The 56,030-nt window shown below is 64.8% G+C and carries 52 protein-coding genes and 1 tRNA gene (1 of these 53 running past the window's edge); 29 read left to right on the plus strand and 24 right to left on the minus strand.

Features of this window, described 5'->3' with window-relative positions:
- Nucleotides 1-190: 190 nt before the first annotated feature.
- Nucleotides 191-745 (minus strand): invasion associated locus B family protein, encoded by a 555-nt coding sequence (locus ACTRWG_RS09685; RefSeq protein WP_027236778.1) that lies wholly within the window; start codon nt 743-745, stop codon nt 191-193.
- Nucleotides 746-915: 170 nt separating this feature from the next.
- Here ACTRWG_RS09685 and ACTRWG_RS09690 point away from each other — a divergent pair, with 170 nt between their 5' ends.
- Nucleotides 916-2,526, plus strand: coding sequence for a SulP family inorganic anion transporter (locus tag ACTRWG_RS09690; protein ID WP_462829257.1), 1,611 nt, complete (start codon nt 916-918; stop codon nt 2,524-2,526).
- Nucleotides 2,527-2,619: 93 nt separating this feature from the next.
- Here ACTRWG_RS09690 and ACTRWG_RS09695 read toward each other — a convergent pair whose 3' ends face one another.
- Complete coding sequence (locus ACTRWG_RS09695) at nt 2,620-3,261, minus strand: CatB-related O-acetyltransferase (RefSeq protein WP_027236780.1); 642 nt, start codon at nt 3,259-3,261, stop codon at nt 2,620-2,622.
- Between the two features lie 8 nt (nt 3,262-3,269).
- On the minus strand, nt 3,270-3,875 hold the full coding sequence (locus ACTRWG_RS09700) for a flavin reductase family protein (protein WP_027236781.1): 606 nt from the start codon (nt 3,873-3,875) through the stop codon (nt 3,270-3,272).
- Nucleotides 3,876-3,974: 99 nt separating this feature from the next.
- On the opposite strand from ACTRWG_RS09700, the gene ACTRWG_RS09705 reads away from it, so the two are divergent.
- The 5 genes from ACTRWG_RS09705 (at nt 3,975) to ACTRWG_RS09725 (ending at nt 6,784) form a co-directional block, all read left to right on the plus strand.
- Nucleotides 3,975-4,463 (plus strand): GNAT family N-acetyltransferase, encoded by a 489-nt coding sequence (locus ACTRWG_RS09705; protein WP_027236782.1) that lies wholly within the window; start codon nt 3,975-3,977, stop codon nt 4,461-4,463.
- A 48-nt stretch (nt 4,464-4,511) separates the two neighbouring features.
- Nucleotides 4,512-5,285: an EcsC family protein gene (locus tag ACTRWG_RS09710; RefSeq protein ID WP_027236783.1), complete on the plus strand. Its 774-nt coding sequence runs from the start codon at nt 4,512-4,514 to the stop codon at nt 5,283-5,285.
- Nucleotides 5,286-5,352: 67 nt separating this feature from the next.
- Nucleotides 5,353-5,877: a DUF1178 family protein gene (locus ACTRWG_RS09715; protein WP_027236784.1), complete on the plus strand. Its 525-nt coding sequence runs from the start codon at nt 5,353-5,355 to the stop codon at nt 5,875-5,877.
- A 13-nt stretch (nt 5,878-5,890) separates the two neighbouring features.
- Entirely contained in the window at nt 5,891-6,532 is a 642-nt protein-coding gene (locus ACTRWG_RS09720; protein ID WP_027236785.1) for an SDR family oxidoreductase, read from the plus strand.
- Nucleotides 6,533-6,652: 120 nt separating this feature from the next.
- Complete coding sequence (locus ACTRWG_RS09725; RefSeq protein WP_281172284.1) at nt 6,653-6,784, plus strand: hypothetical protein; 132 nt, start codon at nt 6,653-6,655, stop codon at nt 6,782-6,784.
- A 39-nt stretch (nt 6,785-6,823) separates the two neighbouring features.
- Here ACTRWG_RS09725 and ACTRWG_RS09730 read toward each other — a convergent pair whose 3' ends face one another.
- Nucleotides 6,824-8,596 carry a trypsin-like peptidase domain-containing protein gene (locus tag ACTRWG_RS09730; RefSeq protein WP_027236786.1) on the minus strand — a complete coding sequence of 591 codons (1,773 nt, stop codon included), beginning with the start codon at nt 8,594-8,596 and terminating at the stop codon, nt 6,824-6,826.
- Nucleotides 8,597-8,902: 306 nt separating this feature from the next.
- Between ACTRWG_RS09730 and ACTRWG_RS09735 the strand changes: the two genes are divergently transcribed.
- The 9 genes from ACTRWG_RS09735 (at nt 8,903) to glmM (ending at nt 20,706) form a co-directional block, all read left to right on the plus strand.
- A complete protein-coding gene (locus ACTRWG_RS09735; RefSeq protein WP_462829258.1) occupies nt 8,903-9,844 on the plus strand; it encodes a glycine--tRNA ligase subunit alpha in 942 nt (313 codons plus the stop codon).
- An 18-nt stretch (nt 9,845-9,862) separates the two neighbouring features.
- Complete coding sequence (locus ACTRWG_RS09740) at nt 9,863-10,384, plus strand: DUF6446 family protein (protein WP_027236788.1); 522 nt, start codon at nt 9,863-9,865, stop codon at nt 10,382-10,384.
- Nucleotides 10,385-10,395: 11 nt separating this feature from the next.
- On the plus strand, nt 10,396-11,607 hold the full coding sequence (gltS, locus tag ACTRWG_RS09745) for a sodium/glutamate symporter (protein ID WP_260027999.1): 1,212 nt from the start codon (nt 10,396-10,398) through the stop codon (nt 11,605-11,607).
- A 10-nt stretch (nt 11,608-11,617) separates the two neighbouring features.
- Complete coding sequence (gene glyS, locus ACTRWG_RS09750) at nt 11,618-13,711, plus strand: glycine--tRNA ligase subunit beta (RefSeq protein WP_462829259.1); 2,094 nt, start codon at nt 11,618-11,620, stop codon at nt 13,709-13,711.
- A 179-nt stretch (nt 13,712-13,890) separates the two neighbouring features.
- Nucleotides 13,891-16,467: a putative PEP-binding protein gene (locus tag ACTRWG_RS09755; protein ID WP_027236791.1), complete on the plus strand. Its 2,577-nt coding sequence runs from the start codon at nt 13,891-13,893 to the stop codon at nt 16,465-16,467.
- Between the two features lie 170 nt (nt 16,468-16,637).
- A complete protein-coding gene (locus tag ACTRWG_RS09760; RefSeq protein WP_027236792.1) occupies nt 16,638-17,291 on the plus strand; it encodes a cell wall hydrolase in 654 nt (217 codons plus the stop codon).
- Between the two features lie 129 nt (nt 17,292-17,420).
- Nucleotides 17,421-18,341: a dihydroneopterin aldolase gene (locus ACTRWG_RS09765; protein ID WP_027236793.1), complete on the plus strand. Its 921-nt coding sequence runs from the start codon at nt 17,421-17,423 to the stop codon at nt 18,339-18,341.
- Nucleotides 18,338-19,333, plus strand: coding sequence for a dihydropteroate synthase (gene folP / locus ACTRWG_RS09770; RefSeq protein ID WP_462829260.1), 996 nt, complete (start codon nt 18,338-18,340; stop codon nt 19,331-19,333). The genes ACTRWG_RS09765 and folP overlap by 4 nt, the downstream gene beginning before the upstream one ends.
- A gap of 26 nt (nt 19,334-19,359) precedes the next feature.
- Entirely contained in the window at nt 19,360-20,706 is a 1,347-nt protein-coding gene (glmM, locus tag ACTRWG_RS09775; RefSeq protein WP_462829261.1) for a phosphoglucosamine mutase, read from the plus strand.
- A 15-nt stretch (nt 20,707-20,721) separates the two neighbouring features.
- Here the strand turns inward: glmM and ACTRWG_RS09780 are convergent, their stop codons facing one another.
- The 4 genes from ACTRWG_RS09780 to ilvC all read right to left on the minus strand — a co-directional run bounded on the left by ACTRWG_RS09780 (nt 20,722) and on the right by ilvC (nt 24,186).
- The gene (locus tag ACTRWG_RS09780; protein ID WP_027236796.1) at nt 20,722-21,633 is read right to left on the minus strand and encodes a DMT family transporter; all 912 of its coding nucleotides are present in this window, start codon (nt 21,631-21,633) and stop codon (nt 20,722-20,724) included.
- Nucleotides 21,630-22,073: a hypothetical protein gene (locus ACTRWG_RS09785; protein WP_027236797.1), complete on the minus strand. Its 444-nt coding sequence runs from the start codon at nt 22,071-22,073 to the stop codon at nt 21,630-21,632. The genes ACTRWG_RS09780 and ACTRWG_RS09785 overlap by 4 nt, the downstream gene beginning before the upstream one ends.
- Nucleotides 22,074-22,165: 92 nt before the next feature.
- The gene (locus ACTRWG_RS09790; protein WP_027236798.1) at nt 22,166-23,074 is read right to left on the minus strand and encodes a DMT family transporter; all 909 of its coding nucleotides are present in this window, start codon (nt 23,072-23,074) and stop codon (nt 22,166-22,168) included.
- 89 nt (nt 23,075-23,163) lie between these two features.
- Nucleotides 23,164-24,186, minus strand: coding sequence for a ketol-acid reductoisomerase (ilvC, locus tag ACTRWG_RS09795; RefSeq protein ID WP_027236799.1), 1,023 nt, complete (start codon nt 24,184-24,186; stop codon nt 23,164-23,166).
- A 132-nt stretch (nt 24,187-24,318) separates the two neighbouring features.
- Between ilvC and ACTRWG_RS09800 the strand changes: the two genes are divergently transcribed.
- The 3 genes from ACTRWG_RS09800 (at nt 24,319) to ACTRWG_RS09810 (ending at nt 26,552) form a co-directional block, all read left to right on the plus strand.
- Nucleotides 24,319-24,774: an Lrp/AsnC family transcriptional regulator gene (locus ACTRWG_RS09800; RefSeq protein WP_027236800.1), complete on the plus strand. Its 456-nt coding sequence runs from the start codon at nt 24,319-24,321 to the stop codon at nt 24,772-24,774.
- On the plus strand, nt 24,771-25,229 hold the full coding sequence (locus tag ACTRWG_RS09805; protein ID WP_027236801.1) for an Lrp/AsnC family transcriptional regulator: 459 nt from the start codon (nt 24,771-24,773) through the stop codon (nt 25,227-25,229). The genes ACTRWG_RS09800 and ACTRWG_RS09805 overlap by 4 nt, the downstream gene beginning before the upstream one ends.
- Nucleotides 25,230-25,427: 198 nt before the next feature.
- Nucleotides 25,428-26,552, plus strand: a complete 1,125-nt coding sequence (locus tag ACTRWG_RS09810) for an aminotransferase class V-fold PLP-dependent enzyme (protein WP_027236802.1) — start codon at nt 25,428-25,430, stop codon at nt 26,550-26,552.
- Here ACTRWG_RS09810 and ACTRWG_RS09815 read toward each other — a convergent pair.
- The 4 genes from ACTRWG_RS09815 to ACTRWG_RS09830 form a co-directional block, all read right to left on the minus strand.
- The gene (locus tag ACTRWG_RS09815; RefSeq protein ID WP_245597384.1) at nt 26,549-27,199 is read right to left on the minus strand and encodes a M50 family metallopeptidase; all 651 of its coding nucleotides are present in this window, start codon (nt 27,197-27,199) and stop codon (nt 26,549-26,551) included. The genes ACTRWG_RS09810 and ACTRWG_RS09815 overlap by 4 nt on opposite strands.
- A 55-nt stretch (nt 27,200-27,254) precedes the next feature.
- Entirely contained in the window at nt 27,255-28,451 is a 1,197-nt protein-coding gene (locus ACTRWG_RS09820) for a UbiH/UbiF family hydroxylase (protein WP_027236804.1), read from the minus strand.
- Between the two features lie 79 nt (nt 28,452-28,530).
- Complete coding sequence (locus tag ACTRWG_RS09825) at nt 28,531-28,779, minus strand: hypothetical protein (RefSeq protein WP_027236805.1); 249 nt, start codon at nt 28,777-28,779, stop codon at nt 28,531-28,533.
- A gap of 163 nt (nt 28,780-28,942) precedes the next feature.
- Nucleotides 28,943-29,587: a pyrimidine 5'-nucleotidase gene (locus ACTRWG_RS09830; RefSeq protein ID WP_027236806.1), complete on the minus strand. Its 645-nt coding sequence runs from the start codon at nt 29,585-29,587 to the stop codon at nt 28,943-28,945.
- A gap of 142 nt (nt 29,588-29,729) precedes the next feature.
- Between ACTRWG_RS09830 and ACTRWG_RS09835 the strand changes: the two genes are divergently transcribed.
- Entirely contained in the window at nt 29,730-30,374 is a 645-nt protein-coding gene (locus ACTRWG_RS09835) for a GntR family transcriptional regulator (RefSeq protein ID WP_027236807.1), read from the plus strand.
- Here the strand turns inward: ACTRWG_RS09835 and ACTRWG_RS09840 are convergent.
- Together ACTRWG_RS09840 and carA are read right to left on the minus strand one after the other, a co-directional pair.
- Nucleotides 30,334-32,271, minus strand: coding sequence for a glycosyltransferase (locus ACTRWG_RS09840; protein WP_462829262.1), 1,938 nt, complete (start codon nt 32,269-32,271; stop codon nt 30,334-30,336). The two genes, ACTRWG_RS09835 and ACTRWG_RS09840, sit on opposite strands and share 41 nt — an antisense overlap.
- A gap of 110 nt (nt 32,272-32,381) precedes the next feature.
- Entirely contained in the window at nt 32,382-33,542 is a 1,161-nt protein-coding gene (gene carA / locus ACTRWG_RS09845; protein ID WP_462829263.1) for a glutamine-hydrolyzing carbamoyl-phosphate synthase small subunit, read from the minus strand.
- Between the two features lie 182 nt (nt 33,543-33,724).
- Here carA and ACTRWG_RS09850 point away from each other — a divergent pair, with 182 nt between their 5' ends.
- The gene (locus tag ACTRWG_RS09850; protein WP_027236810.1) at nt 33,725-34,198 is read left to right on the plus strand and encodes a GatB/YqeY domain-containing protein; all 474 of its coding nucleotides are present in this window, start codon (nt 33,725-33,727) and stop codon (nt 34,196-34,198) included.
- 108 nt (nt 34,199-34,306) lie between these two features.
- Here the strand turns inward: ACTRWG_RS09850 and ACTRWG_RS09855 are convergent, their stop codons facing one another.
- Nucleotides 34,307-34,789: a DUF2244 domain-containing protein gene (locus ACTRWG_RS09855; protein ID WP_259967048.1), complete on the minus strand. Its 483-nt coding sequence runs from the start codon at nt 34,787-34,789 to the stop codon at nt 34,307-34,309.
- Between the two features lie 149 nt (nt 34,790-34,938).
- Nucleotides 34,939-36,612: a cytochrome c oxidase subunit I gene (gene ctaD / locus ACTRWG_RS09860; protein ID WP_027236812.1), complete on the minus strand. Its 1,674-nt coding sequence runs from the start codon at nt 36,610-36,612 to the stop codon at nt 34,939-34,941.
- A gap of 233 nt (nt 36,613-36,845) precedes the next feature.
- Here ctaD and ACTRWG_RS09865 point away from each other — a divergent pair, with 233 nt between their 5' ends.
- Together ACTRWG_RS09865 and ACTRWG_RS09870 are read left to right on the plus strand one after the other, a co-directional pair.
- Entirely contained in the window at nt 36,846-37,271 is a 426-nt protein-coding gene (locus ACTRWG_RS09865) for an HIT family protein (RefSeq protein WP_027236813.1), read from the plus strand.
- 371 nt (nt 37,272-37,642) lie between these two features.
- Nucleotides 37,643-39,328, plus strand: coding sequence for an alpha/beta hydrolase (locus tag ACTRWG_RS09870; protein ID WP_027236814.1), 1,686 nt, complete (start codon nt 37,643-37,645; stop codon nt 39,326-39,328).
- Here ACTRWG_RS09870 and lipB read toward each other — a convergent pair.
- Entirely contained in the window at nt 39,325-39,975 is a 651-nt protein-coding gene (gene lipB, locus ACTRWG_RS09875) for a lipoyl(octanoyl) transferase LipB (protein WP_027236815.1), read from the minus strand. The two genes, ACTRWG_RS09870 and lipB, sit on opposite strands and share 4 nt — an antisense overlap.
- Before the next feature lie 129 nt (nt 39,976-40,104).
- On the opposite strand from lipB, the gene ACTRWG_RS09880 reads away from it, so the two are divergent.
- The 7 genes from ACTRWG_RS09880 to ACTRWG_RS09910 all read left to right on the plus strand — a co-directional run bounded on the left by ACTRWG_RS09880 (nt 40,105) and on the right by ACTRWG_RS09910 (nt 49,620).
- Nucleotides 40,105-41,718, plus strand: a complete 1,614-nt coding sequence (locus tag ACTRWG_RS09880; RefSeq protein ID WP_027236816.1) for a peptidoglycan-binding domain-containing protein — start codon at nt 40,105-40,107, stop codon at nt 41,716-41,718.
- A 309-nt stretch (nt 41,719-42,027) separates the two neighbouring features.
- Nucleotides 42,028-42,114: transfer RNA gene (locus ACTRWG_RS09885), tRNA-Leu, on the plus strand.
- Nucleotides 42,115-42,316: 202 nt separating this feature from the next.
- The gene (locus ACTRWG_RS09890) at nt 42,317-44,593 is read left to right on the plus strand and encodes a glycosyltransferase family 2 protein (RefSeq protein WP_462829264.1); all 2,277 of its coding nucleotides are present in this window, start codon (nt 42,317-42,319) and stop codon (nt 44,591-44,593) included.
- Between the two features lie 111 nt (nt 44,594-44,704).
- Nucleotides 44,705-46,273 carry a class I SAM-dependent methyltransferase gene (locus tag ACTRWG_RS09895; RefSeq protein ID WP_027236818.1) on the plus strand — a complete coding sequence of 523 codons (1,569 nt, stop codon included), beginning with the start codon at nt 44,705-44,707 and terminating at the stop codon, nt 46,271-46,273.
- Between the two features lie 141 nt (nt 46,274-46,414).
- Nucleotides 46,415-47,788 (plus strand): hypothetical protein, encoded by a 1,374-nt coding sequence (locus tag ACTRWG_RS09900; RefSeq protein ID WP_027236819.1) that lies wholly within the window; start codon nt 46,415-46,417, stop codon nt 47,786-47,788.
- A 68-nt stretch (nt 47,789-47,856) separates the two neighbouring features.
- The gene (locus tag ACTRWG_RS09905) at nt 47,857-48,759 is read left to right on the plus strand and encodes a hypothetical protein (protein WP_027236820.1); all 903 of its coding nucleotides are present in this window, start codon (nt 47,857-47,859) and stop codon (nt 48,757-48,759) included.
- A gap of 168 nt (nt 48,760-48,927) precedes the next feature.
- Entirely contained in the window at nt 48,928-49,620 is a 693-nt protein-coding gene (locus tag ACTRWG_RS09910; RefSeq protein WP_027236821.1) for a GntR family transcriptional regulator, read from the plus strand.
- A 126-nt stretch (nt 49,621-49,746) separates the two neighbouring features.
- On the opposite strand, the gene ACTRWG_RS09915 is transcribed toward ACTRWG_RS09910, so the two are convergent.
- The 7 genes in view from ACTRWG_RS09915 to ACTRWG_RS09945 are tightly spaced (at most 48 nt apart) and all read right to left on the minus strand, a layout consistent with a single transcriptional unit that may run on beyond the window.
- A complete protein-coding gene (locus ACTRWG_RS09915) occupies nt 49,747-50,679 on the minus strand; it encodes an AEC family transporter (protein ID WP_027236822.1) in 933 nt (310 codons plus the stop codon).
- Nucleotides 50,680-50,727: 48 nt separating this feature from the next.
- Nucleotides 50,728-51,525, minus strand: a complete 798-nt coding sequence (locus ACTRWG_RS09920; RefSeq protein ID WP_027236823.1) for an MBL fold metallo-hydrolase — start codon at nt 51,523-51,525, stop codon at nt 50,728-50,730.
- On the minus strand, nt 51,525-52,346 hold the full coding sequence (locus ACTRWG_RS09925) for a TatD family hydrolase (RefSeq protein ID WP_027236824.1): 822 nt from the start codon (nt 52,344-52,346) through the stop codon (nt 51,525-51,527). The genes ACTRWG_RS09920 and ACTRWG_RS09925 overlap by 1 nt, the downstream gene beginning before the upstream one ends.
- A 41-nt stretch (nt 52,347-52,387) precedes the next feature.
- Nucleotides 52,388-53,506, minus strand: a complete 1,119-nt coding sequence (locus ACTRWG_RS09930; RefSeq protein ID WP_462829265.1) for a DNA polymerase III subunit delta' — start codon at nt 53,504-53,506, stop codon at nt 52,388-52,390.
- Complete coding sequence (gene tmk / locus ACTRWG_RS09935) at nt 53,503-54,150, minus strand: dTMP kinase (protein ID WP_259957032.1); 648 nt, start codon at nt 54,148-54,150, stop codon at nt 53,503-53,505. Before tmk ends, ACTRWG_RS09930 begins: the two co-directional genes overlap by 4 nt.
- Nucleotides 54,147-55,334: a D-alanyl-D-alanine carboxypeptidase family protein gene (locus ACTRWG_RS09940; RefSeq protein ID WP_036797437.1), complete on the minus strand. Its 1,188-nt coding sequence runs from the start codon at nt 55,332-55,334 to the stop codon at nt 54,147-54,149. The genes tmk and ACTRWG_RS09940 overlap by 4 nt, the downstream gene beginning before the upstream one ends.
- Nucleotides 55,335-55,344: 10 nt before the next feature.
- A protein-coding gene (locus ACTRWG_RS09945) for an SPOR domain-containing protein (protein ID WP_259970597.1) crosses the window boundary here: on the minus strand, nt 55,345-56,030 show its 3' portion. Its footprint extends 226 nt past the window's final position; the window shows 686 of its 912 coding nt (coding positions 227-912); the start codon falls outside the window, past its right edge; its stop codon occupies nt 55,345-55,347.

The raw sequence follows: 56,030 nt of genomic DNA on the forward strand, positions 1-56,030 counted from the left end.
CAAAACCTGCCAATATATAGCGCTTAGCAGGTTGGGCTGCACCAAATCTGCTTCAGAGCCATTTTTGGATGCCGATCACCCCTCAACGGGGCCAAAATTGCATGCTGGTTCACAGCCAGCAGGCCACCCGCCACGAGGCTGGCGAGTGCCGGGTTGTTGAACCGGCTGCAATGCCGCCCATCTCCGGGGGCTATTTCACAAGGCTGCGGGCTATGGCGGCGGCCCGGAAGTTGGCAAAGGCTGCGTCAAACCCATCGAGCGGCCAGGTGAGGTCCTGCGACTGCCCGTGCCGGTCGCGGAAGGTGAAGCGGAACGCGCCACCGTCTAGCATCCGCGCAATCAGCTCATCTGCGCCTGCGCCGGTGAAGCTGCAGCTCAGGCCGGTGAGGCAGCCGGGGTGCAGGCTGCGCCAGGTGACCTCTCCCTCCTGTTCGATACGGAAGCCCGCGGGGCTGAACAGGGTTCCGGGCTCGATCCCGAATTCCACTTTCCAGCCGTCCGCATCAGGGGTGAGGAACAGGAACTGGCCGGCGAACCTGGGGCGTGGTGAGAACACATCCACCCAGCGTATGTAACAGCGCTGCATAAGCGTGCCGGTTTCCTCGCGCTCGTCGCAGACGGAGGTCCAGATGCCGAAGCTCTCATAGTGTTTGACCCGCCAGTCGCTGGCGGTGTCGTTTCCGGTCCGGTCCTGCGCAAAGGCGGGTGCGGCGGCGAAGGCAAGGCAGGCAAGCAGGATCCGCATCTCCATTCCCCCAAGGAACTTACTGCGGTTGAACCTGTGTATGGGGGGCCATTGGCGCAATTCACGTTCGCGCGATGCATGACCCCTTGGCGCCGCACCCTTGCCCCATTGGCGTATTTCCGCTAGGGGCGGGCAGCGAACACTCCTCCTCCCGAGCACAGGTACACCCAATGAGACGCGCAGCGATGGCTTTGCTGGCCAAGCAGATATCCCCGCCCAACCTTTCCATTATGCAGGACGAGGGCTTTACCGTGGCCCGCGTGCGCACCGAATTGCTGTCCGGCCTTACCGTGGCGCTGGCGCTGGTGCCGGAGGCGGTGGCCTTTGCATTCGTCGCGGGCGTGCATCCGCTGGTCGGGCTGTATGCGGCCTTTATGGTGGGGCTGATCACCGCGGTGTTCGGCGGCCGGCCCGGGATGATCTCTGGTGCGACCGGTGCGCTGGCGGTGGTGATGGTGGCGCTGGTGGCGGATCATGGGGTGGAATACCTGTTTGCCACTGTGGTGCTGATGGGGATCCTGCAGATCATCGCGGGTGTCATGCATTGGGGTAAGTTCATCCGCCTGGTGCCGCATCCGGTGATGCTGGGGTTCGTGAACGGCCTCGCCATCGTGATCTTCCTGGCGCAGCTGACCCAGTTCAAGGATCCGGCCTCCGGCGGGGCGGAGTGGCTGCAGGGCGGTTCGATGCTCTTGATGCTGGGGCTGGTGGCGCTGACCATGGTGATCATCTGGGGCATGCCCAAGATCACCAACATCATCCCGGCGCCGCTGGCGGGGATCGGCATCGTGGCGGTGCTGGTGATCGCCATGGGGCTGGATGTGCCGCGGGTGGGTGACATGGCCTCGATCGAGGGCGGGCTGCCGGCCTTCCACATCCCGATGGTGCCGCTGAACTGGGAAACCTTTGAGATCATCCTGCCCTATGCCGTGATCCTGGCGGCCATCGGCCTGATCGAGAGCCTTTTGACCCTGAACCTGGTGGGCGAGATCACCGGCAAGCGCGGCGGTGCCAGCCAGGAGTGCATTGCGCAAGGTGCCTCGAACGTGGTGACCGGCTTCTTTGGCGGCATGGGCGGCTGTGCGATGATCGGCCAGTCGATGATCAACGTGAAATCGGGCGGGCGGACGCGGATTGCGGGCATTGCCGCGGCGCTGTTCCTGCTGGCCTTCATCGTCGTGGCCTCGCCGCTGATCGAGCAGATCCCGCTGGCCGCTCTTGTGGGGGTGATGTTCATGGTGGTGATCGGCACCTTCGCCTGGAACAGCCTCAAGATCATGACAAAGGTGCCGCCGATGGATGCCTTTGTGATCGTGCTGGTGACCGTGGTGACGGTGATGACCGACCTGGCGATTGCGGTGGTTGTGGGCGTGATCGTTTCGGCGCTGGCCTATGCCTGGAACAACGCGCGCCGCATTCACGCCTATACCCGCGAGTCGGCGACCGACAAGGGCGCCAAGGTTTATGAGATCGAGGGGCCGCTGTTCTTTGGCTCCACCGACGGGTTCATTGAGCTGTTTGACGTGGCGGGCGACCCGGACCGTGTGATTGTCGACTTTGCCCGCAGCCGGGTGGTGGACCAGTCGGCGTTGCAGGCGATCGAGGCGATTGCCGGCAAGTATGAGGCCGAGGGCAAGAAACTGGTGCTGCGCCACCTGAGCCGCGATTGCCATCAGCTGCTGACAAAGGCGGGCCACCTGATGGTCGACAGCGATGACGACCCGGAGTACGAGATCGCGGTGGATTACTCGGTCAAGACCGGGATCCTGGGCGGTCACTGACGCCGGACAGATTGAAAGAGAAACCCGCGGTTCCGGTGAGCCGCGGGTTTTCGTTTGGATAGGGGGCTTCTGGCTCGCCAAACCAGCAGGGGCTTAGTCGGGGGCGAGGGTTTCCAGCATGTCGAGGTCGCCCGACAAGAGCGCGGGTTCGGCGCGGGTGATCAGCTCAGCCGGCCAGTCCCACCATTTGAGCGCGAGCAGCCGGGCAATCTGCGGCTTGGAGAAGCGGAAGCTTTGCACCGTGCCGGGGTTGCCGGTGACGATGGCGTAGGACGGCACCGTGCCGCGCACCACCGCACCTGCGCCGATGATGGCGCCATCGCCGATGCGGGCGCCCGGCAGGACCAGAGCGCCGTAGCCGATCCAGACGTCGTTGCCCACGACAGTGTCGCGGGTGTCGGGCTGGAAACCGGCCATCTGGCCGGGGTCGAACACCGGGAACGGGTAGCAGCTGAGGCCTTCCTGGGCATGGTTGGCCGAGGCGGTGATGAAGCGCGCACCGTGGGCGATCTGGCAGAAGCGGCCGATCACCAGACGCTCGCGGGCGCCGGGGAACAGGTAAGGCGCCAGATGCTGCGCCCAGTTCTCCGGCGGATCGAAATCGGAGGCATAGCTGTAAACGCCGGCCTGGATGTTGGGGTGGTCCAGCACCCGGCTCAGCATCACGGTGCCTGCATGCGGCGTGCCGTCCGGCAGGATGATCGGATTGCGTTTGCGGGGATCAGGCAGCGGCATTGCGGGCCTCAATCGTCGGGACGGGTGAGCGGGAACAGGTCGCGCACCACCGAATAGTCGCGGTAGCCGAGGCGGGCCAGCGGCTGGAAGGTGGTGACGTCGAAGGCGCCGTCCTTGAGGTGCTCGTCGCGCATGTGCACGCCGGTCACCTCGCCGAACACCACCTTGTTGGCCTCGCCCGGCAGGGTCACGATTTTGGTGAGCCGGCACTCCAGCGCCGCGGGGGCTTCGGCGACGCGGGCGCAGGCGATGGTTTCGCACTCCACGGCGGTCAGGCCCGCATGGGCGAACTCGTCCTCGTCCTTGTGCAGCGCGCCGGAGCTGGCGTTCATCGCGTCGCGCAGCGCATAGGAGACCACGTTGACGCAAAAGACGCCGGTGGCCTCAATATTGGCGACGCTGTCCTTGGTGCCGTCCTGGTCCGGCTTGGCGCTGGTGGAGGCAAACATCACCTGCGGCGGCGTATAGGCGACTGCGTTGAAGAAGGAATACGGCGCCAGGTTATTCACCCCGTCGGCGGAGCGGGAGGAGATCCAGCCGATGGGGCGCGGCGTGACAATGGCGTTGAACGGGTTGTGGGGCAGGCCGTGGCCGTCCTCGGGGCGGTAGAACATTCTGGCTTCCTGTTCTGTGGCTTAGGTGTTTGCCCAAGCCTTACGCCCGTGTTAGGCCAAATGCCAGCCTGCAGGGGATATTGGCGGAGGCAGGGCAGCGTGATCGAATTGCAAGCGGAACAGGCGGACGACCGGTGGGAGGTCGAGGCGCTTTACGATCTGTGCTTTGCGCCGGGCCGTGAGGCGCTGTCCTCATACCGGCTGCGCAACGGGGTGCCGCCGGTGGCGGGCCTGAGCCAGGTGGCGCGCGACAGCGACGGGATCCTGGCTGCTGCAATCCGGTTCTGGCCGGTGCTGATCGGTGATGCCCCGGCGCTGCTTCTGGGGCCGGTCGCGGTGCATCCGACGCGCCAGGGCGAGGGACTGGGCGGGTCTTTGATTCGCGACAGCCTGGCCAAGGCAGAGGAAAGCGGCTGGGCCAGGGTGATGCTGGTGGGCGATGCGCCCTATTACCGGCGCTTTGGCTTCACCCGGCTGGAGGGGGTGGAAATGCCGCCCCCCACCAACCCCGACCGGGTGCTGGGGCTGGCGCTGCAGGACGCGGCCTGGGACGGCATCCGGGGCCAGGTAACCCGCTGGCAGGGTTGAAATCGCCCCTGGTTCCGCCGATGTCTTACACAGATACAGGAGGCGGATGTGGCGGACATTCTGAGCAACGCGCGGGAGATAACCCCGCAAGAGGTCGAGGCAGAGCTGGACGCGCTGGCAGAACGTTACCACGCGGCTGGCGGGTTCGGCGTCGAGCTGCTGAACCGGCTGGGCGGCAGCGGCGAGAGCCTGCTGGAGCGGCTGCCCGCCCCGGTGCGTGCCGGGCTGACCGGCGCCACGGAAACCGCGCTGCAGCTGGCGATGAAGGGCGCCACCCGGTCGCGACGGCTGGTGCCCGACCAGAAACCCGGTGTCGACCGAATGGTGAGCGCCGCCATGGGCGCGGCAGGCGGAGCGGCGGGCCTGCCGGGCGCGCTGGTGGAGCTTCCTGCAACCACCGCCTTTCTGCTGCGGACCATCCAAAGCGCCGCTGCCGCCGAAGGCTTTGATCCCGAGGCCGAGAGCGTGACCTTCGACTGCATTCAGGTGTTTGCCGCAGCAGGCCCGCTGGCGGAGGATGACGGGGCCGATTTGGGCTTTGTCTCATTGCGGCTGGGCTTGCCCGGCGGGGTGCACAAGCTGATTGCCCAGGTGGCGCCCAAGCTGGGCGCGGTGCTGGGGCAGAAGCTGGCGGCGCAGGCGGTGCCGGTTGCCGGTGCGGTCGCGGGCGCGGCGGTAAATTATGTCTTCTCTGGCTATTACCGGGAGATGGCGCATGTGCATTTCGGCCTGCGGCGGCTGGCGGTGGAGGCCGGAACGCCGCAGGAGGAGCTGGCGGCGCGGCTGCGGCAGCGGCTGCAACGCCCAGGTGCGGCGGATTAAGCGCATCAAGCACTTGCACTTGCTGGAAAGGCAGATTTAATCGCCTCTTCCTGTTATGAGGGAAAGCATGATTCAATACAGCCTTAAATGCGCAGAAGGCCACAGCTTTGACAGCTGGTTTCAGTCTGCGGCGGCTTTTGACAAGCTGGCGGCGGCGGGCATGGTGTCCTGTGCGGTGTGCGGCGGCACCAAGGTGGAAAAGGCGATCATGGCGCCGCGGGTGCGCCCGGGGCGCAAGGCGGTGTCCGCTGTTGGCGAGTCCGAGCCGCAGGCTGCCGTGCCCTCCGCCCCGGGCGCGTCTTCTGCACCGGTGCCAGCCCGGGCGCCCGCAGCGGCGCAGGCCGGGCCTGGCTTGCTGACCCGCCCGTCAGGCGAGGTCGAAAAGGCAATTGCGGAGCTGCGCCGGAAGGTCGAGGAAAACTCCGATTACGTCGGTGACAGTTTTGTCCGGGAGGCGCGGGCGATGCATCTGGGCGAGGCGCCGGAGCGGGCCATCCACGGCGAGGCCAAACTGGAAGACGCGCGGGAACTGATCGAGGAAGGCGTGCCGGTGATGCCGCTGCCGTTCCGTCCCGGGGGCAAATCGAATTGAGGGACAGGGCAGCATGCATGCAGTTGTGACGGGAACCAGCCGCGGAATCGGCAAGGAACTGGTGAAGCAGCTGCGGGAGGCTGGCTATGAGGTGACCGGCACCTCGCGGGATCATTCCTCGGGGGTGAAGCTGGATGTCTCCGATCCCGGCCAGCAAGCGCGATTTGCCGCCCAGATCCGGAACCGGCCGGTGGACCTGCTGGTGTGCAATGCCGGGGTTTATATCGACAAGGCGATGGGGCTGGAGGATTACTCGGCCGAAGTCTGGGCCAAGACGCTGGCGGCCAATGTGACCGGTGTGTTCCTGACGGTGCAGGCGATGCTGCCCAACCTGCGGCTGGCGGAGGAGCCGAAGATTGCCATCCTGTCATCGCAGATGGCGAGCCAGGCGCGGGCGCCGGGCGGCAGCTATGCCTACCGCGCCTCCAAGGCGGCGGCGCTCAACATCGGCCGCAACCTGGCCACCGATCTGCAGCCCGAGGGGATTGCCGTCGGTATCTATCACCCGGGCTGGGTGCGCACGGACATGGGCGGCGATGAAGGCGATATCACGGTAGCGGAGTCGGTCGCCGGGCTGATCAACGAGTTCGAGGTGTTGTCGCTGGAAACAACCGGCTGCTTCCACACCTGGGACGGGCGTATCCATCCCTACTGACACCCGCACCGGCCCTGTGCCTGACAGGCAGCGGCGGGCTCCCGCGCCCGCAGGTGCCATCAGCGGGGCTGATGCCCCCTTGGCGGCCTTGGGCCCGGCGCCGCACGGAGGTGCGGTGCCATGCCCAACGGGCTGAGGGCCTGGCAAGGCCTGAAGCCGGGCGGGAGCTGTTCCGTGCGCCGCAAGCGCAAAATCCTCAATCAGGCGCGGCACCGGCCGCAAAAAAGCCGGCGCGATGCGCGCGCCGGCTGATGTGTTCTGAACTTCAGCACCCGTATCCGGGCCGGTCGATTACTCCCAGCAGCTGACCAGAACGGTCATACCGGAGGCGAGCCGGGCGATTGCCGCGCTGGGCAGGCTGCCGGCGGCGGGAGACTTGCTCGCTGCGGTCATCCCGGCAGCGTTCAGCGCGCCGCGGAGGGCTTCGGCATTGACCGCAAAGCTGACGCCTTCCGGCAGTTGCTTGCCATCGGGCTGCCGCGGCAGCAGCATGCCGTGCACCGCGCCAGTGCTGTCAATCACCGGGCCGCCGACATCGCCGGGCTGGGCCGCCAGATCGAGGCGCGCCACTTCGGTGTTGCCATCGAGGCTTTTGACATCGGCGATCTTGCCCCAGGTGAGGCTCGGTGCGCCCAGCACACCCTCGTAGGAGAAGCCGGATACCGCCACCTCCGACTGCAGCCGCGGGGAGGAGGTGCTGAGTTCAGCCACCGCGGCGGGCGCCAGCGGCTCTGCCGGGCGCAGGATGGCGATGCCGCCGGCCGCGTCATTGGCCGCAACCTCCGCCTGATAGCCGTGATCCAGGGTGATCCGGGTGCAACCCACCACCACGTCCGAGGTGGTCAGCACGCTGCCGTTGCCGTCCACAAAGAAACCCGAGCGCGACAGTTTCGGTTTGCGGATCTCCAGGCCGGAGACCAGGTCGATGTCCTGCACCACGTCGCCGCCTGCTGCCGGGTCCAGCACGCTGCCGAGGCGGGTGAAGCTGGCCTGCATCGCCGCCAGAACCCGGGTGCGGCGGTCTTCGTCACCGGTGGGCCAGATCAGCGTGAAGCCCTTCACTTCACCGTTCTTCAGGCTGGCCTGGGTGAAGGAGACGATCCGGTCGTTGCGGCCTTCAATGGTGAAGCTGTCGCTGCCGCGCTGGCGCGGGCCATCCAGCGGCACGATTTCCAGCGTCTGCAGGATGTCGTAGAGGCCGAACAGGGTGCGTTTGTCGCCGGGCTGGCTGATCAATAGCACCTGCGCGCCCAGGTCGCCTTTGCTGGTGTAATGGGCAAAGGGCGATTCATAGCGGTCGAACGCCACCTCGTCTGCGGGCATCTGCAGGGCGATACCGGCCTTGGCATCCTCTACCCGCGCCATGCCGACGGAAATCAGCGGCGCGTTGTATTCGTCCAGCAGCACCTGGCGCTGGGCAGTGGTCAGCACGCCGGTCGGCTCAAAGCCGCGCGCTGCCTGCCAGTCGCGCATAGAAGCGCGGGTGCCGCGCCCGAAGGCGCCGTCGATACCGGAGTTGTAGAAGCCTGCCGCCTTCAGCGCCACCTGCAGCTCCATCCGCTGTTCGCGGCTCAGGGCGCGCTCGCTGCGCCGGGCCTCTGCGGGGCTTTCATCGGGCAGGGTGGACTGCAGGGCGGCCTGCTGCTGCGGTTCCGGCTCTGCCTGAGCGGGGGCGGCAGGCGCGGGCGCTGCTTCCGGTTCCGCCGGCGGGGTGGCATCTGCCGCCACCGGGTAGAACTGGCTGCGCAGGTTGCGGCGGAACGCGATGAAGCTGTCGCGCGGGATCTGGCCCTCGGCGCGGTAAACCTGGAGCACCCGTTCGGCGTCGTCGCGGGCGTAGGGGCCCAGAACCACGCCGTACCAGCCGCCGCCAAGCGCATAGCCCGAGACATCGGGCAGGCGTGCGGCATAGGTGCGGGCCTCGCTTTCGGCTTCACGCAGGGAGGGGCGGGCGGCAATCTGGATCCAGACCGCATCCCGGCTGCTTTGCGCCGAAACCGGCGCAGCGAACGCAATGGCCAGCGCAATCAGCGGCAGCGCCAGAGCGGCAAACAGTTTTTTCATGTGTGGGCCTCGTATCCCGGAAGTACGCTTATTCTTTGCCGCGGAGGTTAAGCATTTTGCAGCGGCAAAGGGAACTCCTCATCGCAGGGGGAATTCCCGGCCCGTTGCCGCATTCCCGCACTTTTGCAGCCGATGAAGCGTAAACTGTGGCCAGACGGGGCAACGCAAGCGGCCAGAGGGCGTTGACCCTGCCCATAGCCTTGCATATGACCCTGGCAATGGCCCTTTAAAAGGCTCTTTCAAGTGCCCTGGCCGGGGTCCTTGAGAGATCAATCACCGCAATTGCAGCCCGAGTAGGGATGACAGATGACCCAGACCAACGGCGCGCCGCGCTCCTTCCAAGAGATTATCCTGAGGCTTCAGAATTACTGGGCCGCCAAGGGCTGCGCGGTGATGCAGCCCTATGACATGGAAGTCGGCGCCGGAACCTTCCACCCGGCGACCACGTTGCGCTCGCTGGGATCCAAGGCCTGGGCCGCGGCTTATGTGCAGCCCTCGCGCCGCCCGACCGACGGGCGCTATGGCGAAAACCCGAACCGGCTGCAGCATTACTACCAGTATCAGGTGCTGATCAAGCCGAGCCCGCCGGACCTGCAGGAGCAGTACCTGGGTTCGCTGGAGGCGATCGGCATCGACATGGCGCTGCATGACATCCGTTTTGTCGAAGATGACTGGGAGAGCCCGACGCTGGGCGCCTGGGGGCTGGGCTGGGAAGTCTGGTGCGACGGCATGGAAGTCAGCCAGTTCACCTATTTCCAGCAGGTCGGAGGCCATGATTGCCACCCGGTGTCCGGCGAACTGACCTATGGCCTGGAGCGTTTGGCGATGTATGTGCTGGGTGTCGATCACGTGATGGACATGCCCTTCAACGATCCGGACGCGATGATCCCGCTGACCTATGGCGATGTGTTCAAGCAGACCGAGGAAGAATACGCCCGCTGGAATTTCGACGTGGCCAGCACCGAAGTGCTGCTGCGCCATTTCGAGGAGGCCGAGGCCGAATGCGCCGCGATCCTGTCGCAGGAGCATATCGACCCCAAGACCGGCAAGCGCATCATCATGGCGCATCCGGCCTATGATCAGTGCATCAAGGCCTCGCACATCTTTAACCTGCTGGACGCCCGCGGGGTGATCTCGGTCACGGAACGACAGGCTTACATCGGCCGCGTCCGGGCGCTGGCCAAGCAATGCGCCGACGCCTTCGTGCTGACAGAGGCCGGCGGGCATACGGCTGAGACCGCGGCCTGAGCAGGGGACTGATACGTCATGGGGAAACTCCTTGCGCTGATCCTGATCGTCTTCGCGCTCGCCGCCGGGGGGGCGATGTATTACCTGCAGGTCTATGGCTTCTATGATGAGGTCGCGCTGCAGCCGGGACGCGACGTGGTGCTGGTGCCGCTGGATGGCGGCGAGGGGCAACCGATTGCCTATGCGGATTTCGAGGCGATTGACGCCGGCAGCTCCCCCATCCGTTACCGGGCCTGTTTCAACACCAAGATGACGCCGGACGAGCTGGCCCAGGTCTTTACCCTGTCGGACAAGATTGAGCCGCGCAATGCGCCGGAGTGGTTTGACTGCTTCGATGCGGCGGCCATCGGCGCCAAGCTGGCCGATGGTTCGGCCAAGTCCTTCCTTTCGGTCAAGAACATTTCCTATGGCGTCGACCGGATTGTCGCCGTCACCGATGCGGGCCGCGGCTATGCCTGGCATGAGCTGAACGACTGCGGCCAGAAAGCCTATGACGGCACCGTTGTGGGCGAGGAGTGCCCGCCCCGGCCAGAGAACTGACAGGGGTTCCTGTGGGTGAAACCTATCAGATACCCGGCTTTCTCACGCTTACGCTGGGATTTGCCATCTATCTGCTGGGGGCGGAGATCAACGCGCGCGTTGATGTGCTGCGGCGCTTCAACATTCCCGAACCGGTGACGGGCGGGTTGCTGGGGTCGCTGGCGGTTCTGGGCCTTTACCTGATGTTCAGCCTCGAGCTGTCCTTTGACCTGGCGCCGCGCGACTTTCTGCTGGTTTTGTTTTTCGCCTGCATCGGCCTCAATGCGCGGCTTTCGGACCTGATCGCAGGCGGGCGGCCGCTGCTGCTGTTGCTTGTCCTGACACTGGTGACCATCGTTGCCCAGAATGTGATCGGTGCCGCCGGGGCGGTGCTGTTCGGCTACCCGTTGCAGACAGGGGTCCTGTTTGGCTCTGCGGCGCTGATCGGCGGACATGGCACCGCCATTGCCTGGGCTCCGGAAGTTGCGCATGCCGCCGGGATTGAGGGGGCAACCGAGCTTGGCGTGGCGGTTGCTACCCTGGGACTGGTTCTGGCCGCCCTGGTCGGCGGCCCGGTTGCGCGTCTGCTGGTCGAGGGCCGCAGCCTTGCCCCCGCCCGCCCTGACGAGCAGCACACGGTCGGGCTGCCCGAGGAGGGCGCGCCGGCAGTCTCCCGGATTGACCATCTGACCGTGATGCGGGTTCTGCTGTATCTGAACCTGGCCATCATCTCGGGCTTTTTTCTGCACGGGGCGATTGCCGCTGCCGGATTGAAGCTGCCGCTGTTCGTGCCGTGCCTGATCATGGGCATCGTGATTGCGAACCTACGCAGCGCCTTGGCGCCAGCTGCGGCACCGGTCTCGCGCACGCCCTCGCTGGCGCTGGTGTCGGAGTTTGCCTTGGGCGCGTTTCTGGCAATGTCCCTGATGAGCCTGCAGCTCTGGACGATTGCCGAAATGGGGCCTGTGATTGCCGTGATCATGGCCCTCCAGGCCTTGCTGACGGTGGCTTTCGTGATCTGGGTTCTGTTCCCGGTCATGGGAAGCAACTACCGCGCCGCGGTGCTGGCTGCCGGCTTTGGCGGCTTCGCGCTGGGGGCCACCCCGACCGCCATCGCAAATATGACCGCTGTCACGAAACGGTATGGGCCGTCGCCTATTGCCTTCGTCGTGCTCCCCCTTGTATCCGCCTTCTTTGTTGATATCGCCAATGCGATCGTCATCCAGGCGATTGTGAACTTCTGAGGACATCCAGATGCCCGACCTGCTCATTGAACTCTTTTCCGAGGAAATCCCGGCTCGCATGCAGACGCGTGCCGCCGAGGATCTGAAGAAGCGCGTGACCGATGGCCTGGTCGAGGCGGGTCTCACCTATGCCGGGGCCGCGGCGCTGTCGACGCCGCGCCGCCTGACCCTGGCGGTGGACGGCCTGCTGGCGGAAAGCCCGACCGTCCGGGAAGAGCGCAAAGGCCCCAAGGTCGGCGCGCCGGACAAGGCCATCGAGGGCTTTCTGCGCGGTGCGGGCCTGACCCGCGACCAGCTGGAAGAGCGCGAAACCCCCAAAGGCGCGGTCTATTTCGCGCTGATCGAAAAACCGGGCCGCCCGGCGGCGGAGATCATTGCCGAAGTGCTGGAAGACACCACCCGTAACTTCCCCTGGCCCAAGTCGATGCGCTGGGGCGCAGGCGCCTTGCGCTGGGTGCGGCCGCTGCATTCGATCCTGTGCATCCTGTCGGATGAAAACGGCGCCTCCGTGGTCGATCTGAATATCGACGGCATCAAGGCGGGCAACACCACCCGCGGCCACCGCTTCATGGCGCCGGATGAGATCACCGTCAGCGGCTTTGACGACTACGCCGCCAAGCTGAAGCGCGCGCATGTGGTTCTGGACGCCCGCGAACGGGCCGAGGCGATCTGGCAGGAGGCCACCAATCAGGCATTTGCCAGCGGCCTGGACGTGGTTGAGGACAAGGGCCTGCTGGCCGAGGTCGCAGGCTTGGTCGAATGGCCGGTGGTGCTGATGGGCGCGATTGACCAGGAGTTCCTGGAACTGCCGCCGGAGGTGCTGCAAACCTCGATGAAGGAGCATCAGAAGTTCTTCTCGGTGAAGAACCCCAAGACCGGCCGGATCGAGAGGTTCATCACCGTCGCCAATCGCGAGACCGCGGACAATGGCGCCACCATTCTGGCGGGCAATCAAAAGGTCCTGTCGGCGCGTCTGGCCGATGCCAAGTTCTTCTGGGAGAACGATCTGCGCACGGCCAAGTCCGAGGCGGGCATGAGCGCCTGGGTAGATAACCTCGGGAACGTGACCTTCCACAACAAGCTGGGCACCCAGGCCGCGCGCATCGACCGGATTGCCGCGCTGGCCCGCGAGATCGCGCCGGTTGTTGGTGCTGATGCCGGTCTGGCAGAGCAGGCAGCGCGCGTGGCGAAGGCCGACCTGTCGTCGGAAATGGTCTATGAATTCCCGGAACTGCAGGGCCTGATGGGCCGCTACTACGCCGAGGCCGCGGGCCTGCCGCAGGAAGTCGCCAACGCCTGCGAGCAGCATTATTCGCCGCTGGGGCCGTCCGATGATGTGCCGTCGGAGCCTGTCTCGGTCGCGGTGGCGCTGGCTGACAAGCTGGACACGCTGACCGGCTTCTGGGCCATCGACGAAAAGCCCACCGGATCGAAAGACCCCTTTGCCCTGCGCCGCGCCGCGCTGGGCGTGATCCGGCTGGTGCTGGAGAATGATTTGCGCGTGGGGGTCCGGAAAGTGTTCTGGACGCACCTTGAACGCACTCCGGCACCTGTGGCGGGAGACTACGAGGAAACTTCTGACGATCTCCTCTCCTTCTTCCACGACCGCCTCAAGGTGTTCCTGCGTGATCAGGGCATCCGCCATGACGTGATCGACGCCTGCATCGCGATGGGGGGCAACGACGACCTGACCCTCTTGGTGAAACGCGCGCGCGCCTTGGAGGACTTCCTGAAGACCGAGAATGGCGAGAACCTGCTGCAGGGTTTCAAGCGCGCCAACAACATCCTGTCCCAGGCGGAGGAAAAAGACGGCGTGGAATACTCGTTCGGCGCCGACCGCAAGTTTGCCGAGGACGAAACCGAAAAGGCGCTGTTCGATGCGCTGGAGGCAGGCGGGGCGGCGATCTCTCCGGCCATCGAGGCCGAAGATTTCGCGGCGGCCATGCGGGGCATGGCCGCCCTGCGCGCGCCGGTCGATGCGTTCTTTGAAGCGGTGCAGGTGAACGCGGAGAACGAGGTGCTGCGCCGCAACCGCCTCAACCTCCTGAGCCAGATCCGCCAGGTCTGCGGCCAGGTGGCCGACCTCACCAAGGTCGAGGGCTGAGAGGGCGCGGCCGCGCTTTCATCTTTCCAAAAAATACTCGCCCCGCAGGGACCGGCCTTTCCGCAAGGGAAGGCCGGTTTTTCATTTCTGAACCGCTTTCAGCTTCCGGCAGGCCGGTACAAGGCTCTTGCGCCACCGCGTCTTCCCCTTATGGTGACAGGCAAAGGAGACACGCTGCAGTGCAGAAAGATTTCGAACAGACCCCGCCGGCTTGCCTCATCACCGCCACCGCACCGATTGCCACCGCCACCCATGGCGGGCGGGCGAAATGCCTGCAGCGGCTGGTGCGGCTCGATCTGCCGGTGCCGCGCACGGTGGCGTTGTCCTTTGATGCGGTGCATGCCATTGCCGAAGGGCAGTTGCCGGATCTGTCGGCGGTGCTGAACGAGTTCGACTCGGAGGCGTTGCTGTGCGTGCGCCCGTCCTCCGAAGACCCGGACTGGGGCGGTCCCGGAGCGATCCTGAACATCGGCATGAACGATGCCCGCTATGTCGATCTGTGCGACACCCTGGGCCGGGAAGCGGCGGCGGCGCTGTATCTGCGGTTCGTGCAGTCCTACGCGGTGCATGTGGCGCGGCTGGATCCGGATGTGTTCGACGATGTCGAGGACGGCGGCCCGGATGCGCTGAGCGAGATCCTGCACGCCTATGAGGCGGAAACCGATGAGCCGTTCCCGCAGGATCCGGGCGAGCAGCTCGCGGCGGTGCTGCGCTCGATGGCGCGGGCGTGGGAAGGCACTTCGGCGCGGCTGTTGCGCCAGGCCAAGGGCGCGCCGGCCGATGCGGGGCTGGGTCTGGTGGTGCAGGAGATGATCCCCGGTGTGGGCCAGGGCGAATGCGGCTCCGGCGTGTTGCAGCTGGTGAACACCACCACGGGCCAGCCGCAGCTGACCGGGCGCTATCTGAGCCAAAGCCAGGGGCGCGACGCGCTGGGGGCGGGGGCCGGGGCGCTGTACCTGGCCAAGGATGCGCGCGGGCTGTCGCTGGAGGAGCTGGCGCCGGAGGCCTTTGCGGATCTGCAGGCCCATGCCGCGCTGATGCGCCGCAAGCTGCGCGAGGAGATGCAGCTGGAATTCGTCGTCGACAACGGCCGGGTGCATATCCTGGACGGGGTGCGGGTGGCGCGCACGGCTCAGGCAGCGGTGCGGATCGCGGTTGCGCTGGCAGAGGATGGCATCATCCCGCAGGAAGAGGCGCTGATGCGGGTCGATGCGCATATTCTGAATGAGCTGCTGCACCGCCAGGTGGCGCCGGATGCCAAGCGCGACATGATCGGCCGCGGCATTGCCGCCAGCCCCGGCGCCGCCACTGGCAAGCTGGTCTTCACAGCCGCCGGTGCGCAGGCCAGTGCCGCCCGCGGCGAGCCTTGCATTCTGGTGCGGCGGGAAACCTCACCGGAGGATGTGCGAGGTATGCACGCCGCCGCCGGGGTGCTGACCGAAAAGGGCGGCATGACCAGCCATGCGGCGGTGATCGGCCGCGGGCTGGGGCTGCCCTGTATTGTCGGCGCGTCCAACCTGAAGTTTCACACCAAGCGCAAGATGCTGCAGGCGGCGGATGGCCGGGTGTTCAAGGCCGGCGACCTCATCACGATCGACGGCAGCAGCGGCCAGGTGCTGGCGGGTCAGCCGGAAATGCTGGAAGCGGCGCAGGACGGCGCGCTGCAGACCCTTCTGACCTGGGCCGACGACGCCCGCGACATCGGCATCCGGGCCAATGCGGATACGCCAGAAGACGCTGAAACTGCGCGGAAATTCAACGCTCAGGGTATCGGGCTGTGCCGCACTGAGCATATGTTCTTTGACCCTGGCCGCCTGACAGTGATGCGGGAAATGATCTTTGCCGAGACGTCCTCGGGCCGTGCCGCGGTGCTGGAACGCCTGCTGCCGATGCAGCGCGACGACTTTCGCGAACTGTTCCGTATCATGGAGGGGATGCCAGTCTGCATCCGGCTGTTCGACCCGCCGTTGCACGAATTCCTGCCCGCCACCAAAACCGGCCAGCGCGAGCTGTCCGAGGCCCTGGGCATCCCTGTCAGCGATGTGACGCGCCGGGTCGAGGAGATGGGCGAATACAACCCGATGCTGGGCCTGCGCGGCGTGCGGCTGGGGGTCACCGTGCCGGAAATCTACGACATGCAGGCGCGGGCCATATTCGAGGCCACGCTGGAGGCCTCCAAATGGGGCGACCCGGTGGTGCCGGAGATCATGATTCCGCTGGTTTCGGCCAAGCGCGAGGTGGAGCTGGTCAAGGCCCGCATTGACGCGGTGGCCGCGGCGGTGAAGTCGGAGCGGGGCGAGGATTTCACTTACCGGCTGGGGGTGATGGTGGAAACGCCGCGCGCGGCGCTGCGGGCGGGGGAGATTTCGCCGCACACGGCGTTCCTGAGCTTCGGGACCAACGACCTGACCCAGATGACTTATGGACTGTCGCGTGACGATGCGGGGCGGTTCATGTCTGATTATGTGAATCAGGGCGTTTTTCCGGAAGATCCGTTCCACGTGCTGGACACCGATGGCGTTGGCGAGCTGCTGAAACTGGGGGTGCAACGCGGCCGGGCGGAGAACGGGGACATCACCCTGTCGATCTGCGGTGAGCACGGCGGCAACCCCGAATCGATTGCCTTTTGCCGGGACGCGGGCTTTGATTATGTTTCCTGCTCGCCCTTTCGCGTGCCGGTTGCGCGGTTGGCCGCAGCCCAATTGGCGATTTCCAGCCAAACCGGCCAGGTCGCGCCAACCTACACAAAATATTAAGAAAAATCGGAGCATTCAGCAGCAGCCGGCGCGAGACCGGCGGCTCGTGTGTTCTCCTAGTCGTGCGGCAGCCCTCCGAAAGCTGGACGTTTCGGGCCATTTCCATTAAGGGATGCGACCGCATGTGCTGGGGAAACCGGGCACAAGCTGCAAGGACGGGGGAACCCTGAATGAAATTGTTGACTATGATTGCCGTGATGGCTGCCACCATCACGATGGGTAAAAGTGTTGCTGCCGAAACCGGCCTGGACTCACTGATCGAACGCGAACAGGCCAGTCTGAACGCGGTGCCTGAGCGGAAATTCAGCGGACTTTTCGGATTCCGCTCGAGTCCATTCAAAAGCCGCAAGCCCCAGACCAAAGTTGAATACAGCAAGGCGTGGCTGGACTCCCGCCCCAAGGCCACGGGCGGCGAGCAGTTTGCCTGCCTGGCGGAAGCGCTTTACTTCGAGGCCCGGGGCGAAACCGTCAAGGGCCAGTTCGCTGTGGCGGAGGTGATCCTGAACCGGGTGAAAAGCGCCCAGTTCCCGAACACGCTGTGCGGTGTGATCAATCAGGGCACCGGGCGCAAGTACCAGTGCCAGTTCACCTACACCTGCGACGGCTACAAGGAAGTGATCAACGAGAAGCGGGCCTATCAGCGGGTGGCCAAGGTGGCGCGGGCGGCGCTGGACGGGCTCAAGACTGAGCTCACCGATGGCGCGACCTACTATCACACCACTGCGGTGCGGCCGCGCTGGAGCCGGGTGTTCACAAACACCACGCGCATTGGCGTGCATGTGTTCTACCGCGACGATCGCTACCGGACCGCGCTGAGCAATTGAGCGCCTGAAGGCGGCATATCCGTGCCGCTTTCAGCTACTGGCGTGGCGTTTGCGGGACTGTTATGAAGGCGCCGAAAGACTATTGTTGGGACCCACACCCGACACAGCCAGCCAAAGGCCCGATCTTCCATGCCCTCTGAAATCCGCCTTGCCTTTGCGCATCCCTCCGAGCGATCCATGGCGACTGCCGCACCGGGTCCGCTGGACCGTATTTCGCTGCGCGACCATACCGTTGAGGTGGAGATCGGAGCCTTTCAGGCAGAGCGCGGCACCACCCAGCGGATCTGTTTCAACGTGGTGGTGGAAGTGGCGCCGCTGCCCAAGGATCTGGATGACGATGTCGACCGGATCCTGTCTTATGACAAGGTGACGGAGGCGATTGCGCATGAGCTGGCGGCCGAACGGCTGAACCTGCTGGAAACCCTCGCCGAACGCGTGGCCGAGCGGATCCTCCTGGAGCATCAGGCCGTGCGCGCCTTTGTGCGGATTGAAAAACTGGACCGCGGCCCCGGCGCGCTGGGCGTCGAGGTGGTGCGCTCCAAGGATCAGATCAGCCATCTGGTGGATGAGGAAGAGCGCCCGCACCCGCGGCTGATGTACCTGTCCAACGATGCCATCGACAGCGGAAACCTGACCGGCTGGATTGATCAGATGGAATGCCGCAAGCGGCCTCTGATCCTGTGCGTCGGCACCCATCCGCTGCAGGTGCCCACGACCGGCCACAAGTGGACCCAGCGGCGCATCGACCTGCTGGCGATTGAGCAGAACGCCTGGCGGCTGGCGGCCAAGGACGACCGCTGCGTGGTGGTCTCGACCCGGACCGAGCTGGACTGGGCGATGAAAAACGGCCAGATCTGCGTCTGGGCCCCCTCCAAGATTGTGCTGGACGCGGTGGACGGGCCTTCGGCGCCGCCCTCGAACTCGGTGGCGCTGGCGGCCTGGTTTGCGGCGACCTTCGAGGCAGGTGAAATGATTGTGCTTGGCGGGGATTTGCCTGATAATCCCGGTGTCCCCTTGCGGGCCGTCAGCGTGGAGCAAGCACAACTGTGATATATTACCGGCCGTTGGTTCGACATGGCGAGGCGCGCCCCGAGGGCGCTGTTCCGCTTGCAGGCTCCGCCCTGTGGTTCACCGAGGTTGAGATCCTGAGCCGCGACGCGCCGCCGCGGATCGCGCCGGCCGGACTGATGCCCGAGCTGCAACGCCGTCGGCTGAGCGCGCGGCGTGCGTCGATTGCCGGGCTGGACATGACCCAGCCGCAGATCATGGGCATTCTGAATGTAACCCCTGACAGCTTTTCTGACGGCGGCAAACATACAGGCGTTGAGGCCGGCAAGGCAGCAGCGTTGCAGATGGTGGCCGACGGCGCCACGATCATTGATGTGGGCGGCGAGTCCACCCGGCCAGGCGCTGAGGAAGTGGCCGAGGCCGACGAGATTGCCCGCACTGCACCGGTGATTGCGGCGATCCGGGCTGAAAGCTCTGTTCCCATCTCCATCGACACCCGCAAGGCCACGGTCGGGCTGGAAGCGCTGGAGGCGGGGGCGGACCTGCTGAATGATGTCTCCGGGTTCACCTTCGATCCCGCGCTGGCCCCGCTGGCGGCGCAGGCCAGCGTGCCGGTCTGTATCATGCATGCCCAGGGCGATCCCGCCACCATGCAGCAAGACCCGCAATACGGCAACGTGCTGCTGGATGTGTATGACTTCCTGGAGCAGCAGATCGACCGGCTGGAAGCGACCGGTGTAATCCGCGAGCAGATCGTGATCGATCCCGGCATCGGCTTTGGCAAGACGCAGGAGCACAACCTGACGCTTCTGCGCAATCTCAGCCTGTTTCACGGGCTTGGCTGCCCGATCTTGCTGGGCGTTTCCCGCAAGGGCTTTATCGGCAGGATCGGCGGGGAGCCGCGTGCCGAAGCCCGCGCGCCGGGCTCGATTGCCGTGGGGCTTGCAGCCCTGGCGCAAGGCGTGCAATTTTTGCGGGTGCATGACGTGGCCGGTACGGTTCAGGCGCTGCGCCTTTGGCAGGCCGTCCGCTAAGGCCCTATTTGGGCAGGAAAATTTTGATGCGAAATCTCTTTGGCACCGATGGCGTGCGCGGAACCGCCAATATTCATCCCATGACCGCCGAAATGGCGCTGCGCATCGGCGCCGCTGTCGGGCGCTATTTCCGGCGCGATGGCACCGGGGTGCACCGGGTGGTGATCGGCAAGGATACCCGGCTGTCCGGCTATATGTTTGAAAACGCGCTGACGGCGGGGCTGTCCTCTACCGGCATGAACGTGCTGCTGCTGGGGCCGGTGCCGACGCCTGCGGTCGGATTGATGACGCGGTCGATGCGGGCCGATCTGGGGGTGATGATTTCGGCCAGCCACAACCCCTCCGAGGACAATGGGATAAAGTTCTTCGGCCCCGATGGCTTCAAGCTCTCGGACGGTGCGGAGATAGAGATCGAGGCGCTGATTGAGGCGGGCGTCGAGCCGGCGCAGGCAGCCAACATCGGCCGGGCCAAGCGGATCGATGACGCCCGCTTTCGCTATGGCGAGCGGGTCAAAAGCTCGTTGCCGCGCAACCTGGGCCTTAACGGTCTGAAGGTGGTGATTGACTGTGCCAATGGCGCGGCGCACCGGACGGCGCCGGAAGTCCTTTGGGAGCTTGGCGCTGAGGTAATCCCGGTGGGGGTGGCGCCTGACGGGCTGAACATCAACCGCGGTTGCGGGTCGACGCATCCGCAGACAGCCGCCGAAGCAGTTGTGGCGCATGGTGCCCATGCGGGCATCTGCCTGGACGGCGATGCGGACCGGGTGATCGTGATCGACGAGACCGGAACTGTGGCCGATGGCGACCAGCTGATGGCGCTGCTGGCGACCCGCTGGGCCGAACAGGACCAGCTGGCGGGCGGCGCGCTGGTGGCGACTGTGATGTCGAACCTGGGCCTTGAACGCTATTTGAACGGGAAGGGGCTGGGCCTGGAGCGCACTGCCGTGGGCGACCGCTATGTGGTGGAGCGGATGCGCGAGGGCGGCTTTAACCTTGGCGGTGAGCAGTCGGGCCATATCGTGATGAGCGATTTTGCCACCACCGGCGACGGGCTGATGGCGGGGCTGCACTTCCTGGCTGAAATGGTTCAGACCGGCAAAAAAGCCTCAGAGCTGGCGCATCAGTTCGAGACTGTGCCGCAGCGGCTGCGCAACGTGCGGTTCCAGGCGGGCCAGGCGCCGCTGGAAGATGAGCACGTGCAGGACGCGATTGCCGCGGCGGAGAAGATGCTGGACGGCCAGGGGCGGCTGCTGATCCGCAAATCCGGCACAGAGCCGCTGGTGCGGGTGATGGCCGAGAGCGAGGACGCAGAGCTGATGACGCTGGCGGTCGACAGCGTTGTTGCCGCGGTCGAGGCGGCTGTGGCGGAGTGATCCGGCAGGGGGCGCTCAGCCCCCTTTGCTGAACAGGCGGCTCAGCCTGCCGAACTGGCTGAGGCCAAGGCCGCCCAGGATCATCGCCATCGCAAGCAGCATTGAGGGCGGCAACTCCTCGCCCAGGAACACCGCCCCCAGCACCACCGCCCAGACCGGTACCTGGTAATTGGTGAGGGTCATGAAAGTGGGCCCTGCCTCCCGCACCACGATGACGCGCAGCAGGTTGGCAGCAGCGGTGGGAATCAGGCCGAGGATGGCCGCGATGAGCAGGGTGCGGCTGTCCGGCATCACTGGCGGGCCTTCGACGGCCCAGGCGGCCGGGAAGATGATGAAGCAGCCGATCACCAGCAGGATGGCCGCCAGCCCTACCGGGTCCACCGGCGGCAGGCGGCGGGTCAGGATGGAGCTGACCGAGTAACAAGCGGCGGCAGACAGGCAGGCGGCGCGGCCATAAGCCTCAAGCTCTGCGCCGCTCGTCTCAAACGCCTTGCCGCCGATCAGCAGCGCGACGCCTGCAAAGCCGATGCAGAAGCCGATAAGGCGGCGCAGGGTCATCTGCTCTCCGGGGACAAAGACATGCGCCAGCGGCAGCACCATCAGCGGGATTGCCGCCATGCTGACGCCGGTGAAGCCGGAGGAGACATGCTGCTGGCCCCAAGAGATCAGCATGAAGGGCAGGGCAGTGCTGAGGATGCCGATGATTACCAGCGAGGGCCAGTTGGTTTCAGACTTGAACAGCTTGAACCCGCGCCAGCCCCAGACCGCGCACAGCAGGAGCGCGGCAAAGCCAATCCGGCTGGCCGCCAGCCAGAACGGGGTGATCCCGTCCAGCGCCAGCTTGATCAGCAAAAAGGTTGCGCCCCAGACAAAGCCGAGAGTGGCGATCATCAGCCAGTAGCGCGGGGTGATGCTGCTTGTGCTCATGACCGGCTCTTGGCCCATTCATCAATTGCGGTCCGAAAGAGTTCGAGCGCCCGTGGCAGGATTGCCGGGTCCTTCATCTTGCGGTCAAGTGTTTCGAGCTGTGGCTGCAAATGGCGATGGTTGCACGAAGACGCTCCTGTGAGTAGAGGGATTGCCTTTGTGAATAAGGCTACGGCTTTTGCATCTTCGCCAAGGTCTGCCTGTGCGATGCCTTGATTGATCAAATTGGTGGCGCGCTGATGGTCAGTATACAGAAAGCCTGTAAACCGCAGACTGTTTTCGCATTTGCGCAACCGCTCATCCGCAGGGCGGCTGAACTTGTGGCATCCGGAAGCGTAGAGGCTAAAGGAGAAGAAATAGATCCAAAACCCCAGAAAGGCCCAGATCGCAATTGCCTTCAGCCATTGCTTGGGAGTGTCGCGCGGTTCAGCGCTGGGCATGGTTTTCTCCTGCGGTTCACGGCGCGACAAGACCCCGCCGAGCGGGCGGGGTCAATGGCAATTGCTTTGTTATCTATCGAAGTGTTCGGGGCTTACGCCACGCGCGGGCGGCGGCTGCGGCTGAGAAGGAGGCCGCCAAGGATCAGCGCCAGCGCGGCAAACAACTGCGGTGGCAAGGTTTCTCCGAGCAGCGCGGCGCCAAAGATCACCGACCAGACCGGCACTTGGTAGTTCACGGTGGACAGGAACGCAGGACCGGCGCTGCGGGCGACCTGGACCAGCAGCACTTGGGCGAGGGCGGTTGGCAGCAAACCGAGGTAGATCACCGCGCCCAGCGGCAGGGCGGCGGGCAGTTCCGGCACGCCTTCGGCCCAGAGCGCGGCGGGGGTCATCATGGCAGCGCCGCACAGGAGCGCTGCGGCGGAAAGCGACAGCATGTTCACCTGCGGGCAGAGCCGGGTGATGATTGAGCCGATGGCGTAGCAGAGCGACGCACCGAGGCAGGCGAGGCGGGCGAGTGATTCAAAATCCGTTCCGGCAGAGCGGAAGGCGTCGAGGCCGATTAGTATGACAACGCCGGCAAAGCCGATCAGGAAGCTGATTGTACGGCGCAGGGTCATGTGCTCGCCCGGCACCAGCAGATGCGCGAGCGGCAGCACAAACAGCGGCACCACCGCCATGCAAACCCCGGCAAAGCCGCTGGCCACATAGGTCTGCCCCCAACTGAGCAGGGTGAAGGGCAGGGCGTTGGTGAAGAACCCCATGCCGATGGCACAGGCCCAGATGATCCGGCCTTCGCGCGTTCGCGGCGAAGGCAGGCCGATGCCCATCGCATAGACCACGCTCAGCAGGCACAGCGCGCCGATGGAGATCCGTAGCGCGGCGATGGTCATCGGCGGGAAGCCTCGCAGCGCCAGTGACACCGCCATGAAAGAGGCGCCCCAGATAACACCGAGGAACAGGAGCTTGGCCCAATTGGCGGCGCCGGGGGAGTCTGGCATCGGATACCCTCAATGGAATAAATGAAAAAGGGCGCCCCAAATCGGAGCGCCCTGCAGAGGTAAGGTCAGCGGGTGGTCCCGCGGGCGCCTTAGTTCTTCTCTTTGTCGACCATCTTGCCGGCCGAGATCCACGGCATCATGCCGCGCAGCTTGGCGCCGGTTTCTTCGATCAGGTGCTCGTCGTTGGCACGGCGGGAGGCTTTCAGGGTCGGCTGGCCAACCTGGTTCTCCAGCATGAAGTCGCGGACGAATTTGCCCTGCTGGATGTCTTCCAGAACCGCTTTCATGCGGGCTTTGGTTTCGTCGTACTTCAGGATGCGCGGGCCGGTGACGTACTGGCCGTACTCGGCGGTGTTGGAGATCGAGTAGTCCATGTTGGCGATGCCGCCTTCATAGATCAGGTCAACGATCAGCTTCACTTCGTGCAGGCACTCGAAATAGGCCATTTCCGGTGCGTAGCCAGCTTCGACCAGGGTCTCAAAGCCGCAGCGGATCAGCTCAACCAGGCCGCCGCAGAGAACGGCCTGCTCGCCGAACAGGTCGGTTTCGCATTCTTCGCGGAAGTTGGTTTCGATGATGCCGGAGCGGCCGCCGCCGATGGCGGAGCAGTAGGACAGGCCGGTTTCCAGCGCCTTGCCGGTGGCGTCGGTGTGAACCGCAACCAGGCAGGGCACGCCGCCGCCTTTGGTGTATTCGCCGCGCACGGTGTGGCCCGGGCCCTTGGGTGCCATCATGATGACGTCGACGCCTTCTTTCGGCTCGATCAGGCCGAAGTGCACATTCAGGCCGTGGGCGAATGCGATGGCGGCACCCGGCTTGATGTTGTCGTGGACGTATTTCTTGTAGGTTTCTGCCTGCAGTTCGTCGGGCATGGTGAACATGATCACGTCGCACCAGGCCGCCGCTTCCGCGATGCCCATGACCTGCAGGCCTTCGCCTTCCGCTTTCTTGGCCGAGGGGGAGCCTTCGCGCAGTGCAACGACAAGGTTCTTGGCGCCGGAATCGCGCAGGTTCAGCGCGTGGGCGTGGCCTTGGGAGCCATAGCCCAGGATGGCCACTTTCTTGTCCTTGATCAGGTTCACATCGCAATCGCGGTCGTAATAAACGCGCATGATCCACGTCCTTTCATTTGGTGTTTGATGCCATCATAGGCATGCGGGCAGGGAAGGCGATTGCTGATGTGCATGAAATTCGCAGTTTCTTTGCGGTAGCCATTCGTTATTTTGCCTGATAGTGAAGAAATCATGCTTGATGATCTCGACCGGCGCATTCTGCGCTATATGCAAAGCGACCCGGAGCAATCGATTCCGGATCGGGCCGAACGGCTGGGCCTAACTGCTTCGCGCCTGTCGCGGCGGCTGGAGAAGCTGCGCGAGGGCGGCGTGATCCTGGGGCAGAGGGCGGTGATTGACTGGCGAGCCTTGGGCTACGAGGTCGAAGTTTCCCTGCGGGTGACGCTGGACAAGACCAACCCGCGCGCCTTTGACGAATTCATCGAGGCGGCCCGTGGCATTGCCGAGGTGATCGAGATCCAGACCTTCCTGGGCCAGGTCGATGTGCGGCTTTCGGTGATTGCGCGGGACATGCCGCATTACCAGCAGATCTACCGCGCCGGCATTCTGAACCTGCCGCATATCACCGATATCGAGGCGCTGATGCATGTGGCGCGGATCAAGTCGGATGAGGTGCTGCCGGTATGAGCGCGCTGGATGATCTGGACTTTGGCATCCTGCGGGCGCTGTCCGAGGATGCGACCTTGTCGGCAGGCGCCTTAGGACGGCAGCTGGACCTCAGCCAGCCCGCCACATGGCGTCGGATCAAGCGGCTGCAGGAAGCGGGCATCATCGCGGGCCGCAGGCTGGAACTGGACAAGGAGAAGCTGGGGTTTGGCGTCACCGTCTTTCTGGGCGTGAAGCTGGCGACCAAGGGGCGGGTCAGCCTGGAGGATTTCGAGCGCGCGGTTTCTGCCATCCCCGAGGTGCAGACGGTGGAGCATGTGCTGGGCATGTATGACTACCGCCTGCGGGTGACGGCGCGGGACATCTCCGATTTTGAGCGCGTGCTGCGTCGCCGGGTAATGACCCTGCCGGGGGTGGGGAATGTTGAGGCCAATGTGCTGCTGAGCGAGGAGCGGCGGCCGGGTCCGCTGGGCTGACGCCGCCCTTTTGTTGCCGATCAGAAACCGGCTTGGCGCAAATGGGGGGAACTTCTGTCGTGCCTGGGCTGTCTTTTTGCCGGGGCGCCGTCAAAATCAGCCTTCGGAGAACGGCCGCTCCGGTGTATGCCAAGTCAGGGTTTGCCAAAGCCCGCAGCGCAGTTTAGCCGTTTCACGAGACATTTCAGGGAGGCCGCAATGGCATTGCTCGATACCGTCGACCCGCAGGGTCTGGATGAATTCTCGGTGGTGTTCACCGACCGCTCGCTCAATCACATGTCTAAGACCTTCCAGACCGTGATGCTGGATATCAACGCGATGCTCAAGGAGGTCTATAACGCTGAGGCCGTGGCGCTGGTGCCGGGCGGCGGCACCTATGCGATGGAGGCGGTGGCCCGCCAGTTCGCCCGTGATGCGAAGGCGCTGGTGGTGCGCAATGGCTGGTTCTCCTACCGCTGGAGCCAGATCTTCGAGGCGGGCGGACTTACCGCGTCCTCCACCGTGATGAAGGCGCGCCGCACCGGTAATGAAACGGCCTCGCCGTTTGAGCCTGCGCCGATTGCCGATGTGGTTGCCGCGATCAAGGAACAGAAACCGGACATCGTCTTTGCCCCGCATGTGGAAACCGCCGCGGGTGTGATCCTGCCGGATGACTATGTGACCGCGATGGCGGAGGCCGCGCATGAGGTCGGCGCACTGATGGTGCTGGATTGCATCGCCTCCGGCTGCGCCTGGGTCGACATGAAGGCCACCGGCGTCGATGTGCTGATCTCCGCCCCGCAAAAAGGCTGGAGCGCATCGCCCTCTGCCGGTCTGGTGATGTTCTCGGAGCGTGCGCTGGCGCGGCTGGAGGAAACCGCCTCGGACAGCTTTGCGCTGAACCTGAAACAGTGGCGCGCCATCATGAAGGCTTATGAGGACGGCGGCCACGCCTATCACGCCACCATGCCGACCGATGCGCTGCGCGCCTTCCGCGACACCATGCTGGAAACCAAAGAGTACGGCTTTGAGCGCCTGCGCGAGGCGCAGTGGAAGCTGGGCAACGGCGTGCGGATGATGCTGAAGGACAAGGGCATCACCTCGGTTGCCGCCGAAGGCTTTGGCGCGCCGGGTGTGGTGGTGAGCTATACCAGCGATCCGGACGTGCAGAATGGCAAGAAGTTTCTGGCGCTGGGCACCCAGATCGCCGCGGGTGTTCCGCTGCAGTGCGACGAGCCCGCCGATTTCCGCACCTTCCGCTTGGGACTGTTCGGCCTCGACAAGCTCTATGATGTGGATTCAACCCTGGCACGGCTGAAAACCGTGGTGGATCAGGTGCTTTAACGCATAATCCGGATTGGGCTGCGCAGGGGAATATTGCTTGTGCGGCCCAGCCCATGGCGCAGGGTGAGCCAGATCACCCCGAGGCTGATTGCCAGCCAAATGCCTCCCCACAGCATGGTTGCGCCGCCGAGCTCCTCGGCCATCATCCGGGCGTCCGAGTGCAGGTGGGAACGCGCGATGGTGTCGTCCCAGAGATCGAGCGGGGCGTAGATCATGCTGCTGACCCCGATCACCCGCAGGATCATGTCGTTGATATTGAGGCTGATGTAGCGTGATGCGGCGAGCATCAGAGCGCCGGTGGCAACGCTGAAGCCAAGCGCAAAGAGATCCCGGACATAAAAGGCTGCAACTGCCAAGGTGAGGACGCCGAAGATGGCGAGCACCTTGCGGTCCCAGTCGGTGCGCAGCGCAATCACGAACAGGGTAGAACCGATCAGCAGTGAGCCGGTGTAACCTGCCGTGAGCGTCAGGAACCGGCTGCCGCCGCGCGAGACCACCATGCCGCCCTCATAAGGATCGACGGTGAGGCTGACCAACTCGCCGCCGGTCAGCAATGTCATGGCGGCATGGGAGACTTCATGCAGGAACACGGTCAGGACCCGCAAGGGCAGCATCGCCGGGGTCTGCCAGAGAGCGGCGATGGCCAAGGTCAGGCAGAGGAGCTGCCAGTGGCCTCTGAGGAAGCGTCCGGCAGCCCGCATGTTACTTCACGCCCAGCCCCATCTGCATCAGCGTCTTGCGCACCGGCGCCAGGGAATAGAGCGCGTTGAGGCCAAAGGCGCGCAGGTCGCGCAGCGGGCGCGGGGCCAGCATCGAGGTGCGGTTCAACAGGTCAATGCCCTTCACCCGCAGCAGTATCTCATTGTGGCGGGCCTTGTGGTAGGCGGCCAGCATCTGCGCGTCGCCCAGACCCTCGGGGCGGGCCTCGGCCAGTTCCAGCAGGCTGCGCAGGTCGCCCAGAGACATGTTGAGGCCCTGCGCGCCGATCGGCGGCACCACATGGGCGGCCTCGGCCATCAGCGCCAGGCGCTCGCCGTTCAGCCGCTCCGCTGACTGGCTGATGATCGGCCAGATGGTGCGGCGCGACGCCAGTTTCAGATCACCGAACAAGCCGCAGCTGCGCTCGGTCATAGCGGCCTCGAAGTCGGCCGGCTCCAGGTTCAAGAGTTCCTGCGCCCGCGGCCCGCGTTCCATCCAGACAATGGCCGAGGACGGCTGGCCCTGGTAATCGGGCAGCGGCACCAGGGTGAAGGGGCCGCCGGAGCGGTGAATTTCGGTCGACACATTCTCATGCGGCACCGGATGGGTGACGGCAAAGGCCAGTGCTTTTTGCCCGTAGCGGGTGGTTTTCACCGGAATGCCCGCCGCCTCTCGCATCGGAGAGTTGCGGCCGTCGCAGGCCACCACCAGCTTGGCTGTCACCTGGCTGCCGTCGCTGAGGCTGACGCGCGCCTCATCGGTGCGGGTGAACAGGGCCGTGGTGCCAGTACCAAAGCGCAGGTCTGCGTTGGGCAGCTCCGCCAGCCGGGCAATCATTTCGCGCCGCAACAGCCAGTTCGGCAGGTTCCACCCGAAGGGCTGGTCGGAGATATCGGCGGCATTGAAATCCTTGACCACACGCGGCTCGGGCCGGGCACCGCCTGCATCGACGATGCGCATGATCTGCAATGGCGCGGCGTGCTCTTCCAGCCGCGCCCAGATGCCGCAGCGTGCCAGCAGCGCTTGCGCGGGCTGCAGAAACGCGGTGGTGCGCAGGTCGGAGCCTTCGGCGTCTCGGTCTGTCACCGGCGGGGCCGGGTCGGCGCAGATCACGCTGAAGCCGCTGGACGCAAAAGCGGCGGCTGCGGTCAGTCCCGCAATGCCGCCGCCGGAAATCAGGATATCGCAGGTCTCGGCCATCTCGTCAGCCCTCCGTTCTGGGGCCAGAAATAGGCCCGGACGGCGGGGGAAGACAAGCCGTTACCGGCAGATAGGGCGCTTAGCCGCGGGTGATGGTGATCAGCAGGGTGAACATCACCGGCACCATCGCCAGCGCCGGGAGGTACAGCCCCGGAATGCCGAACAGCATGATCGAGCAGCCCCACAGGCTGACGAATGTTGCGATGGCGTAATAGAGGTTCTCAGCCGGGCCATAGGCGACCTCCTTGATCATCCGGCCCAACAGCGGCACGGCAAACAGGATCCGCTGCCACAGGGTCAGTTGTGCGGGAAGGGCATATGCGCTCATCGGTCAGGCTCCTACGTTTCGTTACGCGGCGCATATAGGGAGGAAAACATGCGGCAAACAGGTATATTTTGCCGCAGGTGCGAAGATTTGCCGGTATGCGATTGTGCACATGCAGAAACGCGGGAATTGCCCGCCCGGAGGCGCCGCTGGCTGAGCCGGAAAATCAGATCAGCTTTGCCAGAAAGCCGGCCAGATCATCCGAATGATGATGGATGTGCGCGGCGGCCAGGGGCTCTGGCGCCACATGCACCGTGCGCATGCCCATCTCATGCGGGGCGGCGAGGTTGCGCGCGTCATCCTCGAACATCGCGGCCTGCTGCGGGGCTACGCCCGCGCGGGCAAAGACCTTGTCAAAGGCGCGGCGCTCCGGTTTCGGGTGGTAATCCGCGTGTTCGACCCCAAAGACACCGTCAAACAGCCCCGACAGCCCCCGTGCGGCCAGCACCCGCTCGGCATAAGGCGCGGAGCCGTTGGTATAGACGATCTTCTTGCCGGGCAGATTGCGGATGCCTGCCGCCAGGGCGGCGTCCTCTTCCAGGTGGTCCATCGAGATATCATGCACCGCGTCCAGATAGGGCTCCGGGTCCAGATCATGTTCCCGCATCAGCCCTGCCAGCGTGGTGCCATGCTCGCGCCAGTAATGGCTGCGCAGGCGGTCTGCCTCGGCCCTGTCCACCTTGAGGGCATCCATCACATAGGCGGTCATCTTGACCTCGATCTGGTTGAACAGCCGCGCAGACGGGTGGTACAGGGTGTTGTCGAGGTCGAACACCCATTGGGAGACATGGGAAAAGGCATGTTTAGGCATACCGCCGGAGTAGGGCGGGATTGCCGCGATTGCAATCAAAAGCGCATTTTGCCTGCGGGTTTTCAGCACTTTGGCGCCATCAGGGTTGATTGCTGCCCCTTGGCCTGTAGAGATTGGCGCACCGGGAAAAGCAGGAACGACAATGAACCAGAGCCGCAGCAACCTGAAAGATGCCTATGCGCTGATCCTCGAAGCGATAGACTCAGGGGTCTACAAACCGGGCGACCGGCTGGTGGAGAGCGACCTGGCCGAGAGGTTCGGCGTGTCGCGCACCCCGATCCGGGAGGCGCTGCAGCGGCTGGAAACCCAATCGCTGCTGGAGCGCGACGGGCGGTCGCTGATCGTGGCCTCGCTGGACCATAACCAGATGGCGGAGCTCTATGTGGTGCGGCGCGAGCTGGAGGGCCTGGCGGCCCGGCTGGCGGCGCGCCATGCCACCGAGGAAGAGATCAAGGTGCTGAAGGAGATGGTCGAGGCGGACAATGCGCTGATCGGCAACCCGGCGGAGCTGTCCAAGGCGAACCGCCGTTTCCATGAGCAGATCCACCTGGCCTCGCACAACCGCTATCTGGTGCAGCAGCTGGACCTGGTGCACCGGACCATGGCGCTGATGGCGACCACCTCGCTGGCGGCGGAGGGGCGCAGTGAGATTGCCCAGTCTGAGCATAAGGGGATTGTCGATGCGATCAGCCGCCGCGACGAGGATGCCGCGGGCCAGGCGCTCAAGGACCACATCTCGATTGCCTTCATGACCCGGCTGAAACAGGACGCCAGCGGGCGGGGCTGAACCGACCCAAACCGGTTTTGCGGCGGGGTTTCGCGGCGGGTTTGACGCCGTGGGCGGTCTTGTCCCAGAAGAACGGGCGGGCCACCAGCTCATAAGCCGCCTTGGCAGCGGCGAGGGCGCCCATCGGGAAATACAGAATCATTGCGGGCGCCCAGCCAGCCAGCCAGGGACGGCCCATGTCCCGTGCGGCAGTGATGCAGATGATAAGCCCCAGAAGTTCAAAGAACACCAGCGCCGCCACCGCCAGCGGCAGCAGCAGCGGCGGTGCTGCGCCTTCGCTGGGGTGCGGCAGGCCCAGGGCGATCAGCCAGAAGGACCACAGGAGCGGCGCAAACAGGAACTGCCCCAGCGTGCCCAGGAAGAAGGCCTGAAACCCCAGAAAGCGTTTCCAGCCCAGATCGCCCAGCAGCCGCAGCGGCTGGCGCATGTGCACCAGGTAGGTGACCATAAACCCCTTCAGCCAGCGCGAGCGCTGCTTGACCCAGGGCCAAGGGCGGCAGTTGGCTTCCTCATATGTGGTGCTGGGCAGCATTTGGGTGCGGTAGCCCGCACGGTAAAGGCGGACGCCCAGATCGGCATCCTCGGTCACGTTATGGGCATCCCAGCCGCCCAGCTCCTCCAGCACCTGACGGCGGACAAACATAGTGGTTCCGCCCAGCGGCACCACCAGCCCAAGCCGGGCAATGCCTTGCAGGACGATGCGGAACCAGCTGCCGTATTCCAGCGTGAAGCAGCGCGAGATCCAGTTGGTGCGCGGGTTGTAATAGTCGAGAACGCCCTGCACGCAGGCGGTGCGGTTGTCCGCCCGGGCAAAAGCTTGCGCCACCTTGCTCAGCTGGTCCGCTTCCGGCGCGTCTTCGGCGTCCCAGACGCCGATGATCGCGCCGCGGCAGAAGTTCAGTGCATAATTCATCGCCCGCGGCTTGGTTGTCAGCCCGCCAAAGGCCGGGACCTCCACTACCCGGATCCAGGGCGGCAGGCGGGTGTTCTTCAGTGCGGCGCGGGTGACGCTGTCGTGTTCCTCCAGCACCAGGATCACGTCCGTCAAAGCCCGGGGGTAGCTGAGCTTGCGGATGCGTGACAGCAGGGCGCGGCTGATCTCAGCTTCCTTGTAAAGCGGGACCATAACCGAAATGACCGGCTGCTCATGCCCGTCTTGCCGGCGGGCAGCAGGCAGCGGTGGCGGGGCAGTAAGGCGCCTCCGCGCGCGCGCGGACCAATAGGCCGCAAGCCCGCAGGCCTTCAGGGCCGTGAACAGCAGCACCGACACAAGCGCCAGCAGGCTGAGGGCGGTAAAGACCGCCGCCGGGGCAGTGCAGGACAGGTACAGAGCGGGCAGGGCACAGGCGGCCGCCACGGCGCGGCCCCGGGCAGGCTGCAGGGTGCGGCAGCTGAGCCGCGGCACCACGCTGCTGCTGGCCTGGCGCACCAGGGCGGGACTGATATGGCTGGTGAGCAGGGCGGTGATCTGCGCCTCCCCGGCCAGCACCGGTGTGATGCTGCCAAAGCTGTCCTGCAGTTCGCGCTGCAGCGCCTCGAACCGGTCGGGGTGGGCAATGGCAACGGTGACGGTCTTGCCCAGCTGCAGCCAGGGCAGGGCGCAATGGCGCAGCCAGAATTGAGCGGGTTTGCGGGCCAGCAGCCGGGTGTTGACAATCTGGCCGGTCAGATCGGCGCGGGGCATCCGGTACTGCCGCGCCAGCGTGTCCTGCACCTGGTCCTCGCTGGCCAGCCCCTCGGCCACCAGCACCCGCCCCAGCGCGGCCTTCTGATGCTGGCGCAGCACCAGCGCGCGCATCATGCCGGCGCCATCTTCCGGCAGCCGCGGGCCCGGCGAGGGCTTCCCCGCAAGCTGCGGCGGCCGGAGCTGCCGCAGCGGTTGTGACACAAAACCCATCGCCTGCCCGCAACAATAAACCCGTCAGGCCTTCAGGCTGCCGGCGGCGGCTTAAAAAACGGTAAACGCGGCGTTAACCATGCCGCCGGGCGGCATGGTTTACAGCTTTTTTACGCAGATTTGCGTTCGGCCATAGCCTCGGCGAAGCGTTCGAACAGATAGAAGCTGTCCTGCGGTCCCGGGCTGGCCTCCGGGTGGTGCTGCACTGAATAGACCGGGCGGCCGGACATGCGGATGCCGCAGTTGGATCCGTCAAAAAGCGACACATGGGTTTCTTCAACGCCTTCGGGGAGGGTTTGCGCATCGACGGCAAACCCGTGGTTCATCGAGGTGATTTCCACCTTGCCGGTGGAATGCTCCTTGACCGGATGGTTGGCGCCGTGGTGGCCGTGGTTCATCTTGACGGTCTTGCCCCCCAGCGCCAGCGCTAGCATCTGGTGGCCCAGGCAGATGCCAAAGACCGGCAGGTCCGCCTTCAGCACTTCCTGGATCATCGGCACCGCGTATTCGCCGGTGGCCGCCGGATCGCCGGGGCCGTTGGACAGGAACACGCCGTCCGGGTTGTGCGCCAGCACCTCTTCCGCGGTCGCGGTCGCGGGCAGCACGGTCACGTCGCAGCCCGCGCTGGCCAGGCAGCGCAGGATGTTGCGCTTGGCACCGTAGTCAACGGCGACAACCTTGTGCTGGGGGTTCTCCTGGCGGGCATAGCCGTCGGGCCAGGCCCAGCGCATCTCATCCCAGCGGTAGCTTTGCGCGCAGGTCACATCCTTGGCCAGGTCCAGGCCCACCAGGCCGGACCACTCACGCGCCTTGGCGACCAGCGCCTCGATGTCGAAGTTGCCCTCCGGGTCGTGGGCAAGGGCCACATGCGGCGCGCCTTGCTGACGGATCGCGCGGGTCAGGCGGCGGGTGTCGACGCCGCCGATGGCGATGCGGCCGGTGCGGGTCAGCCAATCCTTCAGCTCTTCGGTGGCGCGCCAGTTCGACGCCAGCGTCGGGTCCCATTTCACCACCATGCCGGCGGCGACGGGATCTGCGGTTTCGTCATCCTCCGGCGTCACGCCGGTGTTGCCGATATGGGGGAAGGTGAAGGTGACGATCTGGCCCGCATAGGAGGGATCGGTCATGATCTCCTGGTAGCCGGTCATCGCGGTGTTGAAGCAGAGCTCTGCCACGGTTTCGCCGGTGGCGCCGAAACCGGTGCCGTAAAAGACGGTGCCATCAGCGAGCGCCAGGCATGCGGTGGGCTTGGACGGGGCAGAAGCGGCCATTGCGCGAGTCTCCATGCGGGTGAAATTCATGGGCTTGTAAGGGGGGCGCGGCAGCGGGTCAAGCCTGCAAGGAGCGGGCAGGCTGACGCGGGGTCGGGAATAGAAGATTTACTGTAAACTTGCACAGCAGCGGCAGAATGGATAACCATCGGTGTCCGGCAACCATGGGGATGCTTTTGAATATGGATACGCACACCCGGGTCAATCAGGCCCTGAAGCAAGCGATGAAAGACAAGGCGGCAGAGCGGCTGTGTACGCTGCGGCTGATCAATGCTGCGATCAAGGACCGGGAAATCGCCGCCCGCGCCGACGGCGAGGAGGGTGGCATCGGCGAAGAGGAAATCCTGGCCATCCTGGGCAAGATGACCAAGCAGCGCAAGGAAAGCGCCCGCGCCTATGAGGAAGGCGGGCGGCTGGATCTTGCAGAGCGGGAACTGGGCGAGATCGCCGTCATCGAGGAATTCCTGCCGCAGCAGTTGAGCGACGAGGAAGCCGAGGACGCGGTGAAGGCCGCGGTGGCGGAAACCGGCGCCGAATCGATTCGCGACATGGGTAAGGTGATGGCCGCGCTGAAGTCGAAATACACCGGCCAGATGGATTTCGGCAAAGCCGGGCCGATGGTCAAGGACCAGCTCTGCAGCAAGGGCGGCTGCTGATTTGCCGCAACCTGGCTGAGACCGCGCTGGCGCGCGGCGCCTGCGGCGCGGGTATTTGACCAAAGAAGAAGAGATGAGGCCCGCATTGCGGGCCTTGTTCGTGTCTGCCTAGTCAGACAAGGCGGATTTGAGGTCGCCGTAAAGCGCGACCCGCTCCTCCTCTGACAGGAAGGCGCCGATCTCCACCTCGCGGCCGCAGCCCTGCAGAGTGACATAATGCGGCACCGGACCGTCGTGGTCGTGCATCTCCACCCGTGCCCAATAGCGGTTGCAGTGCCAGCTTTGCCGCCTGCCGTCCGGGTTGATCCGCTCCAGATGCGCGTCTTCCGGGCCGATGGTCAGCACCTCCAAAATCTGGTGGTCGCGGCGGCTGCGGTCCAGCGCCCATTTAAGGCCGAACAGGGTAAGCAGCAGGAACGGCAGCAGCCCCCACAGCAGGACGGAGCCCAGCACCGGGATCAGCGGCACGCAGATCAGCACCGCGGTGAGGCCCAGGAACCGTGCATAGCCCTGCGGCGGCAGAGACTGATGCGGCCAGAGGTGCAGCTCACGCTCGGCGCCGGGTTGCGGTCGGGTCCAGTTGTAGGGCATCGGTTCGCGCCTGCTGAAATGGGTGTCTTTCTTAATGATGTAGCTGAAAGGCTGGATTTCCACCGCCTTGATACCGCAGGCGGGCGTCACGAAAAAGGCCCCGGAGCAGATGCGCCGGGGCCTTTTCCATTGTCAGTGTCTGAGGCCGCTTAGTGCGAATGCGAGCGGTCCCAGTCTTCCTGCTTGGGCAGGATTTCGAAGGTGTGCTCCGGCGGCGGGGAGGGCAGGGTCCACTCCAGGGTGTCCGCGTATTCGTTCCAGTAGTTGTTCTGTGTGACGCGGGCGCCGCGCAGCAGCGAATAGATCACCACGCCGAAAAACAGCAGGAACGAGGCAAAGGACAGGAACGCGCCATAGGACGAGATCTTGTTCCAGTAGGCGAACCCTTCCGGGTAGTCGATATACCGGCGCGGCATGCCCTGACGGCCCAGGAAGTGCTGCGGGAAGAAGGTCAGGTTGGCGCCGATGAAGAACATCCAGAAGTGGATCTGAGCGCCCAGCTCGTTGTACTGGCGGCCGGTCATCTTGCCGAAGTAGAAGTAGACGCCTGCGAAGATCGCAAACACGGCACCCAGGCTCATCACGTAATGGAAGTGAGCCACGACGTAGTAGGTGTCGTGATAGGCGCGGTCGACGGAGGCCTGCGACAGCACCACGCCGGTCACACCGCCGACGGTGAACAGGAACAGGAAGCCGAAGGCGAACATCATCGGTGCCTTGAACTCGATGGAGCCGCCCCACATGGTGGCGATCCAGGAGAACACTTTCACTCCGGTCGGAACCGCGATGACCATCGTGGCGAGCATGAAGTAAGCCTGCTGGTTCAGCGACATGCCGACGGTGTACATGTGGTGCGCCCACACGACAAAGCCCAGCACGCCGATGGCGATGATCGCCCAGACCATCGGCAGGTAGCCGAACACCGGCTTGCGCGCGAAGGTGGCGATGACGTGGGAGATGATGCCGAAGCCGGGCAGGATCACGATGTACACTTCCGGGTGGCCGAAGAACCACAGGATGTGCTGGTACAGGATCGGATCGCCGCCGCCGGCCGCATCAAAGAAGGTGAAGCCGAAGTTGCGGTCCATCAGCAGCATGGTGATGGCGCCGGCCAGCACCGGCAGCGACAGCAGGATCAGCCAGGAGGTGACGAAGATCGACCAGGAGAACAGCGGCACCTTGAACAGGGTCATGCCGGGGGCGCGCATGTTCAGGAAGGTGGTGATCATGTTGATCGCACCCAGGATCGAGGACGCGCCGGAGACGTGCACGGCGAAGATCGCCAGGTCCATCGAGTAGCCGCCTTCGTTCACGGACAGCGGCGGGTACAGAACCCAGCCCACGCCGGAACCCAGCTGGTCATTGCCGCCCGGGGAGACAACCGAGAGCACCGCCAGAGAGGTGCCTGCGACATACATCCAGAAGCTGAGGTTGTTCATCCGCGGGAACGCCATGTCCGGCGCGCCGATCTGCAGCGGCATGAAGTAGTTGCCGAAACCGCCGAACAGGGCCGGGATCACCACGAAGAACATCATCAGGATGCCGTGGGCGGTGATCATCACGTTCCAGAGGTGGCCGTTCGGGGTACATTCCGCGGAGGCGTCGGCAAACATGCGCGCACCCTCCAGGCACATGTACTGAACGCCGGGGTCCATCAGTTCCAGCCGCATGTAAACGGTGAAGATGACGGAGATGAGACCTGCGATCGCCGAAACGATCAGGTAAAGAATGCCGATATCCTTATGGTTCGTGCTCATGAACCAGCGGGTGAAGAAACTCCGCTCGTCCTCGTGGCCGTGACCATGAATGGCTGCGTCTGCCATTTAGGTGCCTCCTGCTGCATAACGAAAGGCCCCCGGAGACGGACTCCGGGCGGCCTGGATTCCTTGGAGTATTAGAATGGCCCGCCGTGGCCTTCAATGGCGGAGTTTGATCTGGATCAAGATTTATTGCCGCAGGGCCTTGAAACCGCAGGCTGTGTTTCGGACCGGCGGCGCTTGACCTGGCGTTCGGGCGCGCGCACAACCGGGGAAAGACATAGAAGGAGGCCAGGCGCATGCCCGATTATGATCCCGACAACATTTTTGCCAAGCTCCTGCGCGGCGAGATCCCCTCGACCCGTGTCTATGAGGACGACGACACGCTGGCCTTCATGGATATCATGCCGCGCGCGGACGGGCATCTCCTGGTGATTCCGAAAACGGCCTGCCGCAACCTGCTGGATGCCAGCCCGGAGCAGATGGCGGCTGTGATGCGGACAGTGCAGAAGCTGTCCCATGCGGTGATCAAGGCCTTTGGTGCCGATGGCGTGACCGTTCAGCAGTTCAACGAGGCGGCCGGCGGGCAGGAAGTGTTTCACCTGCACATGCATGTGCTGCCGCGCAAGGAGGGCGACCGGCTGCGGCCGCCGGGGCAGATGGGCGATATGGATCAGATTCAGGCCCAGGCGGAAAAAATTCGCGCGGCCCTTGGGCAGGACTGAAGGCTGCCGCCTATCCAGCGCCTTTGGGACGCCGCCGGTTCAGGCGGCGTTTTTCACTGTGAATTAGTGCGTGAAACCCTCCGCGGCTTCGGGCATTTGAATTAAATGTTGAATTTCAGTTGAATTTGATCATAGCTGTTTCTCAAATTGGTTGTAAGTCAGAGAGGGCGCACGCGCCCAAGCGTATGGGGTCCCAAGAATTGGGGTGGTCCGGCACCGGTTGCCTGCTGTGTCAGAGGGGCAAATGCCGGGTTTTCATTATTGACAGGCTGACTGCCTGAAACGTGCGGGCCGCTGCGCCTGCACGCAGGCCTATGCTTGCGGCGCGCGCGGTCTCTTTGGCCCGGAAAAAGCAGTATTGGAGGGGCGCAGTGACGCTCTTGTACCGCGCGCAGGCCATGTCCCAGGAGCAGGTCGCCGCCGCAATTTACGAGACCATGATCCGGCCGGAGCAGTTCGACCGGTTTTTCTCCGGGCTGCCGGCAGCAGGCGAGGCTGCCGCGGGCGCCGGGGCGCCGCAGCGTCCGCGGGGGGCGCCGGTGCTGCGGGCGCATTTTGCCCGCGCGGCGCAAATCCAGGAACAGCAATGGGAGCAGGCCGGGCGGCCGCATCCTGGCGGGTATTCAGAGGCCTGCAACCGGTTCTGGATGCTGGCCGGGACCGGGTCCGGCAGCAGGCTGCTCAATGCCTCGCAGCGGGCGGCGCGGCAATTGATAGGCTGCAGTGATCTTGCTTCGGCCATGGGGCTGACGCCGGCGGCTGCAGACCGGTGGCACACCTTCCTGGAGCAGGTGCGCCAGGGTGCGTTTTCGTGGCAGGACGTTCTGGTGCTGGGCACCCGCCGCCCCGGAGAGCGGTTCCTGTGCCGCCCGGTCCGGCTGGACACTGCTGGCGGCGCGGCCGTGGCGGTGATGGCGGAGCGTCTGGATTGGGAATGGCACGGCGAGGCCGCGGGCCAGGTTGCTACAGCCTTTGGCCTGCGGAAAGCTGACCTCAAGCGTTTCAAAGCAGTGCTGAGCGGTCCCGGCGGCAAGGTTTCGGACGGGCTGCAGCAGGCTGCCGCCCGGGCCGGAGCGCCGGGCACGGCAGAGCTGATCCGGCTGGCCGCCTTTCTGATGACCGAGCACGTCCGGGATCTGAAAATTGCGCGCGGAGAGCTGCTGCCGCCCGCGGAGGACGTCCAGGACAGCAGCGGGCAGCGCTGCCAGTATTTCCGGCTGGGGGCGGAAACCGGCCAGCCGGTGATCTTCGTGCACGGGCTGCTGGACGGTATTGCCCCGCTGCAGCGGCTGCAGCCGCAGCTGCGGATGCTTGGGTTCCGGGTCTATGCGCCGATGCGGGCCGGCTACGGTGGCTCGGCGCCGCTGCCGCGCGGGCAGGATCCGGCGGATGCCTTTGTGCGGCAGCTGGAGGCGCTGATGCGCCGCGAAAACCTGCAGCGTCCAGTACTGCTGAGCCATCGCGGTGGCGCGCTGTACGGCTGCCGCGCCGCCAACCGCCTGCACCGGCGGATCGCCGGGCTGGTGGCGGTGGCGCCGAATTGCTCCATCACCTCGACGCGGCAGTTTTCCGGGCTGCGGGGGTATGCCTGGCTTGTCGCCGCCTGCGCCGCGCGGGCCGGCTGGCTGCTGCCGGTGCTGATGAAGGGCTGGTCCGCGGCGTTGCGCTGGTACGGTCCCAAGGCCCTGCTGCGGTTTCAGACCGCCCGCGGCAGCCGCGAACGGGCCTTGCTGCATAAAATGGAGCTGCTGCAGCTGCTGCAGCAGAGCCAGGCGCTGTTCCTGCAGCAGGGCGGGGCCGGGTTTCTGACGGATGTGCAGATGATGCGGCGCGGCGTTCAGAAGCTGCCGCTGCCGCGCGAAACGCGGGCGGTTTTCCTGCACGGCGGCGAGGATCACGTGGCGCCGCTGCGTGATGTGCGGGATGCGCTGAACGGGCTTGGCGGCGCGCAGCTGTGCGTCAGCCAAGAGGCGGGCGCGCTGGTGTTCTACACCTTTCCGGAACTGGTTCTAACCGCTCTGCAGGACTGCGCCGCAGCTGCACCGGACGCCGCCTAGCCTCCGAACACCTGCGCAAAGCTGCGTTTGAGGGCGACATCCACATCCGCCAGGGTGACCGGCAGCCCCAGGTCGACCAGGCTGGTGACTCCGTATTCGGTGATGCCGCAGGGCACGATGCCGGAGAAATGCTCCAGTTCCGGCTCCACGTTGATTGAGATGCCGTGAAAGCTTACCCATTTGCGCAGACGGATGCCGATGGCCGCGATCTTGTCCTCTGCCATGCCGCCCGAGATAGTGCGCGGCTTGTCCGGGCGCTCGACCCAGACGCCGACCCGGCCGTCGCGGATATGGCCTTTGATATTGAACTCATCAAGCGCGGCAATCACCCAGCTTTCCAGCTGCTCCACGAACCGGCGCACGTCGTGGCCGCGCTGGCCGACGTTCAGCATCACATAGACCACCCGCTGCCCCGGCCCGTGATAGGTGTACTGTCCGCCGCGCTTGCTGTCATAGACCGGGAACCGGTCCGGATCAGTCAGGTCCTCGCGCCTGGCCGAGGTGCCGGCAGTGTAAAGCGGCGGGTGTTCAACCAGCCAGATGCACTCTTCCGCTGATCCCGCAGCAATCGCCGCGGCGCGCTCTTCCATGAACGCAACCGCTTGATCATATTCGACAAGACCGTCTGCTGTGATCCACTCAACCATGGCCGAAACTGTCCTTTTCCATCCGTGCGCAGGGAGCAGGCCGGCAATTCGGCCGGAAAACCCCTAGGTACAGGCGCTGCCTGTGGAGTATCCTGATTCCGTAACGAGTATCCATAGGGGGCGAGTATCATGTTTACCAAGCCGCTCAAGCCGGCCTTGGCGGCCGCATTTCTGGCAACCTCGGCCACAGGCCCGGCCATCGCGGACGAATTGGGCGCCGCAATTGTCGGGGGCGTCATTGGCGGCGTTATCGTCAATGAAATTCACAAGAACAAGCAGCGCCAGCGCAGCACCACCCGGACCTACCGCCGGGCGCCGGCCTATTCCGCCGCGCGGACTGAAAACCGCGAGACCCAGACGGCGCTCAACTATTTCGGCTTCAATGCCGGTTCCGCTGACGGGGTTCTGGGCCGCCGGTCGCGTGCGGCCATCACTCAGTATCAGATCCACATGGGTTATCCGGCGACCGGCCATCTGGCCCCGTATGAGCGCAACTTTCTTGTCAGTTCCTACAACCGCGCGCAGATCGGCGGCCCGCAGGTGATCAAGGCGATGCAGGGCCCGCAGGGCGTGCGCGGCCTGCTGCACAGCTGGCGCGATGAGGCGGCAGGCCTGCGCACCGCCGGCAGCAGCTACGGCGGCAATACCTATGGCGGGCTGCCGCCGGAAGTCAGCCATGCGGTGGACGAGGTCGCCGCCAGCTCCGAACCTTCGGGCGAGCAGCTGTTGCAGCGCACCGGCTTCATGCAGCTGGCAGACCTGAACGGCGACGGCCGCAACGATTATGTGCTGGACACCTCGGTCTCCGGCAGCTCGTTCTGGTGCGGTGCCTCCAACTGTTCGGTTATGGTGTTTGCCTCTACTCCGCAGGGGTACCAGCGCAACGACTTCCTGGCGCGCGGCGTGACGCCGGCCAGTTTTGCCTGCCACCAGGGCACCTGCCGCATGCTGGATGCCGCCGGCGAAGCCCCGGTGCAGGCCGCGCAGGAGACCCGCAGCACAGTAACCGCCGCTGCCGCACAGCCCAGCGCGTCGCTGGGCGGTATCACCCTTTTCGATCAGCCCAAGGAAAGCGCTTCGCTGACCAGCTACTGCAGCAAGGTGAGCCTGCTGACCAGTTCCAACGGCGGCTTCATGACGGCAGAAAACATGACCGACCCGGAACTGGCGCTGGGCGAGCAGTTCTGTCTGGCCCGGACCTATGCCATTAACGCTGGCGAGACCCAGGCCGGCAAGGTCAAGGGTGTGACGCAAGCGCAGATCGACAGCCAGTGCGATGCCTTCGGCCCGGCAGTGCAGCCGTTCCTGGCCAAGCTTGGCACCGCGGGCAGCGGCGAAGTGATGGGCGATGTGCAGAAGTTCGTGCTGCAGTCCGGCATGTCTCTGGAGCAGCTGGCCAATACCGCCGGGATCTGCCTGTTCTCCGGCTACCGCCGCGATGACATGGAAGTGGCGCTGGGCGCGGCATTGATCCTGACAGGCATCGGCAAGCGCCCCTATGCGGAGCTGATCGGCCATCACCTGGCGCTGGGCTTCGGCGCGCCGAACGCGGCCGAAAAGGCGCAGGAGTGGTACAGCATGGCGGTAATCTCGCTGGAAAGCGGCACCGCGCCGGTGTTTGCCCCCGGCCAGCCCGGGCGCCCGGAGCTGATCAAGGCGGCCTCGGTCAAGCTGGCGGGCGGCCGGGTGCAGCCGGTGCAGGCCTCCGGCGGCGCGGCGCTGCCTTCCTTCTCCTCTGATTGAGGATGGGAGGGCCTTGCCTGCGTAAGGCAAATTGCCGGCAGCTGTGCCCCTGGTGATTCATAGCCAGTTGCCGGCCTTACATGGCCTCTGTCCGGGGAAGGCGGGCTTGCGCCGCCAGAGAATTGCGCAGGCCAACCGGCCAGCGGCGGGGCCTCGCTAAAGCGCAAAAGCGGCCCTACTATATGCCTGTTTTCCAGCACTTAGGCGGGGCGCACGGCGGCGGCGAACATTCTGCCGCGAAAAGGCGATTTTCGTCTTCACATCGCTTCCGCGCTGGTCTATACGCCCCTACACCAAGCCTAAGACAGTGCGGTCGTGGCGGAATTGGTAGACGCGCAGCGTTGAGGTCGCTGTTCCTTAACCGGAGTGGAAGTTCGAGTCTTCTCGACCGCACCAACTTTTCCCAAATTTCAATCTGAATGCGCAGCGCATTGCGGCGCGGCGCCTTGCTGTTCTGTTGCGGGAATATCAGCTGCCGACGGCATTGCAGTCAGGCAGCAGCGTTTCCCGGTTCCGGCACACCGGATGGCCGGTTATAAGGTCACTTGCCCCGGGCGCGGCTTCCGGGGCCAAGAACGCCATAACGTGAAACAGCAGTATGCCCAGTCCAGCAAACGGGAAACGCGACAGCAGGATCCTTGAGCGTGAGCTTTACGCGCTGTCCCTGGGGCAGGCTGTTTTGCTGGATGCGGTGGAAATGCCGGGCGGTAATGGCCGCCTTGCCCGCCTGTTCTTTAAGTCCGGCACCACGCGGGAAGGGCTTTGTACAGCGTCTCTGTCCAGCAAGACGATCCTGCACAACTTTGGAGGCGCGCCTGTTTTGGATGCGGAGATCAAGGCGGAGCGCAGCGCGCTTGAGGTCTGCGTTGATGGCACGCTGTTCGACATCAGCCTGCATCCGGATGAGACGGAGCTGTTCGCGGGCTTGAACGTGCTGGCCGCGGTGCGCAATGGCGAAACGCTCCAGACGGCGGTGGAATGGCTGCGGTTTCACACCGCGCAGCATGGCCTGCAAGGGGCGGTCATCCTTGACCGGGCGCCGCCGCAGGAGAGCCGGCAGTTCATTCAGGCCCTTCGGGAGCAGGCCGCCGGCATCAATGGGCTGGAGCGGGTTGTCGTGGTGCATTCCAAACTGCCCTTGGGCAAGGACAGCCTGCCGGAGGAGGCGCATCCCTTCAACGTGCCGGGCGCGCCGGGCAAGGACCGGATGGAAATCCCGCCCGCAGATCCCTGGAACGCGCCGCTGGGCGAAATCCTGATCTATGAAATCCTGCGCGCCCGGTTTCTGGCGCGGGCGCGCGCCGTGGCCAACATCGACTTGTTCGATCTGCTGGCACCCGGCGATGGTCCAAATGTCTTTGACCGCGCGGTGGAGGCCCCGTCCGGCTGTCTGCGTCTCGGCGGGGTGCAGGCCTATCCCTGGCGGGTGCGCAAAGGGAGCGAGGCGTCCTTTGCGGATCACATCTGCACCCAATTCGACGCCACCGGCCTGCGCCCGCGCTGGTGCCTGGCCCCGGCAAATGCCGGAGCGGACGGCATCTGGCGCCTGATCCGGGTCGTGGGGGCAGAGCCTGACCCGGCGGATGATCTGCGGTTCTACCGCTGCATGGCCTTGCGCCATCCAACCGATACCGTCTCAAAGATCGTGCCGAAAACCAGCCTGGTGGAAACGCCGGAGCTGCTGGAGCTGGCCACTGGATATTTCGGCGCAAAACCCGTGCGCATCCCCGAGGAGCAGGCCATCCGGCGCAGCGGCGGCAAGCCCAAGACCGCCATCGTCACCACAATGAAGAACGAGGGCCCCTTCATCCTGGAATGGCTGGCCTATCACCGGGTGATCGGAGTGGATGATTTCCTCGTCTACACCAACGACTGCACCGACGGCACTGATACCATGCTGCAGATGCTGCAGGAGAAAGGCCTGGTGCAGCACCGCGAAAACCCGTTCCGGGGGTCCGGTCTGAAACCGCAGCACGCGGCGCTGCAGGCGGCGGAAGACGAACCGGTCATCAAAAACGCCGACTGGCTGGTCTGCATGGATGTGGATGAGTTCATCAACATCAAATGCGGGGAAGGGCGGCTGGCCGACCTGTTTGAGGCAGTGGGCGATGCCAACATGATCTCGATGACCTGGCGGCTGTTCGGCAATAACGACGTGCGCGACTTCACCGGCGATCTGGTCCTGCGCGATTTCACCCGCTGTGCCTTTGAGGTGACCCGCAAGCCGCATCAGGCCTGGGGCTTCAAGACGCTGTTCCGCAACACTGGCATTTTCAAGAAGCTGGGGGTGCACCGGCCCAAGGGGCTGAAGCCGCAGTTGTGGGAGGACATCCGCTGGGTCAACGGCTCCGGCCGGGACATGCCGCGGGAGATGTTCCGCAACGGCTGGCGGTCGTCGATGAGCACCTATGGCTATGATCTGGTGCAGCTGAATCATTACGCCGTTCGCAGCGCCGAAAGCTTCCTGGTCAAGCGCGACCGCGGCCGGGTGAACCATGTGGACCGCGACCAGGGTCTGTCCTACTGGTTCCGGATGAACAACAACGCCGAGGATGAGCGCTCGATCCAGCGGATGATCCCGGCGCTGGAGGCGGAGATGGCGCGGCTGCTGGCAGACCCGGACATCGCCGCGGCGCATGAGTTTTCCCGCCGCAAGCACCGCGAAAAAATCGAGGAGCTGAAGACCCGCGGCGACATGCTGGAGCTGTTCAATCAGCTGACAGGGGACAAGCTGCGCAAGCTATCACGGATGCATGCCCATTTCGGCGCCAATGTGTTTCTCAGCGGTCCCGGCGTGATCCCGGACGGGATTGCCGAGAAGGATCCGGACAGCGACTTCTGGTTCACGGTGGCGCGCGGAGAAACCACACATTAAGCCTGCCGAAGCCCGGCAGATTGACAGGCCTTCCGGCAGCAGGGTAATTTTCGTTAACGATAAGGCGCGGTTACAATGCCAATGCGCCGGGTTTGATGAGGGGCAGGTATCATGGCACTTCCGGCCATTGCGTCACTTTGGGTGGGCGCTGAGCTCAGCTGGCTGGAACAGCTCTGCCTGCAGTCCTTCCTGGACAATGGGCATGATTTCATCCTGTTCACATATGACGAGGTAAAAGGCGTGCCGGATGGCGTGCAGATTGCGGACGCCAACGAAATCCTGCCCGCTGAGCGCATCATCCGCCACGCCAAGACCGGCAGCCCGGCCTATCACGCCGACGTCTTCCGGCTGCATATGCTGCGCCAGACAGATTACATCTGGGCCGATACCGATGCCTATTGCTGCCAGCCCTGGGACATCAAGGGCAAGCATTTCCACGGCTGGATCTCCGACAATAAGCCGATGGTGAACAATGGCGTGCTGCGGCTGCCCAAGACCTCCAGGGCGCTGAAGGCAATGCTGCAGTTCACCAGCGGCGAATATCCCATCCCGCCCTGGTACAGCCCGCAGAAACAGGCCGAGCTGCAGGCGCTCAAGGACGCCGGGCAGGGGGTTCACGTGTCGCTGTTGCCGTGGGGCGTCTGGGGGCCGGATGCGCTGACCTGGTTCCTGCAGGAAACCGGCGAGATCTCGCACTCCCGCCCGGGCCACGTGATCTATCCGGTGCCGTTCAAGCGGGCGGGCGTGGTGCTGAACCCGAACCGCCCGAACCAGGCGCGCGGCCATATCCGCAGCGATACCCTGTCGATCCATTTCTGGGGCCGCCGCTTCCGCAATATCGCTGCCAAATACGGTGGCGTGCCGGCCGAAGGGTGTTATGTCCACGAACTGCTGGCCAAGCACCGGATTGATGCGGAGAAAACCCGCCACCTGCTGCAGCCCGCTCCCGAGCCGGACGAGGCCGGGACCGATGCGATGGACCCCGCCAGCTTGGACTTTTCAATGTTCAGCGACAGCGATGTCGCCAACATTCTGTTGCAGCGCTCCGAACTTGCCCGCTCCGGTCAGACCATCAGGGATTGGCTGGCAGGCGACGAGGCGCTTTTGCTGTCGGAAGCCCAGGCACAGAGGGACCATATCCTGCAGGAGGCGATCCGGATCGCCGAGCGGGAATGCAATTTCTTTTTTGCCGCCACCGATGCCATCGCGCCCGCGCGGGCCGCTGACATCGGCTGCGGCTATGCGTTTGCCAGCCTTCTGCTGCATCGCCGCTACGGCTGTGAAATCGTGCTGATCGACATCGAGGAGGGCAATGGCCGCCATTTCGGCTTTCAGGGCGAGGGGGCAGGCTATACCAGCCTGAAGACCGCCCGCGCGTTCCTTGAGATGAACGGCGTGCCGCCGGAGAAGATCACCACCATCAACCCCAAGACCCAGGACCCTGCAACGATGGGCAGTTTTGACCTGGTCATCAGCCTGGCATCCTGTGGGTTTCATTATCCTGTCGGCACTTATGAGGATTTGTTCCGCAATCAGATCAGCAAGGGTGGCGGTATTGTGCTGGATATCCGCAAAGGGTCCGGCGGCATCGCTGCGATGAAAAGCTTTGGTGCCGTCGATGTGCTGGCAAAGCACGGCAAGTACTCCACGGTCCTGACCCGCGCCGGGCAGAAGGCGTGAGCAGTAACCGGATCCTTAACTCTTTTCGGGTATGGCGGGAGACTAAGAGACCAACAGGTCCCGGTACTGGCGCCGCCCCGCAGCGGGCACGTGCCAGGCGGGTCAGGGGACGGCAGGCCCATAGGGGACAGCAGGCGGCGAATGTTTGGTGAAGACTTTGATTTCAAGGACGTTCTGCCGGCGCTGGACGTAGACGATGTGCACACCGTTGCCGACATCAACGGCCAGGCCCCCGAACTGTGCATCCTGCTGCATCAGCGTTATGGCTGCCGGATTGATTTTGTCAGTCTCGACCGCAAGGGTGCCCCCCAGGCGCCGGATGAGGCTGTGTTTCAGGACTGGCTGGCGCGGCTCAAACAGGCTGGGGTTGACCAGGACTTGATCCGGGTTGCGGACACGCAGCGCGGGCTGGGCAGGAGTGACGTGATCCTGGCGCTGAACGGTTTCGGCGCCCGCCGCAAGATCCGGAATTTCAAACCGCTGCTGGACCGCGCGCTGCACCCGCTCAGCCGTCTGGTGATCGAGATCCGCAAGGGCTCGGGCAGCTACCCGTTCCTCAAGGCTTACGGCAGCTGCAACACACTGCTGCCGCCAGAGGCGGGCAGGAACGGCCTGGCTGTGCTCTCCGCCGAACCGCAGGAGGTGCCGCCGCCCTCGCGCGAGTGGTCCCGGGTGGCCCGCCAGCTGGCCGGAAAGGAGGGTTTCTTTGACGAGCTGGAGGAGCATTCCTTCCTGTTCATGCCGCGCGGCGGGACGCTGGTGGTGACCTTCGACAACCTTGATATCGCGATGACAAAACGCGATGACCGGCGGCCTTGGGGCTTCAGCTTCATCGAGGCGCAGGGCTGGTCGATGCTGGGTGTGATGGCCAACGGCTGGACCTGGTTCCGCCACCAGGAGGTCAGCCGAAAGTTCGAGGCGCTGCGCGACAGCGGTTTCTTCGAGCAGTTCAGCAGGGTGGTGTTCTACGGCGCTTCGATGGGCGGCTATGCGGCGGCGGCCTATGCTGCTGCGGCGCCAGGGTCCACGGTGTTTGCTATCAGCCCGCAATCCACCCTCGACAAGACGCTGGTGCCCTGGGAGATGCGATACAAAAAGGTCTGGGACCGGGATTTCTCCGGCCCCTTCGGCGACGCCGCGCAAGCCAGCCAGGCAGCAGGCGAGGTGCATATCATGTTCGACCCCTATGTGGCGCCGGACGCGGCCCATGCCGCCCGGTTCACCGGGGCAAATGTCAGGTTGTGGCGCTGTCCGCTGCTGGGGCACCGGCTGGGCTCTTCGCTGCAGCAGATGGGCATCCTGCAGGAGATTGCCCGCGGCGCCATAGCAGGCGAGCTGACGCCGCACCGGTTCCACCGCCTGCTGCGCAAGCGGCACAGCTTTCCCCGCTTCCAGCGGGAGCTGGCAAACCTGGCGCTGGACCGCGGCCATCCCCGGCTTGCGCAGCGGGTTTGCGACTATATTCTGCGCCAGCGGGACGACCGGTTCTTTCGCCGGTTGAAGGCGCGGCTGTAATCCGCACAAGCAGCGGTGCAGCGGGCCGCCGCCGCGGAAAGGACACCCGGCATCAGCCGGATAAGACAATGAACCAGACAGACAGCACCATGCGGGACATCACCCTTGCCTTTCACATCGGGGCCCCCAACACCGACAACGGCCAGCTGACCTGGTCGCTGCGCAAGGATGCGCAGCCGCTGCTGGATCGCGGCGTCATGATACGCCGCCCGGGCACCTATATGTCCGCCGTCACCAACCTGGTGCAAAAGCAGGACAAAGAGCCCGTGACGAACCAGGAGCGCGAGGCGCTTCTGGCGTCCATCGTCAAGGATCAGGAGGTGTCCCGCCTCATTCTGACCAATTCGGGCTTTCTGGGGGTGCCGGGCTGGATGCTCAGCGGCGGCCGGCTGTTCCGCAACGCAGGCAAGAACACCGCCGCCCTGCGGCACGCCTTTCCCGGCAACCCGTGCGAATTTTTCCTTGGGCTGCGCGATCCGGCAACGCTGATCGGACCGGTGTTCCGGTCCCAAACCGGCAGGACGTGGAAGCAGTTTGCCGGGCGTGCGGATTTTCTGAACCTGCGCTGGTCCGATGTTGTTGCGGACATCCAGGCGCACAACCCGGGCTGCCGCATAACTGTCTGGTGCAATGAGGAAACACCGGTGATCTGGCCCAGCATCCTGGGCCATGTGACCGGGCTGGGCGACAGTTTCCGCTTCAGCGGCGGGCTGGACATCACCCGCGGCATCATTTCGGAGCAGGGGTACGAGCGGCTGGAGGCCTATCTTGCCAGCCGGCCCGGCCTGTCCGAGAACCAGCGCGAGCGGGTGCAGGAGCTGTTTCTGACCTACTTCCATTCCGAGGAGGCGGTGGAGGAGGAAATCGACCTGCCAGGCTGGTCGCAGGCGCTGGTGGATGCGATGGGAGATGCCTACCTGTCCGATACCGAGCTGATCCGCCGGATGCCCGGGGTCACCTTTCTGTCCTAAGGCCCGGACTGCCCCAGCTTGGTGAATTGAAACGGGGTGCCTGCGCGGGTGCCGTCACGGGCGGTCCGGCTTGAGTCCTGCTGCAACTGTATGCAGCTTCGAACTCAATCTTGCACGGGGCCGGCCGCTGCCGTACTCTGCACGGCGGAATAAACGTACGGCGGGAACATGGCCAAACGCGAAAGCAATGTGGACCGGGTGTATGAGGCCCTGCGCCGGATGGCGGCGGATTTTGCCTTCAAGCCGGACCAGCGGATCAATGAAAGCGCGCTCTCAGAAGTGCTGGGCGCCAGCCGCACTCCGCTGCGCGAGGCGCTGAACCGGCTGGTGGCCGAGGGGTTCCTCACCTTCCAGAACAACCGCGGTTTCTTCTGCCGGCCGCTGACGCCCAGTTATATCGTGGACCTTTACGAGGCCCGGGTGGCGGTGGAGTGCGAGGCCGCGCGGCTGGCCTGCACCCGGGCATCAGATGAGGACATCGCAGCGCTGGCGGACTATCTCAACCGGATGGAGCCGGAGTATCAAAGCGCTACCGACCCGGAGGCGCTTCTGGCGATGGACGAAAGCTTTCATGCCAGCCTGGCGCAGCTTTCGGGCAACAGCGAGCTGCAGCGCATCCTCAATAACCTCAATGGCCGCATCCGCTATATCCGGCTCATTGACCTCAAGCGGATGCGCGACCGGGCCGGGGGCAAGGCGCCGGGGGACACCTCAGCGCACCGGCAGATCGTCGAGGGTATCGCCGCCCGCGACGCGCAGGCTGCGGCGGCGGCCATGCGGAGCCATATCGAAAAACGGCGGGAGGAGGCGACGGAGGCCGTCCGCATCGCGTTTTCGCAGCTTTATGTGCCGGACGAGTAAGGGCAGCGCTGGGCGGGTCTGTTGCAGATGCCGGAAATTCCTTAATGAAATCTGAAGGATAAGGTCAGGCTTTCTGTCCAAATGTTTCGCGCGCGAAACATTGCGGCAGAGGTGCTGACCTTTCTGTCAGCTCAGCAAAAGCAGCCAGAACCAGACCGTCAGGATGCTCGCCCCCGTGGCAATCAGCACCGAAGAGGCCGCCACCCGCTTGGCCCGCCCGTACATATTGGCAAAGATATATCCGTTGAACCCGGTCGCCATCGCCGCATTCAGCACGCCAGAGCGGAACAGATCCTGCGGCAGTGCCAGCGCTGTCCCCAAGGTCCAGACAATCGCGGGGTGGATCATCAGCGAGGTGAAGCAGACAAACAGGATCGCCCGCATATCGCCCTCGGGGCGGTATTTGACCAGCACGCCGCCCAAGGCAAACAGCGCGCCGGGCAGGGCGGCGCGAATGATCAGCGACAGCGCTTCATCCACCACCAGCGGAATGGCCAGCCCCGACAGGTTCACTGCAAATCCCAGCGTGATCCCCAGGATCAGAACATTGCGGAACATCGCATTCAGCACTGAGACCGCGGTCCTGATCCCGCCTGCACCTCGGTTGCGCACAAATTCCATCGCGGTGATGCCCACGCCGTAACAGAACGGCGAATGAAAGGCGATGATCGCGTAGTTGCCGGTCAGGTTGTCCGGTCCGAACGCCCGCTCGGTGATCGGCAGGCCCAGCAGGACAGAGTTGGAGAACAAGCAGCAGAACCCGATCGCAATGCAGTCTTCCCAGTCCCGTTTGAACAGGATCCGGGCACCAAAGACGCCAATCAGAAAGCAGGTGAAGGCGCCGGTATAGAAACTCGCCAGCAGCCGCGGATCGAACCCGGCGGAGAGGTCCAGTTCCGCCATCGCCTTGAACAGCAGGCAGGGAATGGCAAAGCCCTGGGCAAACTTCATCACCCCTTCGATGTGGTCCTGGCTCAGCACGCCCCTGGCGGTGGCCGCATAACCCGCGCCGACAACCAGAAACACCGGCAGGATGACGTCAATCAGGCTTTGAAACACGCTGCTTCCTCAAATCCCTCAAAAGAAAAAGGGCGCCGCCAGCGCCCCTCAGACCTCCATCCGGATCACCATCCCGTCATAGGCAGGAGTGATGTGGTCCGGGGTCTCGGCCTCGACCGTGGCGTAATCCATGTCGATATGCATGTTGGTGATGATGCCGCGCTTGGGCGCCATCTTTTCGAACCATTCCAGCGCTTCCTGATAGCTGAAGTGGGTCGGGTGCGGGGTGCGGCGCAGGCCGTCCAGGATCCAGATATCCAGCCCCTCCAGCTCCGGCAGGGCGCCATCGGGGATTTCGGACACATCCGGCAGATAGGCCAGTCCGCCGATGCGGAACCCCAGCGCGTCGATGGAGCCATGGCTGACCTCGAACGGGCGGAACGTGATGCCGCCGCCGGGCCCGTCGATGGTGAACGGGCCGCCGATCGTCTGCAGCTCCAGGATCGGCGGATAGGGGGAGTTGTCGGGCTGCGCAAAGGCATAGCCGAAGCGGTTCAGCAGGTCGTTCTGTGTCGCCCCGTCGGCATAGACCGGGATGCGCTGGCGCATATTGAAGTAGACCATGCGCAGATCGTCGATCCCGTGCAGGTGGTCGGCATGGGAGTGGGTGTAAACCACCGCATCCAGGCGGCTTACCTCTGCATCCAGCAGCTGGCTGCGCATGTCCGGCGTGGTGTCGATCAGCACAGACGTGGTTCCATCCGGCCCGTCGCGCTCCACCAGCATCGAACAGCGGCGGCGGCGGTTCTTCGGGTTCTCCGGGTCGCAGTCGCCCCAATGGCCGCCAATCCGCGGCACCCCGCCCGACGACCCCGAGCCGAGGATGGTGAAGCGCATCTCCGCCATCAGGCCGCGGCCTCATACTGGGCGGCTTTCCAGAACAGCCGGTCGAAATTCGCCTGCGTCTGTGCGGCAAAGTCGGCGTAGTCCAGGCCGAACACCTCTGCGCCCACCTTGGCGGTAAAGGCGGTATAGGCGGGTTCATTGCGCTTGCCGCGGTAGGGCGGCGGCGCCAGATAGGGGGCGTCGGTCTCCACCAGAATGCGCTCTACCGGGGCGGCGGCAAAGATATCGCGCAGCTCCTGGCTTTTGGGGAAGGCAGCAATGCCGGACATCGACAGGTAGAACCCCAGGTCCAGCGCAGCCCTGGCCAGTTCAGCGGAGGAGGAAAAGCAGTGCATCACGCAAGTGTATGCGCCGTTCTTCATTTCTTCGCTCAGGATGCGCGCCATGTCGTCATCCGCCGCGCGCGCGTGGATGATCAGCGGCAGTTCGGTGTCGCGGGCAGCAGCGATATGGGTGCGCAGGGACTGCTGCTGCACTTCGGCGCTGTCGGCAGTGTAGTGGTAGTCCAGCCCGGTCTCGCCGATGCCGACAAATTTCGGGTGCTTTGCCAGCGCCACCAGCTCATCCACCGAGACCAGCGGTTCGTCGGCGGCGCTCATCGGGTGGGTGCCTGCGGCATAGAACACCGGTGCGTGTGCTTCGGCGATGGCACGCACGGAGGGTTCGTTCTTCATCTTGGTGCAGATTGTCACCATCCGGGTCACGCCGGCCTCTGCCGCGCTGGCAATCACCTCATCCAGCCGCCCCTCAAAATCGGGGAAGTCCAGGTGGCAATGGCTGTCGGTGATCTGAGGGGGTGTCTGTGGGGTGGTCTCGGTCATGAATCCTCTGGCGCCACATATGCCGCGGGAGGCTTGGAGCCTCAGCGCGACGCGGTTTCCTGCATCTTGAAAACCGTATCTAGGACAAGCGCCGCGGGGTCAAGGTTCACCGCCTGACCGTGGCGGGCGCGGGCGGTCACTTCTGCTGCAAGGTCCGCCCAGGCGCGCGCCTTGCGGGGGTCAGGCGACAGACGCGACAGCATCGCTGCTTCCTGCGGTGCCGCTTCCGGCGCTGGCGGCGCGCCGGTTGCGCCAGTGCGCGCCAGACGGGCCAGCGCCATCTCTGTCAGTGATAGCAGCAGTTCGAACCGCGCCGCAGCGCCGCGCTGCGCAGCGGCCTCGGCCAGTGCCATAGCCCGCTGCCGGTCCATCCGCGGCATCGAATCGAGGATCTGCACCAGCTCGGCATAGATCTTGAGCCCGCCCAGATTGATCAGCCGCAGCGCCGCGCCAACGGAACCGCCCGCGAGTGCCGAGAGATTGTCCATGTTCCGGGGCAGTTCGACACCTGACTGCGCCAGCGCCGCCTCCATGTCCGGCGCGGACAAAGGCCCCAGGCGCAGGGTGCGGCAGCGGGAACGGATCGTCGGCAACAGGCGCGAGGGCTGATGCGAGATCAAGAGGATCGTGGTGCGTGCCGGCGGCTCCTCCAGCATCTTCAACAGCGCGTTGGCGGCGCTCACGTTCATGTCGTCAGCCGCATCGACGATCACCACCCGCCGCCCGCCATCGGTGGCCGACAGGCCGAAGAAGCGGTTCAGCTTGCGGATGTCATCCACCACAATCTGGCTGCGCAGCTTGCCCTTGTCGTCATAGGACCGGGTGATCGGCGCCAGACCGGGTTCCGCCAGTGCCTGCATGCGGTGCGAGACCGGATGGTCCGGGTCAATGTCCAGCGTCCGCGGCGGCGGCGGGGCGCCGAACAGTCCTTCCTCAGCCGGCGGCGTGGCCAGCAGGAACCGGGCGATCCGCCAGGCCAGCGTGGCCTTGCCCACCCCTTGCGGGCCGGTCAGCAGCCAGCCGTGGTGCAGCCGGTCGGAGTTGTAAGCGGTCAGAAAGTCCCGTTCCGCCGCATCCTGTCCAATGAGGCGCAGGGTTTCGCGCGGGTGCGGCGCGCCCTCGGCCTGGTCGGCCCGCGGCAGTTCGTCGTCAGCGCTCATGCCCCGGTTTCCTCCAGCGCTTCTTCCGCCAGACGGCGCACATCTGCGGCGACGTCTTCGACCGGGCGGGCGCCATCAACCACTCGGAAACGGTCCGCAAACTCCTGCGCCAGCGCCAGGAAACCGGCGCGCATCTTCTCTTGCAGTTCTACGCCGAAATCCTCGAAGCGTTCCTCCTTGCCCTGCCGCCCCTTGGCGCGGGCCAGGCCCTCGCCTGGGTCCATGTCGATCAGCAGTGTCAGGTCCGGCTCGCGCCCGATCATCAGCTTGTGCATCTGGTCGACGGCGGCGCGCAGGTCGCCGCGCGACAGGCCCTGGTACATCCGGGTGCTGTCGGCAAAGCGGTCGCAGATTACTACCTTGCCCGCTGCCAGAGCGGGTTCGATGGTGCGCTCCAGATGGTCGCGCCGCGCCGCCATGAACAGCAGCAGTTCCGTTTCAGCCGACCAGCGGTCAGGGTCGCCTTCCAGCACCAGCCGGCGGATCTCCTCAGCGCCCGGGGAGCCGCCGGGCTCCCGCGTCAGCACCACGTCGCGGCCAGCCGCGCGCAACGCTTCGGCCAGCAGCTGGCATTGTGTCGATTTACCGGAGCCGTCGATGCCTTCGAAAGTGATGAACACCCCGCGCTTGCCGCCCGCCGTCACAGCGCCCCCTCGGGACCGGTCAGGAATTGCTTGATCAGCACCTGCGCCGCGGTCTTGACCCGCACCACAAAGCCGCCCGCGGGAACGTCACTCTCCGCCACCAGCGGCAGCCGCACCTCCGGCAGCTCTTCCGGCTGCAGCACCAGCTCTGCCAGACGCTGGCCTTTCTTCACCGGCGCCTCGATCGGGCCGTTATAGACAACTTCGCCCTGGATGGTGTTCGCGGACAGCGACGGCAGCAGGATTTCCAGATCCTCGGCCGGCACCAGCCCTACCGATCGCTCGGCCCCCCGCCAAATCTCGGCTTCGGCGATGGCGACGCCCTCCTTGGCGACGGTCTTTTTGGCAAATTGGCGAAACGACCAGTTAACGAGGGCTTCCGCCTCCTCTGCGCGCCCGCGCTCTGTGTCGAGCCCGGAGACCACAAAGATCACCCGCCGGTCGCCCTGCTTGGCCGAGCCGACCAGGCCATAGCCTGCTTCTTCGGTGTGGCCGGTCTTCAGCCCGTCAGCGCCGATCCCCAGCTTCAAGAGCGGGTTGCGGTTGCGGATGTTGGAGGGCGCGCGGCCGTCGAATTCAAACGTGGTCTCGGCAAACAGCGGATAGTATTCCGGGAAGTCCTCGATCAGCCGCTCGGCCAGGACCGCCAGGTCATGCACCGACATCCGGTGCCCGGCGGCAGGCCAGCCGTTTGAATTGGCAAAGGTCGAGGCGGTCATGCCCAGATCCTCGGCCCGCTTGGTCATGTAGCGGGCAAAGCCGGCCTCGGTGCCATCCGGGCTCAGCGCCTCGGCGATCACCACGCAGGCGTCATTGCCCGACAGCACGATGATGCCGCGCAGCAGGTCCTCGACCCGCACCCGGTCGGTGGTGTCCAGGAACATGGTGGAGCCGCCATAGCTCATCGCGTGCTCGCTCACCGGCAGCCGCTCATCCAGCGTCAGCCGCCCGTCGCGCAGGGCTTCAAACGCCACATACAGCGTCATCAGCTTGGACATGGAGGCCGGCGGCAGCGGCACATCGGCGTTCTTGGACAAGAGCACCGTATCGGTGCCCGCATCCAGCACATAAGCCGCGCGCGCGCTGGTATCAAAGGCCGCAGCCGACAGCGCCGACAGGCTGACCGCCAGGCCCGCCGCCAGCGCCAGCCGCAAAGACGACTTCAGAGCGTGGCCCAAGTGCATGGTTTTCCGTTCAATTGGTGACAGCATAGGCGTCCGCAAATCCGGTTTCCTTCACGCTATTCAGCAGCTGGCTGCGTTCGGTCTTGGTCTGTGCCGGGCCGACCAGCACCCGCCAGAACGCCTTGCCGCTGGAGGACTGTTCCCGCACCACCGGCACCATGCCCGCGCTGCGCATCATATTAGCGGTCCGCTTGGCGTTCGCCTCGACGCTGAAGATGCCGATCTGGATGAAGGGCTTCTTCAGCGCGGACTTCTGCGGCTTGGGGGCAGGGGCCGCGGCGGGCTCTGCCGTTGCAGGTGCGGCCTGCGCCGGGGCAGAGGCATCAATTGCGGCGGCGGCACCGGCAATCGGGTCCAGCGCGCTTTCGGTGATCTCGCTGCCCGCCAGCGCGGCCTCATTCACGTCCGCGGCCTCCGGCAAAGCGGCGCCATCGCCGGACTGTTCATCCGGCTGCGGTTCCGGCGTGACTTCCTCGCGCCGCAGGGCGGTCACGTTCAGCTCAGCCGGCGCGCCGGCCAGCATGCCCAGGGCCGCAGCGGCATCTGATGAAACCTGCAGCCGCGGTCCCGGGATCTCCCGCTCGCGGCGGAACAGCGCGCCGATCACGAACTGGCCATTGGCATTGTTGCGGATGATCACCCGCTCGGGGTCTTTGGTGTCAGGATGCGCCACCCATACCCCGCCGATCGAGGGGC

The sequence above is a fragment of the Leisingera sp. G5_S3_59_S7 genome (assembly GCF_054968485.1).

Excerpts from the sequence above, each read along its gene's own strand:
- ACTRWG_RS09685 (WP_027236778.1), bottom strand. The coding sequence starts at position 745 with ATGCGGATCCTGCTTGCCTGCCTTGCCTTCGCCGCCGCACCCGCCTTT.
- ACTRWG_RS09690 (WP_462829257.1), top strand. The coding sequence starts at position 916 with ATGAGACGCGCAGCGATGGCTTTGCTGGCCAAGCAGATATCCCCGCCC.
- ACTRWG_RS09695 (WP_027236780.1), bottom strand. The coding sequence starts at position 3,261 with ATGCCGCTGCCTGATCCCCGCAAACGCAATCCGATCATCCTGCCGGAC.
- ACTRWG_RS09700 (WP_027236781.1), bottom strand. The coding sequence starts at position 3,875 with ATGTTCTACCGCCCCGAGGACGGCCACGGCCTGCCCCACAACCCGTTC.
- ACTRWG_RS09715 (WP_027236784.1), top strand. The coding sequence starts at position 5,353 with ATGATTCAATACAGCCTTAAATGCGCAGAAGGCCACAGCTTTGACAGC.
- ACTRWG_RS09720 (WP_027236785.1), top strand. The coding sequence starts at position 5,891 with ATGCATGCAGTTGTGACGGGAACCAGCCGCGGAATCGGCAAGGAACTG.
- ACTRWG_RS09725 (WP_281172284.1), top strand. The coding sequence starts at position 6,653 with ATGCCCAACGGGCTGAGGGCCTGGCAAGGCCTGAAGCCGGGCGGGAGC.
- ACTRWG_RS09730 (WP_027236786.1), bottom strand. The coding sequence starts at position 8,596 with ATGAAAAAACTGTTTGCCGCTCTGGCGCTGCCGCTGATTGCGCTGGCC.
- ACTRWG_RS09735 (WP_462829258.1), top strand. The coding sequence starts at position 8,903 with ATGACCCAGACCAACGGCGCGCCGCGCTCCTTCCAAGAGATTATCCTG.
- ACTRWG_RS09740 (WP_027236788.1), top strand. The coding sequence starts at position 9,863 with ATGGGGAAACTCCTTGCGCTGATCCTGATCGTCTTCGCGCTCGCCGCC.
- glyS (WP_462829259.1), top strand. The coding sequence starts at position 11,618 with ATGCCCGACCTGCTCATTGAACTCTTTTCCGAGGAAATCCCGGCTCGC.
- ACTRWG_RS09760 (WP_027236792.1), top strand. The coding sequence starts at position 16,638 with ATGAAATTGTTGACTATGATTGCCGTGATGGCTGCCACCATCACGATG.
- ACTRWG_RS09765 (WP_027236793.1), top strand. The coding sequence starts at position 17,421 with ATGCCCTCTGAAATCCGCCTTGCCTTTGCGCATCCCTCCGAGCGATCC.
- glmM (WP_462829261.1), top strand. The coding sequence starts at position 19,360 with ATGCGAAATCTCTTTGGCACCGATGGCGTGCGCGGAACCGCCAATATT.
- ACTRWG_RS09780 (WP_027236796.1), bottom strand. The coding sequence starts at position 21,633 with ATGAGCACAAGCAGCATCACCCCGCGCTACTGGCTGATGATCGCCACT.
- ACTRWG_RS09785 (WP_027236797.1), bottom strand. The coding sequence starts at position 22,073 with ATGCCCAGCGCTGAACCGCGCGACACTCCCAAGCAATGGCTGAAGGCA.
- ACTRWG_RS09790 (WP_027236798.1), bottom strand. The coding sequence starts at position 23,074 with ATGCCAGACTCCCCCGGCGCCGCCAATTGGGCCAAGCTCCTGTTCCTC.
- ilvC (WP_027236799.1), bottom strand. The coding sequence starts at position 24,186 with ATGCGCGTTTATTACGACCGCGATTGCGATGTGAACCTGATCAAGGAC.
- ACTRWG_RS09800 (WP_027236800.1), top strand. The coding sequence starts at position 24,319 with ATGCTTGATGATCTCGACCGGCGCATTCTGCGCTATATGCAAAGCGAC.
- ACTRWG_RS09805 (WP_027236801.1), top strand. The coding sequence starts at position 24,771 with ATGAGCGCGCTGGATGATCTGGACTTTGGCATCCTGCGGGCGCTGTCC.
- ACTRWG_RS09810 (WP_027236802.1), top strand. The coding sequence starts at position 25,428 with ATGGCATTGCTCGATACCGTCGACCCGCAGGGTCTGGATGAATTCTCG.
- ACTRWG_RS09820 (WP_027236804.1), bottom strand. The coding sequence starts at position 28,451 with ATGGCCGAGACCTGCGATATCCTGATTTCCGGCGGCGGCATTGCGGGA.
- ACTRWG_RS09825 (WP_027236805.1), bottom strand. The coding sequence starts at position 28,779 with ATGAGCGCATATGCCCTTCCCGCACAACTGACCCTGTGGCAGCGGATC.
- ACTRWG_RS09830 (WP_027236806.1), bottom strand. The coding sequence starts at position 29,587 with ATGCCTAAACATGCCTTTTCCCATGTCTCCCAATGGGTGTTCGACCTC.
- ACTRWG_RS09835 (WP_027236807.1), top strand. The coding sequence starts at position 29,730 with ATGAACCAGAGCCGCAGCAACCTGAAAGATGCCTATGCGCTGATCCTC.
- ACTRWG_RS09840 (WP_462829262.1), bottom strand. The coding sequence starts at position 32,271 with ATGGGTTTTGTGTCACAACCGCTGCGGCAGCTCCGGCCGCCGCAGCTT.
- carA (WP_462829263.1), bottom strand. The coding sequence starts at position 33,542 with ATGGCCGCTTCTGCCCCGTCCAAGCCCACCGCATGCCTGGCGCTCGCT.
- ACTRWG_RS09850 (WP_027236810.1), top strand. The coding sequence starts at position 33,725 with ATGGATACGCACACCCGGGTCAATCAGGCCCTGAAGCAAGCGATGAAA.
- ACTRWG_RS09855 (WP_259967048.1), bottom strand. The coding sequence starts at position 34,789 with ATGCCCTACAACTGGACCCGACCGCAACCCGGCGCCGAGCGTGAGCTG.
- ctaD (WP_027236812.1), bottom strand. The coding sequence starts at position 36,612 with ATGGCAGACGCAGCCATTCATGGTCACGGCCACGAGGACGAGCGGAGT.
- ACTRWG_RS09865 (WP_027236813.1), top strand. The coding sequence starts at position 36,846 with ATGCCCGATTATGATCCCGACAACATTTTTGCCAAGCTCCTGCGCGGC.
- lipB (WP_027236815.1), bottom strand. The coding sequence starts at position 39,975 with ATGGTTGAGTGGATCACAGCAGACGGTCTTGTCGAATATGATCAAGCG.
- ACTRWG_RS09880 (WP_027236816.1), top strand. The coding sequence starts at position 40,105 with ATGTTTACCAAGCCGCTCAAGCCGGCCTTGGCGGCCGCATTTCTGGCA.
- ACTRWG_RS09890 (WP_462829264.1), top strand. The coding sequence starts at position 42,317 with ATGCCCAGTCCAGCAAACGGGAAACGCGACAGCAGGATCCTTGAGCGT.
- ACTRWG_RS09895 (WP_027236818.1), top strand. The coding sequence starts at position 44,705 with ATGGCACTTCCGGCCATTGCGTCACTTTGGGTGGGCGCTGAGCTCAGC.
- ACTRWG_RS09900 (WP_027236819.1), top strand. The coding sequence starts at position 46,415 with ATGTTTGGTGAAGACTTTGATTTCAAGGACGTTCTGCCGGCGCTGGAC.
- ACTRWG_RS09905 (WP_027236820.1), top strand. The coding sequence starts at position 47,857 with ATGAACCAGACAGACAGCACCATGCGGGACATCACCCTTGCCTTTCAC.
- ACTRWG_RS09910 (WP_027236821.1), top strand. The coding sequence starts at position 48,928 with ATGGCCAAACGCGAAAGCAATGTGGACCGGGTGTATGAGGCCCTGCGC.
- ACTRWG_RS09920 (WP_027236823.1), bottom strand. The coding sequence starts at position 51,525 with ATGGCGGAGATGCGCTTCACCATCCTCGGCTCGGGGTCGTCGGGCGGG.
- ACTRWG_RS09925 (WP_027236824.1), bottom strand. The coding sequence starts at position 52,346 with ATGACCGAGACCACCCCACAGACACCCCCTCAGATCACCGACAGCCAT.
- ACTRWG_RS09930 (WP_462829265.1), bottom strand. The coding sequence starts at position 53,506 with ATGAGCGCTGACGACGAACTGCCGCGGGCCGACCAGGCCGAGGGCGCG.
- ACTRWG_RS09940 (WP_036797437.1), bottom strand. The coding sequence starts at position 55,334 with ATGCACTTGGGCCACGCTCTGAAGTCGTCTTTGCGGCTGGCGCTGGCG.